The organism is Niallia taxi, assembly GCF_004005475.1.
In the GTDB taxonomy this organism is placed as follows: Bacteria; Bacillota; Bacilli; order Bacillales; family Cytobacillaceae; genus Niallia; species Niallia taxi.
Genome location: NZ_RZTZ01000004.1, coordinates 403,700 through 446,627, shown reverse-complemented (window position 1 = coordinate 446,627; position 42,928 = coordinate 403,700). Strand labels below are relative to the sequence as shown.

44 protein-coding genes and 21 tRNA genes (1 of these 65 only partly in view) are annotated in these 42,928 nt (G+C 35.1%); 14 read left to right on the top strand and 51 right to left on the bottom strand.

The features are described 5' to 3' along the window. Positions 1-1,305 precede the first annotated feature (1,305 nt). The 5 genes from EM808_RS13780 to EM808_RS13760 all read right to left on the bottom strand — a co-directional run bounded on the left by EM808_RS13780 (position 1,306) and on the right by EM808_RS13760 (position 5,090). Positions 1,306-1,635 carry a GNAT family N-acetyltransferase gene (locus tag EM808_RS13780; protein ID WP_127738756.1) on the bottom strand — a complete coding sequence of 110 codons (330 nt, stop codon included), beginning with the start codon at positions 1,633-1,635 and terminating at the stop codon, positions 1,306-1,308. A gap of 43 nt (positions 1,636-1,678) precedes the next feature. Next, positions 1,679-2,605, bottom strand: coding sequence for an anti sigma factor C-terminal domain-containing protein (locus tag EM808_RS13775; RefSeq protein ID WP_127738755.1), 927 nt, complete (start codon positions 2,603-2,605; stop codon positions 1,679-1,681). Beyond that, entirely contained in the window at positions 2,589-3,095 is a 507-nt protein-coding gene (locus EM808_RS13770; protein ID WP_127738754.1) for an RNA polymerase sigma factor, read from the bottom strand. Before EM808_RS13770 ends, EM808_RS13775 begins: the two co-directional genes overlap by 17 nt. A gap of 418 nt (positions 3,096-3,513) precedes the next feature. Continuing rightward, on the bottom strand, positions 3,514-3,924 hold the full coding sequence (locus EM808_RS13765) for a hypothetical protein (RefSeq protein ID WP_127738753.1): 411 nt from the start codon (positions 3,922-3,924) through the stop codon (positions 3,514-3,516). A gap of 212 nt (positions 3,925-4,136) precedes the next feature. After that, positions 4,137-5,090, bottom strand: a complete 954-nt coding sequence (locus tag EM808_RS13760; RefSeq protein WP_164849663.1) for a HEAT repeat domain-containing protein — start codon at positions 5,088-5,090, stop codon at positions 4,137-4,139. A gap of 328 nt (positions 5,091-5,418) precedes the next feature. Here EM808_RS13760 and EM808_RS13755 point away from each other — a divergent pair, with 328 nt between their 5' ends. From EM808_RS13755 to EM808_RS13740, 4 genes are all read left to right on the top strand, one after another. Beyond that, a complete protein-coding gene (locus EM808_RS13755; protein ID WP_127738751.1) occupies positions 5,419-5,610 on the top strand; it encodes a hypothetical protein in 192 nt (63 codons plus the stop codon). A gap of 242 nt (positions 5,611-5,852) precedes the next feature. Further along, on the top strand, positions 5,853-6,680 hold the full coding sequence (locus tag EM808_RS13750) for an STAS domain-containing protein (protein ID WP_127738750.1): 828 nt from the start codon (positions 5,853-5,855) through the stop codon (positions 6,678-6,680). An 834-nt stretch (positions 6,681-7,514) separates the two neighbouring features. Then, positions 7,515-7,844: an ArsR/SmtB family transcription factor gene (locus EM808_RS13745; protein WP_127738749.1), complete on the top strand. Its 330-nt coding sequence runs from the start codon at positions 7,515-7,517 to the stop codon at positions 7,842-7,844. A gap of 1 nt (position 7,845) precedes the next feature. Further along, positions 7,846-8,079: a hypothetical protein gene (locus EM808_RS13740; RefSeq protein ID WP_127738748.1), complete on the top strand. Its 234-nt coding sequence runs from the start codon at positions 7,846-7,848 to the stop codon at positions 8,077-8,079. 44 nt (positions 8,080-8,123) lie between these two features. Here the strand turns inward: EM808_RS13740 and EM808_RS13735 are convergent, their stop codons facing one another. Continuing rightward, positions 8,124-8,882 (bottom strand): DUF5626 family protein, encoded by a 759-nt coding sequence (locus tag EM808_RS13735; RefSeq protein ID WP_127738747.1) that lies wholly within the window; start codon positions 8,880-8,882, stop codon positions 8,124-8,126. A 424-nt stretch (positions 8,883-9,306) separates the two neighbouring features. Then, entirely contained in the window at positions 9,307-9,834 is a 528-nt protein-coding gene (locus tag EM808_RS13730; protein WP_127738746.1) for a GrpB family protein, read from the bottom strand. A 379-nt stretch (positions 9,835-10,213) separates the two neighbouring features. On the opposite strand from EM808_RS13730, the gene EM808_RS13725 reads away from it, so the two are divergent. The 3 genes from EM808_RS13725 to EM808_RS13715 are packed head-to-tail and all read left to right on the top strand — an operon-like array spanning position 10,214 to position 13,076. Next, a complete protein-coding gene (locus EM808_RS13725; RefSeq protein WP_127738745.1) occupies positions 10,214-10,771 on the top strand; it encodes a recombinase family protein in 558 nt (185 codons plus the stop codon). Between the two features lie 57 nt (positions 10,772-10,828). Then, positions 10,829-12,274, top strand: coding sequence for a Mu transposase C-terminal domain-containing protein (locus EM808_RS13720; RefSeq protein ID WP_127738744.1), 1,446 nt, complete (start codon positions 10,829-10,831; stop codon positions 12,272-12,274). Next, positions 12,267-13,076, top strand: a complete 810-nt coding sequence (locus EM808_RS13715; protein WP_127738743.1) for an AAA family ATPase — start codon at positions 12,267-12,269, stop codon at positions 13,074-13,076. Before EM808_RS13720 ends, EM808_RS13715 begins: the two co-directional genes overlap by 8 nt. 251 nt (positions 13,077-13,327) lie before the next feature. Here the strand turns inward: EM808_RS13715 and EM808_RS13710 are convergent, their stop codons facing one another. From EM808_RS13710 to EM808_RS13685, 6 genes are all read right to left on the bottom strand, one after another. Continuing rightward, positions 13,328-13,717 carry a phBC6A51 family helix-turn-helix protein gene (locus EM808_RS13710; RefSeq protein WP_127738742.1) on the bottom strand — a complete coding sequence of 130 codons (390 nt, stop codon included), beginning with the start codon at positions 13,715-13,717 and terminating at the stop codon, positions 13,328-13,330. A 271-nt stretch (positions 13,718-13,988) separates the two neighbouring features. Continuing rightward, positions 13,989-14,375, bottom strand: coding sequence for a hypothetical protein (locus EM808_RS13705; RefSeq protein ID WP_127738741.1), 387 nt, complete (start codon positions 14,373-14,375; stop codon positions 13,989-13,991). A gap of 595 nt (positions 14,376-14,970) precedes the next feature. Further along, positions 14,971-15,465, bottom strand: coding sequence for a hypothetical protein (locus EM808_RS13700; RefSeq protein ID WP_127738740.1), 495 nt, complete (start codon positions 15,463-15,465; stop codon positions 14,971-14,973). A gap of 11 nt (positions 15,466-15,476) precedes the next feature. Next, positions 15,477-16,247 carry a hypothetical protein gene (locus EM808_RS13695; RefSeq protein ID WP_127738739.1) on the bottom strand — a complete coding sequence of 257 codons (771 nt, stop codon included), beginning with the start codon at positions 16,245-16,247 and terminating at the stop codon, positions 15,477-15,479. 129 nt (positions 16,248-16,376) lie between these two features. Beyond that, positions 16,377-17,129: a BRO family protein gene (locus EM808_RS13690; RefSeq protein ID WP_127738738.1), complete on the bottom strand. Its 753-nt coding sequence runs from the start codon at positions 17,127-17,129 to the stop codon at positions 16,377-16,379. 16 nt (positions 17,130-17,145) lie between these two features. Next, complete coding sequence (locus EM808_RS13685; RefSeq protein WP_127738737.1) at positions 17,146-17,364, bottom strand: helix-turn-helix domain-containing protein; 219 nt, start codon at positions 17,362-17,364, stop codon at positions 17,146-17,148. 434 nt (positions 17,365-17,798) lie between these two features. On the opposite strand from EM808_RS13685, the gene EM808_RS13680 reads away from it, so the two are divergent. Beyond that, positions 17,799-18,794 (top strand): DUF4236 domain-containing protein, encoded by a 996-nt coding sequence (locus tag EM808_RS13680; protein WP_127738736.1) that lies wholly within the window; start codon positions 17,799-17,801, stop codon positions 18,792-18,794. A gap of 129 nt (positions 18,795-18,923) precedes the next feature. On the opposite strand, the gene EM808_RS13675 is transcribed toward EM808_RS13680, so the two are convergent. The 3 genes from EM808_RS13675 to EM808_RS13665 form a co-directional block, all read right to left on the bottom strand. Further along, positions 18,924-19,286 (bottom strand): hypothetical protein, encoded by a 363-nt coding sequence (locus tag EM808_RS13675; RefSeq protein ID WP_127738735.1) that lies wholly within the window; start codon positions 19,284-19,286, stop codon positions 18,924-18,926. A gap of 135 nt (positions 19,287-19,421) precedes the next feature. Continuing rightward, positions 19,422-19,661, bottom strand: coding sequence for a hypothetical protein (locus EM808_RS13670; RefSeq protein ID WP_127738734.1), 240 nt, complete (start codon positions 19,659-19,661; stop codon positions 19,422-19,424). Positions 19,662-19,756: 95 nt separating this feature from the next. Continuing rightward, a complete protein-coding gene (locus tag EM808_RS13665) occupies positions 19,757-20,101 on the bottom strand; it encodes a hypothetical protein (RefSeq protein WP_127738733.1) in 345 nt (114 codons plus the stop codon). A gap of 250 nt (positions 20,102-20,351) precedes the next feature. On the opposite strand from EM808_RS13665, the gene EM808_RS13660 reads away from it, so the two are divergent. After that, positions 20,352-20,579 (top strand): helix-turn-helix domain-containing protein, encoded by a 228-nt coding sequence (locus tag EM808_RS13660; protein WP_127738732.1) that lies wholly within the window; start codon positions 20,352-20,354, stop codon positions 20,577-20,579. Between the two features lie 21 nt (positions 20,580-20,600). On the opposite strand, the gene EM808_RS13655 is transcribed toward EM808_RS13660, so the two are convergent. From EM808_RS13655 to EM808_RS13645, 3 genes are read right to left on the bottom strand one after another with little or no spacing between them, the layout of a single operon-like run. After that, complete coding sequence (locus EM808_RS13655) at positions 20,601-21,005, bottom strand: hypothetical protein (protein ID WP_127738731.1); 405 nt, start codon at positions 21,003-21,005, stop codon at positions 20,601-20,603. A gap of 14 nt (positions 21,006-21,019) precedes the next feature. Next, positions 21,020-21,610 carry a replication-relaxation family protein gene (locus EM808_RS13650; protein ID WP_127738730.1) on the bottom strand — a complete coding sequence of 197 codons (591 nt, stop codon included), beginning with the start codon at positions 21,608-21,610 and terminating at the stop codon, positions 21,020-21,022. After that, positions 21,537-22,826, bottom strand: a complete 1,290-nt coding sequence (locus EM808_RS13645) for an FtsK/SpoIIIE domain-containing protein (protein ID WP_127738729.1) — start codon at positions 22,824-22,826, stop codon at positions 21,537-21,539. The genes EM808_RS13650 and EM808_RS13645 overlap by 74 nt, the downstream gene beginning before the upstream one ends. 258 nt (positions 22,827-23,084) lie before the next feature. Between EM808_RS13645 and EM808_RS13640 the strand changes: the two genes are divergently transcribed. From EM808_RS13640 to EM808_RS13630, 3 genes are all read left to right on the top strand, one after another. Then, a complete protein-coding gene (locus EM808_RS13640) occupies positions 23,085-23,315 on the top strand; it encodes a helix-turn-helix domain-containing protein (RefSeq protein ID WP_127738728.1) in 231 nt (76 codons plus the stop codon). A gap of 666 nt (positions 23,316-23,981) precedes the next feature. Then, positions 23,982-24,575 carry a restriction endonuclease gene (locus tag EM808_RS13635; RefSeq protein ID WP_127738727.1) on the top strand — a complete coding sequence of 198 codons (594 nt, stop codon included), beginning with the start codon at positions 23,982-23,984 and terminating at the stop codon, positions 24,573-24,575. 26 nt (positions 24,576-24,601) lie between these two features. Further along, positions 24,602-25,006: an endonuclease domain-containing protein gene (locus tag EM808_RS13630; RefSeq protein WP_127738726.1), complete on the top strand. Its 405-nt coding sequence runs from the start codon at positions 24,602-24,604 to the stop codon at positions 25,004-25,006. Position 25,007: 1 nt separating this feature from the next. Here the strand turns inward: EM808_RS13630 and EM808_RS13625 are convergent, their stop codons facing one another. The 25 genes from EM808_RS13625 to hmpA all read right to left on the bottom strand — a co-directional run bounded on the left by EM808_RS13625 (position 25,008) and on the right by hmpA (position 30,772). Next, positions 25,008-25,325, bottom strand: a complete 318-nt coding sequence (locus tag EM808_RS13625) for a hypothetical protein (protein ID WP_127738725.1) — start codon at positions 25,323-25,325, stop codon at positions 25,008-25,010. Positions 25,326-25,378: 53 nt separating this feature from the next. Then, entirely contained in the window at positions 25,379-26,062 is a 684-nt protein-coding gene (locus tag EM808_RS13620) for a helix-turn-helix domain-containing protein (RefSeq protein ID WP_127738724.1), read from the bottom strand. Between the two features lie 160 nt (positions 26,063-26,222). Then, entirely contained in the window at positions 26,223-27,197 is a 975-nt protein-coding gene (locus tag EM808_RS13615; RefSeq protein WP_127738723.1) for a tyrosine-type recombinase/integrase, read from the bottom strand. A 103-nt stretch (positions 27,198-27,300) separates the two neighbouring features. After that, a tRNA-Arg gene (locus tag EM808_RS13610) sits at positions 27,301-27,374 on the bottom strand. A gap of 37 nt (positions 27,375-27,411) precedes the next feature. Next, a tRNA-Asn gene (locus tag EM808_RS13605) sits at positions 27,412-27,486 on the bottom strand. Positions 27,487-27,495: 9 nt separating this feature from the next. Beyond that, positions 27,496-27,572, bottom strand: a tRNA-Ile gene (locus EM808_RS13600). A gap of 9 nt (positions 27,573-27,581) precedes the next feature. After that, positions 27,582-27,655 (bottom strand) — tRNA-Gly (locus tag EM808_RS13595). 46 nt (positions 27,656-27,701) lie between these two features. Beyond that, positions 27,702-27,773: transfer RNA gene (locus EM808_RS13590), tRNA-Gln, on the bottom strand. Positions 27,774-27,784: 11 nt separating this feature from the next. Beyond that, positions 27,785-27,860 (bottom strand) — tRNA-His (locus tag EM808_RS13585). A gap of 18 nt (positions 27,861-27,878) precedes the next feature. Beyond that, a tRNA-Tyr gene (locus EM808_RS13580) sits at positions 27,879-27,962 on the bottom strand. A gap of 38 nt (positions 27,963-28,000) precedes the next feature. Then, positions 28,001-28,077: transfer RNA gene (locus EM808_RS13575), tRNA-Asp, on the bottom strand. Positions 28,078-28,080: 3 nt separating this feature from the next. Then, positions 28,081-28,154, bottom strand: a tRNA-Met gene (locus tag EM808_RS13570). A 25-nt stretch (positions 28,155-28,179) separates the two neighbouring features. After that, a tRNA-Ser gene (locus EM808_RS13565) sits at positions 28,180-28,272 on the bottom strand. 16 nt (positions 28,273-28,288) lie between these two features. After that, positions 28,289-28,365: transfer RNA gene (locus EM808_RS13560), tRNA-Ile, on the bottom strand. Positions 28,366-28,384: 19 nt separating this feature from the next. Then, a tRNA-Met gene (locus EM808_RS13555) sits at positions 28,385-28,461 on the bottom strand. 29 nt (positions 28,462-28,490) lie between these two features. After that, positions 28,491-28,566 (bottom strand) — tRNA-Ala (locus tag EM808_RS13550). Positions 28,567-28,586: 20 nt separating this feature from the next. Continuing rightward, positions 28,587-28,663 (bottom strand) — tRNA-Pro (locus tag EM808_RS13545). Positions 28,664-28,673: 10 nt separating this feature from the next. After that, a tRNA-Arg gene (locus EM808_RS13540) sits at positions 28,674-28,750 on the bottom strand. A gap of 25 nt (positions 28,751-28,775) precedes the next feature. Next, positions 28,776-28,850 (bottom strand) — tRNA-Gly (locus EM808_RS13535). A gap of 13 nt (positions 28,851-28,863) precedes the next feature. Beyond that, positions 28,864-28,948 (bottom strand) — tRNA-Leu (locus EM808_RS13530). A 4-nt stretch (positions 28,949-28,952) separates the two neighbouring features. Then, positions 28,953-29,028 (bottom strand) — tRNA-Lys (locus tag EM808_RS13525). 17 nt (positions 29,029-29,045) lie between these two features. Beyond that, positions 29,046-29,121, bottom strand: a tRNA-Thr gene (locus EM808_RS13520). A 5-nt stretch (positions 29,122-29,126) separates the two neighbouring features. After that, positions 29,127-29,202: transfer RNA gene (locus EM808_RS13515), tRNA-Val, on the bottom strand. Positions 29,203-29,208: 6 nt separating this feature from the next. After that, a tRNA-Glu gene (locus tag EM808_RS13510) sits at positions 29,209-29,283 on the bottom strand. 292 nt (positions 29,284-29,575) lie between these two features. Then, positions 29,576-30,772 carry an NO-inducible flavohemoprotein gene (gene hmpA / locus EM808_RS13505; RefSeq protein WP_127738722.1) on the bottom strand — a complete coding sequence of 399 codons (1,197 nt, stop codon included), beginning with the start codon at positions 30,770-30,772 and terminating at the stop codon, positions 29,576-29,578. Positions 30,773-30,937: 165 nt separating this feature from the next. Here hmpA and EM808_RS13500 point away from each other — a divergent pair, with 165 nt between their 5' ends. Next, the gene (locus EM808_RS13500) at positions 30,938-31,387 is read left to right on the top strand and encodes an Rrf2 family transcriptional regulator (protein WP_127738721.1); all 450 of its coding nucleotides are present in this window, start codon (positions 30,938-30,940) and stop codon (positions 31,385-31,387) included. Between the two features lie 82 nt (positions 31,388-31,469). Here the strand turns inward: EM808_RS13500 and EM808_RS28600 are convergent, their stop codons facing one another. Next, positions 31,470-31,631: a hypothetical protein gene (locus EM808_RS28600; RefSeq protein ID WP_164849662.1), complete on the bottom strand. Its 162-nt coding sequence runs from the start codon at positions 31,629-31,631 to the stop codon at positions 31,470-31,472. A 54-nt stretch (positions 31,632-31,685) separates the two neighbouring features. Then, the gene (locus EM808_RS13495; RefSeq protein ID WP_127738720.1) at positions 31,686-32,186 is read right to left on the bottom strand and encodes a CBO0543 family protein; all 501 of its coding nucleotides are present in this window, start codon (positions 32,184-32,186) and stop codon (positions 31,686-31,688) included. 217 nt (positions 32,187-32,403) lie between these two features. Here EM808_RS13495 and EM808_RS13490 point away from each other — a divergent pair, with 217 nt between their 5' ends. After that, positions 32,404-33,276: a YitT family protein gene (locus EM808_RS13490; RefSeq protein ID WP_127738719.1), complete on the top strand. Its 873-nt coding sequence runs from the start codon at positions 32,404-32,406 to the stop codon at positions 33,274-33,276. A 96-nt stretch (positions 33,277-33,372) separates the two neighbouring features. On the opposite strand, the gene EM808_RS13485 is transcribed toward EM808_RS13490, so the two are convergent. From EM808_RS13485 to EM808_RS13465, 5 genes are all read right to left on the bottom strand, one after another. After that, positions 33,373-34,500, bottom strand: a complete 1,128-nt coding sequence (locus EM808_RS13485; protein WP_235856614.1) for an SH3 domain-containing protein — start codon at positions 34,498-34,500, stop codon at positions 33,373-33,375. Between the two features lie 257 nt (positions 34,501-34,757). Continuing rightward, positions 34,758-36,833 carry a methyl-accepting chemotaxis protein gene (locus tag EM808_RS13480; protein WP_127738717.1) on the bottom strand — a complete coding sequence of 692 codons (2,076 nt, stop codon included), beginning with the start codon at positions 36,831-36,833 and terminating at the stop codon, positions 34,758-34,760. Positions 36,834-37,303: 470 nt separating this feature from the next. Continuing rightward, positions 37,304-39,184 carry a beta-glucoside-specific PTS transporter subunit IIABC gene (locus EM808_RS13475; protein ID WP_127738716.1) on the bottom strand — a complete coding sequence of 627 codons (1,881 nt, stop codon included), beginning with the start codon at positions 39,182-39,184 and terminating at the stop codon, positions 37,304-37,306. A 178-nt stretch (positions 39,185-39,362) separates the two neighbouring features. Then, the gene (locus tag EM808_RS13470; RefSeq protein WP_127738715.1) at positions 39,363-41,969 is read right to left on the bottom strand and encodes a family 78 glycoside hydrolase catalytic domain; all 2,607 of its coding nucleotides are present in this window, start codon (positions 41,967-41,969) and stop codon (positions 39,363-39,365) included. A 150-nt stretch (positions 41,970-42,119) separates the two neighbouring features. Beyond that, positions 42,120-42,928, bottom strand: partial view of a PTS system mannose/fructose/sorbose family transporter subunit IID gene (locus EM808_RS13465; RefSeq protein ID WP_127738714.1) — the 3' portion only. The gene runs 13 nt beyond the window's last position; 809 of the gene's 822 nt are visible here — the last part of the coding sequence; its start codon lies beyond the right edge, outside the window — the gene reads right to left on this strand; it ends in the stop codon at positions 42,120-42,122.

The following is a 42,928-nucleotide window of genomic DNA, read 5'->3' as shown; positions in this document are numbered from 1 at the left end:
TAAACCTCTTTTAGTCTCACGAGAACCTTATTAATCGATAAAGAACTGCCTTACTTGGTTGAATAAATCTTTATTAGTCTAGTGGCTATCCCTCCGTGTGAATTAGACACTTCATAGGTACTGTGCCACCACTTTCACTGATATGAAGATAAGTTATACAGTAACTAGTTTCATTATTGTTTTCCTTATCAACGTTTCAATAGAAGTAAGTCCTCCACGTTATCAGCTTACAACGTTGAATTATATCTATTATAGAATGAACTTAGGTGCTTCCTGTAAGCCTGTTAGCGTTCATACGCCTGTAACGTATCATGGATTTTCATATTAGCGAGTCTTACTCACCCACAGCTAACCTCACAATTTGGTGATATACACATTTCTATGTATAGCAGGTATAGACCCGTACATTCAGAAGTTTGTCAGCTTAACCATTTATTTTAGGTTTATTCGCATTCTCACCATATTCATTCAACTCAAGCACCATGAATTACACCACTCCATCGAGTAGGCTTTCGTCAGCCGAACTGATACGGTAATTTCTCACGCCTTTTCACCGAGCTTATAACACTATCATTCTTACTAAATCAAGTGCTATTCGACTAAGAGAGAACCCTTCCGAGCGTTACCTCATCATTTGATTCTTCGATATAACCCTTCAGTTCCGAAAGGAACTGCCTAACCTTTACCGGAGTAATGTAACCATCCTCCATTTAACTAGGAACATTTCGCACCACTAATCTGCCTCGTTTGTGACACAAGAATAGAGCTATTCATTTATTTATAAACAAAACACTCTCCATCTAGAGAGTGTTTTGTTTATTAGCTATTTCATATGATAAATTAATTATTTTCAACTTTGTAGATCTTATTCCAAGCTGACATAGCAAAAACTGCAATAGCTTCCCCAATGCCATAAAGACCTTTAATTAAAAGTTCCATAAATATTATCAACTCCTTTACTATAATTTCCTACATTAGATAAAAAAAGGCAACTATGACCTCCGAAAAAAAATCACATTATTTTACATATACGTATTACTTACAGTTTAGTTCCTATAAATTTCTACTATTTCACTATACTGCCCCGATTGTGACATAACAAAGGGCTACCCTTATATTTAAGAAAAAGCCCCATATTATTTAAGTGTAACTCTTCACAAAGTCGTTTTTTCTAAGGACTGTTAGATTGTCTATTTACTCACAAAAGAAACATAGAAACAAGGTCATTAATTCCTATTGCATTAATGACCTGTTTTTCACATCTTTAGTCATACTCTCATTTATTAGTACCATGAATATCTTTTTTTATAGAAAAGTAAAAAATCTCCTTTGTATTATAAAATCGTTACATGAAAGTTCTTTTAATAATTTAGAAACTAATTTAATTCCTACTCCTTCCTTGAAATACAAACTATCAATAACCATATCTTCTATATATGCTCTGAAGTTCCCATCTGATACTCCTCTTGCTAAGCCAATCAAAGATTCATCCTGCCAAGCACCGACGGTCAGTACTTTATTTAATTTATCCTCTTTATCTTGAAACACGTTCTCTTCCAACAAACCCGAATTCTTATATAGTTTAATAACATCTTCGAAATCAATTGCTCTTTCATTACATGTCATTATTTTCATAATTACATTACTCCCACAACTATTATTGGATTAAACACATTAATTAGTATTTATCAACAACTGCCCCAATGCTAGTTGCCTTCACATAAGATTGATTCTCTAATTTAAGTAAAGCTTCCTTTGTTCCAGTTACAACAACTCCAATAATCAATCCATCTTTTTGTTGTAATTTTAATAGATCATAATCGGCTTTATTAATCTTCTTTAAACGGTTTAGGAAATCTGCCTCGCTATTTATTTTTGATGAACTCATTGATTTACCTACCTCTGAAGATGGTTCATAAATTCCATACATAAATTTATCGCCCTCTGGATAATCTCGTTCGTCAGCTTCATTTGAATAATCATTAACCCAATACCATGTAGGGTTAATCTCATCAGGTAACATATTTTTAACTTCATTCATCGTATAGCTTTTATCAAATGAAATCCCTAATTCAATATATTTATCATTAGGATATTCCTTAAGTTTTGACAAGTCATCTGAATAAGACTTATAAGTAAACTGAGGTACGTAGAACCCCATGGACTTTTCTCCACTAGGTATATTAATTTTAGTAGTATCATTAATAATTGTGCTGTAGGATGAAGATGTCATTGTTTCAAAACCCTTTAACCCAAAATGTGCTTCTTGTGTCTCCCATGGGATTATTTTATCTTCTACAACTTTAAAAACTTCTCGCTTAACAGTTCCCTTCATAAATCCAGTTTCAACCGTTTCTGTTCTCACAATGGTATTAGGCGCTTTCATAATTGCATCTTCCTTAATTAATTGAGCTGCTGTTTCATCCCCAATTTTGTTTATCCAAAACGAATTAGCTTTAACAACACAAACTGAAATTAAAATAAACATGATAGCTGATACAATAATTGACCTGAGAAGAGTATTCCGTTTCGCTTTCTTTATAGTTCTATCAAGTGATATATCATCAAATATATTATTCAATTCTTCGTCATTTGGTTTTTTCATTCTCTTTCCTCCTATAAAGCTCTTTAAATTTCGCTCTTGCACGGGCTAAATTTGTTTTAACACCATCTGGCTTCATTCCCAGATATTCTGCTATTTGTTGATACGACCATTGCATATCATATTTTAGAAGTAACAACTGTTTAAATTTAATTGGTAGCTCTTCTAATATCTCTCTTATTTGATTTTTGTCGTCTTTTGAAATTAATAAATCCTCTGTTAACTTAGTACTTGATACTAGGTTTTCATCCAACGCTTGATATGTAAACTTTTTACTTTTACGGCAGTAATCAAGATATAAATTTATTGCTACTTTAAAAACAAAAGCTCTATATTTATCAGTAGCTATTGATTCAATATGTATCATTGATTTATAAATTGCATCTTGTACAATATCTTTTGCTGTTTCTGAATCAGCACCTTGTTTTTTCAAATAAAAATATATATCATTCATTACTTTTAGCATTTGGTCATTAGTAAACCGACTCTTCAACTACTTTCCTCCTTTCGTCCTATATAACGTAGAAAGAGCAGAAATGTATACAAGTTTTTTTAAATTTTTTTTACACACTAAAAAACGATTCTTCAATGTAAAAGAATCGTTTTTCCTATATATTAGTTTTAAGTTTATAATTCTCAGTTTGTTCTTCACAATGTTTGTTAACTTACTACTTAACATTATAGTATAATTCTTGTTCTGTAGCTCTCATTTTATATACTATCTTATTTCGCTAAACTGCCCTGTTAGCACCAGAGCAAGTAAAAAGTATTAATCCTTCCTGGATTAATATTGAGGTTGTGACTCAAAAAGAATTCTCTTTATTTATTACTCATGAATCATTTTAATTGTTTAAAATGGGTTGTAAATTGTGCAAAATCCGTAAATAAGCTGGAACAACACCTAAAATTCCTTAAGGAGAACCTATTCCATCAGCAAAAAATTCATTAATATATTCATTCAATTCTTCCTTAATCTCTTCAAAAGACTCGTCAAGCAGTTCACCAATAACCTTGCTACCAGGAATTTTTTTTGAAACTGGCATTCCCCAAAAAAAACGTTCGCATTCCCAAATTCTAATGGTATGTAAACCTATTAGTTCCTCATTTTTTTCAGCAATTCCTATTGAAATTGTGGACCTGTATCCAGGTATAAAGGGGTCGTTGCCCTCTTTATCGAATCCAGCGTCAAACTCTAAAGATTTCGAGGCAAAAACAGATTTATATTCACTTAACACACTATCGATATAGTCTTTTAATGTACATTCAGTATTTTTAATCTGACCTCTTAGTTCTTCAGTGAAATCCGTTTCTTGAAATTTCATATAAAATCACTTCTTTCAAAGGTAATAACTTAAATATTCGTTCGATCATTAAAAAAACCTTCTTGATCAAAACTGCCCTCATTGTTACATATGAAAAGGACCTTCCTAGTTAGCTAAGGAAAGCCACGGGTAGTTTAATTATGGAAGTTAAATTGCAATCAAAAAATCCAAATCCAATATAATTTTTCTAACACCTTTGATAGGAAATTCTTTCACCTATAAGATAGATCATTAGTTGAAAAACAACTGTTGAATCCTTCTTTTTCTCTATCTGAAAGGAAATCCCACTTTTTTGATACTATCCATTCCAATAGTTTTTCGATTTTCTCATCCTGATTTTTGAACTGATTCAGAAATTCAAAGGCTGCTACTAACTCGTCACTATTAATCTTCCGCTTTTTACTTAAAATCGTTCTTACTCGTTTATATACAACATCGATAGCTGTTTCATCCCCATGATCTTTAATAGCTAATAGAGCATAATATTTTACAGAAAATGAACGATCGCCTAAGGCCTCTATGTAAAGGGGAAGGAATGCGGAACCACCCAATTTATCAATAGCACAAAGAGCAGCACGTCTTACTTCCCCTTTTTCATTTTTAAATAAAGGAAGAATGTCTGGAATAGCTTTAGTAGCACCCATCATACTTAGAGAACCAATGGCATAACAAAGGTCATACTCATCTTTTGAATTCCTTATGACTTTTATTAATGCATCTTCTGCGTCTGAATTTTTACATCTTCCCAATGCGTTAATAGCCGAATGTCTGACTGACCCTCTTACATCAGATACACATTTAATGATTGGATAACAGTCTGGTATAACTTCTTGTTCTTCTATTCTTTCTAGTATCGTATCGAGTGTATATTTATTTGTTTCTAATCCAATCCTTTGTAAAAGAATCTCGACAACTCGCTTATCACCTGTATTCTCTCCAATTTTCCCTAGCATAAAATAGATATTCCTTTTAATGGATTCTTTTTTACTTTTTTCTAGCAGGTCACTTAGAAAGGATATATAAGAAGTATCTGTCAACGACCTTGCTTTTTGGTATGCATTCCAAGATGGAGATCCTTTACTAGAATAAGTTCCATCCATTTCATTATAAATAGTGTTAGCTCCATTCATATCATTAATTATATTCAGCAGTTCTATCTCGTTCACCATCAAAACACCTGCTCACAGTTAGTTTTTAGTTCTATTATATAATGAACTTGCAATAAACTCCCTGTAGTTCTAAAACTTAAAGAGAATTAAATAAAAAAAGCACTAAGCCTTAATTTGATTTAATTAACTAAGATTCTTTCATCTTGAAATAATTGATTTTTATCCAAGCTTATTCAACTAAACTGCCACGTTTCTTCCATAAGCTAGTTATCATTTGCAGGCATGCTGCCCTTTTATAATCTTAAAATCATCAAATTACAATTGTTACGTATATATTCATTCTATTTAACAAAGCATAATTAAAAAACCTAGGAGTTAACCATCTATGTTTAGAAGACAAAGGCTAACAGAAATTATATTGATTACCGTTATTGGTGCAATAGTATCCATTTTAAACACTCTATGGCTAAGATCTTCACTCTTAAAAGAGATAGAAAAAATCGCAAAGATAAATGAACTTAATATATTGAGAAAATCAGGAAAAGTGACGGACATAGCCACCAAGAAGAGTAATTAGTAATTAAAACAAAAAACCCTTAACTACCTAATTTAACCTTTAGTTAAGGGTTTTTCCAATTTATTACTTTTGCAAAATCCTTCTTTCACTAAACTGTCCCGTTAATGGTAGTTTTTAAATCTCTCATTAGGAAGTTGAGAGTTTGAACGGGATGAGGCTATCTATAATTATTCGTTGGAATTCTGATTATAAGGTTTTTGAGATATAATTATTATATATGAACTAGTAAAGGTGGTTTTCTAATGAGTATTTCAACAAATATTGTTGTACAAAAAATAACTACAGAAATAATAGACAAAAAATCCAGTTTAGCAGTACAACGATACACCACAGATTTGAATCATTATTCAATGGAAGTTGATAAGGAACTCAAAAAGTGGAGAGAAAACCTAATTGATATTTTTGCAAAATCTATCTCAGATGATTTAGAAATGACCTATCAACATTTAACACATTGGGGTAATGAAGGCGTAAAATTGTTAATAAAATTAAATTTACCACTAGATGTAGGTGTAGAGGAAGTTAGATTCTATCGTAATGAAATTGGAGAAATTATAAAAAATGAAGCTATCCAAAATCATATGTCTCTTTCTGAGTTCTACAAATTAATTTCTAATTTTGATTCGGTTGTTGATCGAGCTGTACATTTACTAAGTTTATCCTATTCTGAAAGTTATCTTTCACGAATAAAGGCAGCTGAAATAACAGCAATGGAGTTATCTATACCGGTCATTCAAATTACAGAAAATATAGGAGTTCTACCATTAATAGGAGATATTGATACCCAAAGGGCTCAGGAACTTATGGAGAAGGCTTTAGAATCTGTTTCTAAGTTAGGGTTATCTCATGTTTTTATTGATTTATCAGGGGTTCCTATAATTGATACAATGGTAGCAAATCATCTATTTAGAGTAATAGATGCATTAAATTTAGTAGGTGTAAAAACAATACTTTCGGGAATACGTCCAGAAATCGCCCAAACGATGATGCAATTAGGGATTAAAACGCAGGATCTAACTACATTTTCAAGTTTGCATAAAGCAATAAAGTATATCAATATCAATCCATAATATTTGGTATATAGAGTTAAGGTTTAGTATAAAAGAATTAATGAAGTTAAAATTAGTCTCCCATAAACTAATCTAAGTCTGGTGTAATTTCATACATGAAATGATTCCGACTTTTTTATTTAAAGATGCTTAAATTTATCATACATACTGGCCTAATCAGTAAGCTTATTCCTACTTAATATTCATATCTTAATAATCGGGATTATGTTATCCTTGAATTACTCCAAAATAATATTACATACAGCCATACTTCACTTTCTGTATAAATCAAATATTATTTTTTTGAATACCATTTAGGATGATGCCATATTGTATTCGGTCAGAAAGTTATATATAGGAGCAGAATCCACTTTGTTTTTTTTGACTATGAAAACGGCTTGTTAGAAGTCCAAAATCCAAGAACTAAAGCGATAATCCTTATTAAATATGAGGATATAATTATTCGAATAAAATAATGCCGTCTTTGACGGTTTTTTTATTGGCCCCTTATAGGAATTAATGAACCTAACCTACTCAATCTCTGGAAATTCTATAGGAATTTTAAATGTAAGTATCCAGAGAAGGAGTAAAAGAACGAGTTATCTTATATGGTTCTTTTAACTATCAATCATGGATAACTTTGTGAAATAATGAACTTAAACTATCCTGCCCTGTTTCTCCCATAAGAGTTTTTTGTTTTCTTTTCTTGATATTCAAAAAGTAAGTCTCAACGGACAAAACTCTTTAACTAAACCTCGATGATCACCTTTTATATATTTTTAGGATATTTGAAATTTAATTAATTTTTCTAAAAATATTGACACATGTGTTACACGTGTAATAAAATACTTACATATGAAAGAAGAATATTCTAAAGAAATATTATTGAAGTCTCTTGAAGCCATGGCCAATCCACACAGATTAAAAATTATTGCAATTTTAGCAACAGGAAGACAATATGTGAGTGAACTAGCTCGTAATTTAGAAATTAGCAGGCCTTTACTTTACTTACATTTGCAAAAATTAGAGGAGGTTAATTTAGTTAAAAGTAATTTAGAAATTTCAACATCAGGTAAGGCGTTAAAGTTTTATGAATTAAGTTCTTTTCAAATTCAGTTAGATAAAAATGTAATTTATAAACTATTTCAACAAGAATTGAAAGATAATTTAAAAGGAGATTTTTAACTTGACGAATGTAACTACTTATTTAGGTCTATTTTCATTAATGCAAATTTTTCTTCCAATTATTTTAATTCTAATTGTTCTTTTTTTCATTGTAAAAACTGTTAAAAAATATGAAAAAAGAGCTGATGAAAGATTAAGGTTAGAAAAGCAACACATTGAAAGTAACCAGAAACAATTAGACGAAATTCATCAAAAAATAGATAATATTGAAAAAATGTTAAAAGACATTGAATGAATTAAAAAAATCTCTTTAAAAATAAAGAGATTTTTTTTTATTTATTAGTAACTATAGTCAGTACTATATGAATCTTTTCCAACAAAAAGTTTAATCCAACAAGTGCTGCTTGTTGCGCCGTTAAAGGCAACCCATGTGAAATCAAGTTTAGCAGATGCTTTTCCGTTTAGATTTTCTGTTTTTCTTGTAATCTTAAGGTTGTCGTAAGAAGCTGTACCGCCTATTCCTACAATTTTATAGTCATATACTCGTGAAATATAGTCATTACCACCTTGCACAATGGTGAAATCAGCATAAAAATGTGCATTAGCTATTCCAGTATATACATATGCTTTAGCTTTTTTGAAATTTTTATAACCACTTCCACTTGTAACAGTTCCTGGACTAACTGCAAATGTTGAAAAACCACCAGTAGTTGGAGCCTTTTCTGTAAATTCTACAATAGTTGGTTCTAATGTTGTTACTGCAATAGAACCATCTTTAAAAGTGGATATTGTTTCAACTCCATTTTCTTCTGTTGTTTTTTCAACAGTATTAACTGGTTCTTGACCTTGTTTAATAGAATCCCATACTTCTCCATTCTTTAATTTTGTAATCAATTGGTCTTGAGTTGTCTCATCTACATTATAACTAGTTAAAAATTCTTTTAGGGATGCTATATCTTCAGCAGTTATTTGCTGAGATTGTTCCACTACATTATTTGAGGTTGGGCTATCTAACTCACTAGCAAAACTTGTGGTAGCTCCCAACCCAAGAGAAAGCGCTAAAACTGGAATAGTTAAACCTGTAATGAATTTCTTCAAAATGATACCCACCTTTTTTGTAATTTTTTAAATTTTCCCAAATAACAATTTGATTATATACCCATACAAGTTATAAATCTACTAATTTTGTATAAAAATGTTATTTTTTTTAAAAAAAGGTAAAGAAAAACATTATCGATTGATAGAATTTTATTAAATTAACGTTAAATAATTACTAAAACTGAATAAAAAAGTGCCAATAACTAGAAAGACAAAAGAAGAGTAATACCATTTTAGGTATACTCTCCTTTTTTGATATAAACTACCAATCTATTAACGATTGTACGCTTATTTTTAAAAATAACCTCCAAATATGAAGGTTATCCTTATCTAGTATTCTTATTAAAAATCTTCAACTTTTATTAGAGAATGCCGGAAATGCGGTATTAATCCTTATTAGATCAAAGCCCTCGATATTTCACAACTATTTTCTTTTTCCGTATATTTCACTTACGAATTGTTCCTTATAGTCGGTGTATTCATCAATTCCACCATCTTTTTCTTTTACAAACTCAATTTTTATCCTTTTGTATTGTTCACGTGCTGTTTGGTTGGCATTTAAGTAATCCCTAAAGAAGATTAAATTTTTCCAGAGGTCTTTATTATATTCAACTAAATGAATAAAGTGGGTCTTTTCTTCGTAGGATTCATCAGTAAACTTTGCAAGTACGATTTCGTTTGGACGTTGTACTTGAAGTTTTAAAAATCCAGCTTTCTTTAGTCCTTGAAAAATAGTTTTTTCAACATTTTCAATATCATCTACACCCACAACTAAATCCAATATTGGTTTTGCAACCATATCCTTAATAGCTGTGCTTCCTATATGTTCAATTTGTTTTTCCTGAATAGGGGTTGAATTTAGAATATCCTGTTTCACCCTATGAAACTCTTTTTCCCATTCTACGGTATGTGTTTCTAATCTTAACTCATCACGTTTTAGTCCTAGTTTCATTTTAACCACCTCATTCTAAGGGTAACTTAAATGATTCGGCACTGTTACTTAAAATCCTTCTTCCATTAAACTTCCACTCTAATTCCATAAGTAAGGAACAAGCTAATTTCTTTTAACTTATCCTTACATAAATTTCCACACCAAAAGAATATAGAGCTATTTCCATTTTATAGGGTCTTTCCTAATTTATATTTTCCCTTATAAAAAAACATCTTTTTGTAACAAAAACGGTCATTTTTGTTACAAGAACAGTTTTATAAATAATTTAAAGTTAAAATAGCATTCTAGTTGTAACAAAAATATGTAACAAAATTAATATGTAACAATACTATTTTTATACCTTTTTTGATACAATTAATCTGAAAAGGAAGTGAATTTCATGAAATTTGGTTATATGAGAGTTTCCACTATGGATCAGAATTTAGATCGTCAGGAACAACAATTAGTAGAATTTGGATGCGAGAGAATTTTTTTCGAAAAAGTAACAGGTGCGAAACGAAATCGGCCAGAATTAAATCAATTGTTAGAATATTTACGTTCTGGGGATACAGTTGTAGTTACAGATCTTACTAGGCTATCTCGTTCTACTAAAGACTTAATAGAGATTGCTGAACTAATTGCAAAGAAGGGTGCAAATTTAAAAAGTTTGAAAGAATCCTGGCTTGATACTACAACAGCCCATGGAAAAATGCTCTTTACTGTTTTCGCAGGTATTTCACAGTTTGAGCGTGACTTAACTTCTGAGCGAACAAAAGAAGGAATTCTGGCTGCAAGAAAACGAGGGAAAGTACCAGGGAGGCCGCCTATTGATAATGAAAAAATAAATTTTGCTTTTTATTTAATGGAGCAAGGTATAACACTTTCTGAGGCAGCAGATAAAGCTGGAGTATCCAGAATGACTCTTTACCGCAAAATGAATAAAACCAATAATGATTAAAAATAGGAATAGATCAACTAGTAATTAGTTGCTTCCATTTCTGAAGGAGTTGTTTATATGAGTGAACTTCCCCCACTAACATCATTTTCAGAAGAACAAAGACAAAAGGCTATGGATAAATATTGGTTGATTGCTCCTTATCTTAATCAAGAAAAACCACTGAAAGCTATTGCTGAAGAAACTGGCATTACCAAACGAACACTTCATAATTGGATTAACAAGTATAACCATTTTGGACTAAGGGGTCTGATTCGTAAAGGTCGTACTGATTCAGGAGATTTTAAAGTTGAGAATAATGTATTGGAAGAGATAAAGAACCTTATATTCAATCATAGAAGGAATTCGGTCTCTTCTATCCATAGAAAAATATGTGAAGTATGTAAAAAGAAAAATTGGAAACAACCTAGTTATTATCAAGTCTATTCCATTTCGAAATCTCTTTCACCCAGTCTTAAGAAGTTAGCCTATGAAGGGAATAAAGAATATAAAAACAAATATGATTTGATATATCGACGTGAAGCAAACTACCCCAATGAAATTTGGCAAGCTGATCACACTCTACTAGATATTATCGTGTTAAATGAAAAAGGAAAACCAGAAAGGCCTTGGTTAACAATTATCTTAGATGATTATAGTCGAGCAATTGCTGGGTACTATTTATCCTTTGAATCCCCCACTGCAATAAACACATCATTAGTTTTACACCAAGCAATATGGAAGAAAGGAAATCGTGATTGGCCAATATGTGGCATCCCAGAAAAATTCTACACAGATCACGGAAGTGATTTTACCTCTAAACATTTAGAACAGGTAGCAATTGATTTGAAAATTAACTTAGTCTTTTCGACTGTAGGTGTTCCTAGAGGACGAGGGAAAATTGAAAGGTTTTTTCTAACGGTAAATCAATTGTTTTTGCAAGATTTACCTGGTTATTTAGGTAATCAAACCACCCAGTCCCTTCTCACAATTAAAGAACTTGATGAAAAATTTTCAACATTCCTTATATATAAGTATCACCATAGGATTCATGGCACAACAAAAAAGGAACCAATACATTCTTGGAATAGTTCAGGATTTCTACCTAATATGCCAGAAAGCTTAGAAACTTTGGATTTATTATTATTAAACGTAGCAAAACCAAGAAAAGTGCATTCTGATGGTATCCATTTTCAAGGCATGAGATATATAGATACTAATTTAGCTGCGTACGTTGGTGAAACTGTGATTATTCGTTACAATCCAAGAGATATTGCAGAAATTAGAGTATTTTATCAGGATAAATACATATGTACTGCCATTTCTCCTGAAATCTCTGATTATACCGTAGATCTTAAAGAAATTGTTTCTGCCCGAAATAAAGTAAGAAAAACTTTAAAGAAACAACTAGAACCTAGAAAATCTGTTATAGAAGAAGTTAGAGATTCCAAACAAGAAGAATATACAATTCGTCCAGATAGACCTGATAAAAAGAAGTCAAAACTAAAGAGGTATCTAAATGAATAAGGAGCAAAAATTTATTGAAACAAAAGAATATAAACGTTTTACAGAATTTTGCGATGCTTGTATCAAATATAAATATATAGGTATTTGTTATGGGGTTCCAGGTGTCGGAAAAACCTTATCTTCAAGGTATTATACAAATTGGGATAATATAGAGAAGCAAATAGCTTATAAAAAAGCAGATGAAATTCCTTTAAAAACGGATGGAGCAATTCTTGAGGCCAACACAATTTTTTATACAGCTCCAGCAGTCCGATCTACTAAAATGACTGACAATATCAATACTTTAGGATTTAGAATAAATATGTCAAAGGCGATGTATAAACTACATACTACGGGCGAAGAAGAATATTATTCAGATTCCTATAAAGATATAGATTTAATCATTGTCGATGAAATTGACCGATTAAAACTGCAAAGTTTAGAACAACTTAGGGATATTTATGATCAAAACAACGTAGCAATGATATTAATTGGAATGCCAGGAATTGAAAAACGATTAGCTCGTTATCCTCAACTATACTCTAGAATTGGTTTTGCTCATGAGTTTGACAAACTAAGTAAAGATGAAGCTCATCATATACTTGAGTATAAATGGGAAGAGCTTGGACTTTCTATAAAACTTGAAGATTTTTCTGATTATGAAGCCATAAGCAACATCATAAAGATAACAGGAGGGAACTTTAGGCTTATACAAAGACTATTTACACAGATAGAGAGAATTCTTGAAATTAATAAACTTACTACTATAACTACAGATGTTGTTGAAGCCGCAAGAGATAGTTTAGTTATTGGAATTAAATAATAGTAAAAAAGCTATCCTTTATTATGGATAGCTTTTTGTATTTAATGAAAAATAACTATTAAAATAAGTGAAAAATAAAACCAAAATTTACAACCCTGATATTACTACGTCGACCAATCGGTGTCAATACTTAAAAGTTATGAATACGGTCATCTATAAAGATGAGTTGCAAAGTGTTTCAGGACCCACGCGCCAGAGCGCCGTTGCTGGTAAAACGGAACATTTCGGACTGGCAATCCGAGTTTCTACTATTATATATTTTCTTTCCGACCTGCACGTAATTCCTCAATGCGCGCCTTCATTTCGTCTATATCTGTTGCGTTGTTACCCTGCGTACTAACTTCGACCTTATCTGTAAGTAAGCCATGCGCCTGTAACAACGTCCTAAACATCGCAGCGTTTCCGTCCTTAATAATATGATCCGGTATGGATTCCATTACTTCCGGTAGCCTGTCGATTGTACTGCGCATTATCTGGCGTTTAAGCTCTTCGTTAAAAGCGTCATCCTTACGCCAAGCTCGTAACGTCTTATCTGTGATGCCGAGTTCTGCTGCAACCTGTTCGTACGTAAGACCACCGCGTTTGGGTAGCGCTAAATATTGGATAGCCGATATTTGTAGTTCGCTAAGTTTCTTCACCATATCTTCGTGCTCCTTCCCTAAGTATTGCCCATTTCCCATTAGTAGGAATCGCGCCTTATTTTATTCTTATTTATCGCTAACGCTCTTTTCTTTGCAATAAGATATAAGTAATAAATACTGGCAGCGACTATTTACGTAAGTAAATGGCGCAATCTTTATTATTATTAATTTGTTCTTGTTAATTTGTTCTTATTATATTCCCGTTTGTAGGAATCGATTAATTCCCGCTGGTAGGAATCGAATGAATCCCGCTGGTAGGAATCGGGCTAATTTACGCTCCATATTTACGTTCATACAACGGCATATACATCTTCTTCGTATGCCCATACCACGGAATCTTACGTGTAATCATCACGCCTTCACTAACGAGTATATCGAAAAGTCCTTTGATGCGGTCCTTATGAATGCCAGTATCTTCAGCGATTTGGATCACGTTAGGAAACGCCCATAAATACGCTTGTTGCTCGCTTTGTCCATTTACGTATGCATGAACGTACATATACAACGTAAGGCAATCACGAGCTTTCTGGCCGTCATATTTCGCTTTTAGTTCCGGCAATAGTTCACGGTAAATAAAGTGCGGTATCGGTGCATAACCGCCTTGTAACACGCGCTCTTTCTGGCGTATAGATTCGAGTTGTTCCTTCGATAGCTCCATCGTATCATCCTCCATTTATACTGTCGTTGATTTAAATGATGCGGTTAATTTTAAGCGGGCTTATTAGCAGCCCATTGCGCTAGTAATTCGCTAAGTCGGTCCGATTGCTGAAACAGCCAAAACTTGCGATGTGTAGTTTCGTGTAGTCCTACGCAAATAAAGCGTTCGCCTGCGTCAATTAAATGCGCTTTAAGTTTCGGCGAATAGCAATAAAAGTAATTGTTCATGTAAAAACCTCCGTCAAATTAAAAATAAAAACCAGCCTACCGCAATGTCTCGTTATTGATTAGCCGATGGCCGTGAGATTATAGCGATAAACCAGTTAGTTTGCTATCAGCCAGATATAACTGATCAATTCTAAAGGTAAATGACCGACCCTGGTCCGCATATTTCCGCGTGGCTGGTTCTATTTGGTTATCGCTTTAGTCATACCGTTATACTTAAAATCAATTACTAAGGAACGGGTTGAAACCAATCTGCAAATTGTGCATTACGACTCTAATTGTCAACTTTTTTTCGTTGCAAAATTCAAGATGAAAGGTTTCATTTTCCCCTTCCCTTATAGATAACGCTATTCCACATGAAACGTACGTTCTTAGATAAACTCTCCCTTTCTAAACATAATAAAATTTATTGGGCCTGTGCGTCCTCTTTTTTTCCAAGCAGTATATTTCGCACTGCACAATGATTTTGATTTCCCACGGTAATCTATGTTGTTAATAAACTCTCTGGACTGAAGCGAAAAACGGAGGTACTCATCGAGATAACATGTTTTTGATTTTCCGTTTGAATAATCTAGGTAAATACGACCGCAAACCGCACACTTTTTCCACCGGTTTTCTCTAATCCATGTAAAATCGCGCCATGTTAAGCCATAATCCGGAGCAATATCCGATAAGATTGCATCTAGTGTCGCCCGATAATCATTTAAATCCCTTCGCAGATTCTGAAATAGCATTCTAAAGTCTTCTACTCTGCTAAACTGGCAGCCGAATATTAAATAAAAGGAAGCCGTGAGGTCAGCGTAGAAACGGCGCTGTTCCTCTGCATCAAGTTCGATAATACCTTTTACAGCAGGCGATTTAGGCATTCGTATTCCTCCTACTTATATACTTTCGCATTAACCACACGTGGGCCAAACTTACCTTTATTTGTATCAAAGTCAAACTCGTCTTCATGGAACGAAGTCTTACGGCCACCAACCACGGTTCTCCCTAGTGCGAGTCTTTCAAGTTCTTTCTTCGGTAGGTAAGATACGCTCAATTTTTGATCCATGCGTCGGAATTGTTCCTCAGTGTAAAACGGATATTTTTCAACGCTATACTCTTGATATTCTTCAATCGGAGGTCCTTCTTTACGTTGTCGTAATGTTTCTTGCGCTTGATCGTCACCTTGTTTCGCTAACCAATTTAAAATATCTGTGTTAACTTGTGGTGGAATCTCATAAACTGATGCCTCCCCTTTACCTACAGCTTCTAACCAATCCATTAGCGAATAATCTCTAGGCTTGTATTTTGGTAATTTTGCAACTTTGTAACCAAGAAACACCGCGGATACCTTTTCAAGGCTTTCTGCTAAATTGTTTATTACTTCATACACTTTTATCTCAAGTAATTTCGCTACTTTTTGGTACTCTAACTGAGCATAATAAACTAGAGCAATAGTTTTCCTCTCTAATTCTGTAAATATATCGCTATCCAACGCTAGGTTGAGATCTGTTATTAACGTTGTAGCCGACTGGTCAAATTTATATTTGCTACGTTCTGTAATTTCAAATATCGATGCTAAGAGCCGTTCTACTCCGTGAGTGTCGGACAAATAAACGTCCTCTATAACATTATTTCTGCTGTGTATGTCAGAGCCTGATCCCATACAATCTCCCCATTCTTAGTGTTTATATTGAAAAATTAACGGGAATGGAGTATGCTATAATTGGTTAAAAATAATCACATTCCCTGAACAGTAAATTGATTATCAGCTTGATGTTGGCGCATCAGGCTTTTAAGCTACAGGTTCAATTACCCCTTCTTTTACAAGTTTGCCTACAAGTTTATCAATTTTTTTAGAAACAATTAACGTTACTGATCTAGTTTTACCTGGAGCAACTTCTTTTCGTATTGATTTGAAGCAGTCTCGATAAGTTCCTTCACTTGGCAAAATTCCATCTCTGCGATTATAGATAAGTTTCAATTCGCGAAAAACATCGAATAACTTTCGTGGGCCAATTCCAAAATGTTTCGCAAATTCATTGATATTTATAAGACCGTCTGCATCAACCATATATTGATAAGCTATTAGCTTTGGTTTGTCTTCTTCGATTCGCTGTTCCAACTCCATTCTTTTTCCCTTTTCTTCTTTCAGACTTGCTAATAAACCAATCATAAAATCTGGATCACCGATTGCTTGCTCAAGTACGTCATCAGTCATATAAGATCCGTGTTTTCGAATGGACGGTAGTACTTCGCTTGTTATCCATCGCCTAAACTGCTTCGCTTCTGGTCTACGGCTTCTTAGAATGGCAGAATATAATCCGCTTTCTGTTATTCCTGTAATGTTTGTTGTATAGTTCGTACCACTCTGCTTTATCTTCATATTGGTCTTTTCATCGTTGTCCAAACTCCTTGTCATAGCAGAAGTTTCACTAAAACCTAAGATATCCGCTACATCTTTTGCGACAAATAGTATTTTGCCCTCGTTTATAACAGTACGTATTGGATTTTCATTGTAATTAAATAACTTTTGAATTTGCTCCATTTTATCCCCTCCATAATTAGTTCTTTATTTGATTGATTAGCATTTTAATAAATGTTAGTCTATCTTCATCTAAATCGAACTCTGCCATTATTAGTATTTCAAGTCTTTTCGTTACACGACGATCACCTCCTTCAATTCGTGATATAAGCGAATGGCTTACATTCAATTTCCTCGCAAACTGACTTTTCGAAAGATTATTCGATGTCCTTAGAAACCTTACCAACTCCGAATTCATACCTTACCTCACTCCACTTTTGTGTTTGTTTTGTGACTTTTTGTGTTCACATCATAATACCCGGCTCAAATCATAAACGCACAATTTTAAAATAAATTTTATTCACTGTACTATATACACTCCAAGTGAAATACCGTACGCATTGAGTGAATAATTCTACGTATGATTTGTGCCTTATAATAGGAGATACAATTTTAAGGGTTACTTCGCACAACATTTTTGCGTACTTTAACCCCTATACTGGATATAACGCAGCTACTTTCCAAAGTGGACGTTTTTGCCTACAAATAATTTATCTGTATACCGGATATAATGCATCAAGCACTAAAAGTGGACATTAAAAAATTAAATTTAAAAAATATTTAAAATGACTAACTGCTTTAAAATACTTATAATTACATATATGGAAAATAAAAATATTGGAGGAAAACCATATGGGGTTTCGTTATAAAAAAAGTGTAAATTTAGGCGGAGGAATTCGTTTAAATGCGGGTAAAAATGGAATTGGAATAAGCGGAGGCGTAAAGGGACTGCGTGTCAGTCATGGAGCAGATGGGAAAACAAGAGTTACCGCATCTTTACCTGGAACAGGTATTTCTTATCAAGAAACAATAAGAAAAAATAATAGCAAAAAACAAAATCCTGAAATTAACCAAGACCATATACAACTAGCTAATGAGTGTTTATATACTTTCGAAGCTACAGTAAAATTAATTATTGAAGATGGAACCCCTGTTACAAATGCCGTAATTTTATATAGACCATGTACCATCTCAATTTATCCTACTGAGGTTTTCATCAATGTTTCAAAAGGAGAATTTCAAGGATCCGGGGATACTATGTATTCAACTGTAAATGAATTAACTATAAAAAAAGAGATAAAGGAGGGAAAATTTCTCTTTAAGAAATACAAAGACACATATATTGACTTAGGTTTAACTTTTACTGACAAAGTATATAGACTTTTAATGCAAGACGAGGCGGCAGCGGACGCGTTGATTAATTGGCAAAATTCATATCTAGAAACATTAGAATCATCTAATCTCCAAGACTTAGATATTTTTACTGAAGATGAACTTTATGACACGCACTCAATAGAACCTGATGATGAATTAGAAGGTTATGGAGGAGTGGAATTAACCTGTACAAATTGTTTTGCTGAGCAAACTGTTGAGGATTGGCAAATTAATGAACAAGGTGATACTTGGTCGATTCTGTGTAGTGAATGTTTTGTTGAGTTTGAAGTTGGAGGAACTCAAGAAACTGAGGAGCTAGGGATTGATTCCTCACCTGATATTATCGCAGAGTGTCCAAATGATACTTGTATGGGTGATATCCCATTGAATTACTTAGATTTTGACGAATCTAACACAGCTATTGTTGACTGTCCTCACTGCCTAAGTACTATAACATTCAAAGGAGATCTATAAACTACAAAACTTATATCAAGCAATCTATAACTAATGTCATATTCTCGTATATAATTATAAAAACAAAAATAAAAGCACTGTAATTATATACGAGAAAAAGTATATACGTTAAACAGGTATAATATCTATCTAACCAATATCCGATAATACACCATTAATTGTCTTCGTAACATTCAATGATGCTTTCAATTCGTAGCTTTTCGCAACAACCTTAGTGTATTGCTCTTCGACCCAACTAACGTTATCTCTTAACATTCGATACACCGGAGCTAATTTTTTCAGTTCATCCTTAACAACACGCCGATTTTGCAATGTTTCCTTTAACCTTAAAGCGTATTCATTACCCTTTTCGAGGTCAAATTCGCTCTTTTCTATGTCATGATATATACGTGATACTTGGCGGTCTAAAGCGCTCTGTAATCCGTTCAACTTATCGTATGCAGCCTTCGTTTCTTCATAAAGTCCCACTAATTTTTCGTAGTAATTTTCCAATCGCCATCACCCTTATTCATTTGATAAGCTCGAAGTGCCTAAAAATCGGTTGCCGCCGATCCTCGAGCGATTTAATTAACCGGTATTGCCGTAACGGTTAATTGTTCTCGCCAGCCAGACGTTTTATTTTAATTCTTACACGGTTGCGAACATGTCCATTAATAACGAAGGACTTTCAAGTAAGTTTTCGCTACAATCATCGTCGTCTAAATCGACTAACATAACGCCTGGTTCGTCTGTCATTACTGCGTTATATACCTCAAATTCACCGTCTACGAATGAAAATACTTTGCCATTAGGGAACAAAATTGCTTCTTGCCTGTCTGATGGATAAATAGTTCCTTCATACTTGAAATCAACATTTACTTTAATCATTTTAATTTTCTCCCCTATCCCTTTATATTCTTAAAAGGTCGCCAGTTCTTTACTTAGTCAATCTTTACTTTGCGTACCAATATTTGCTATAATTTCTATGCATTGTTTTTTTCATTGCTCGTCGACGTTCCCGCGTCGCCGGGTTTTTTGTTTGCCAATTTCTGTATTACTTCAATGAAACTTGCAGTTGCAAGAAACTCTGCTGTTATTTCACCATTTTCCGTGCTCTCTAACCCCACGAAAACACTTGCACATTTAGCTAGGTCAATTACTAATTCATCTTGTCTGTCGCTAATTTCTTCGTCCAATACCCTAAAGGCCCACATTCCGTCATCTTTCCAAGAAAGCACAGCGTTTGGTGCCATTATCTTTACTTTAGATTCATCCCCCTCAAACCAAGAATCTCCTGAGTCGATGAATAACGCATTTATTTCTCTCATCCGCTTATCACTCCCGTTAAAATTAATGTAAATACACTAGTAGGTACTATCCAAAAGATTACTTTCCATATCCAATGGTTTTCGTTATACAATAACATACCCATACCCCCTTTATACTATAGTAGTTGTTTTAAACACTATGGTGTGCGTTTCTTACCTTTATAATAAACACTACGATGTGCATTGTCAACACTTATATTGATATTTTTAACACCGCGATATATAATTTGAATATCAAGGAGGAGTTCGGATGATTAAAGTGCATTTATCAAAGATTATGGGTGAGCAACGTTTGAACATTGCAGATGTATCTAAGTTAACTGGATTACATCGTAATGGATTAGCAAAGCTATATAACGAGGATACGAAAGGGATTACCTTCGATACTTTGGAAAAATTGTGTCTGGTTTTAAATTGCAAAATCGAAAATCTTCTCGAAATAGTGCCTGATAAAAACGAAGAAACCTCCGAAAATTAATTAATCGGAGGTCTTTTTTGTTTATAAAGCTTTTGTAATCTCGACTAACAAATCTAGTATGGTGGGCAATAACTGAACTACAACGTACCCTAGTCCAGCCTTCTGTATCATACCAAAACCCTTCTCGCTGTTTCCGATCATTATGAATAACCCACCACCAAGCATCATTACAAGGCCTATCGGATAACTTAGCGCCTGCACTAATTCGATTAGCGGCGAAAAGGCACTGACTACTTTATCCGTAACCACACCACTAACCGCACCAGCAGCCGCAAAGGAAACATCCCCAAATGTAAGCGAAAGAGCCGTCACACCTAACATAACGCCAACCTTTATCACCGGCTTCAAATCGATTTCCTTTTTCTTTCTATAGTCTCCGTTCATAAATTCGCTAATTGTACCTACTCGTTGTATTCTCTTCGCCATTTCAAAACGCCTCCCTATTTAAGTTCATCCGTTAAAAACACTTCGATTTGCATACCTTCAAACAAAGCCAGTAATTGCTTGCGGCGATACTCGGTGGTTGTTATCCAGATAAACTTCGGCTGCTTTTCGAAATTAGCTATTTCGACTAATCGGCGGTATTTTTTGGCCTTTTCTCGATTAACGCTCATTTTCTGCGTGTTATCCACTTCGCATATGTTATACGTTTTTTCGCGAATAAACAAAGCATCTGCTACGATAGTTATTTGACCCTTTATCGTTAATTTGATTTCTTGTTTCCAACTTGAAGGGCACCCGTTTAAGATGTACAGTTCGTTTCGCATTAAATAATGTTCGATTTGATTGGTTTTCTTCAGAACCTTCGTGGATCCTACGCGGTCTCTTCCGGTCGCATTTAGGTAATATACGTTTTCCTGCAGGCGGGTTGTATGAAGGTATTCCGCCATTTCGCTTAAAACTTTATTCGCGTTTCTAACGCCCCCAAGCCGATGTATCCGTTGTAACTGACTGCGACTAAGATAGTGGAGTTTCTTCAAGCTCAAGAGTATATTTTCCTGACGAATTTGCTTCGTACTGCTTTTCTGCATTGTTATCCTCCTTACGTGCTTTGAAAGTGATATTCGGATGTATCGTATCGTTGATAAATTCGTTTGAAATGTACGGCGTTTGTACGGTTTTCCTTTCGTCCGACCAATAGATAGCACGCCCTTGTATTCGTGGTAACAGTTCGGCACCGCCTTCATCTAAAACTGCTCGACTTGCTGCTTCGGTTCTTAATCGGAAACATAACTGTGCATTTACTGTTTGGCGCACTTGTGAACTTATCGCTTGGTTCGATGGGTATTGCGTGCAATATACTAGGCGAAAACCAGCACCGCGACCACGCCTTGCAATATCTTCGATGATCTCTTGGCATTCCCTTACGTGAACAATGTCGGCAGCTTCATCGATAACTACGAAGTAACGTTCAGGGAATCCGGATTCCGTTACGTCCTCAAAGCCGTTTTGTAGTAAGTATTCAATTCGCTCGTTCATCTTCTTTTGTGCTTCAGTAAGTATCATTAGCGCTTCTAATGGATTCTTCGCTAGTCCTCGCACTTGCTCCAACCCTTTAAACCGGTTGAATGCCAAGCCCCCTTTTAAATCGATTAGAAAGAAATTTACGTTTCGTGTTTGTTTCGCAACAAAGGTAGTTATCGCATTCTTCAGAAACACCGTTTTGCCGTATCCTGGTGATCCTGCGACGATTAGGTTATATTCCTTTTCAAAATCATGGAAAACGAGTCCTTTTCGCGATATACCGATGGGAACTTTCCACCCTTTCGTTGATTCTAAAAGAGTTAAGTCGTAATCGAACCGGCTTGTTAATTCCTCCGTGTAAACGCGAAACTTCAATGTGCCATCAAATTCAATTTCAATTTCTTTGCGCAAATTTCGTTTCTTCGTCATGAGTTCCTGCAATTGGCACACGAAGTCTTTTTTCCAGTTAATATTGCGTATATCTGCCGCGGATATATCCAACACTCTTTTCTTCGCGTTCAGACCGTCCTGAAACCGGTCAATTTTCTCACGAAACTGTTTCACAGATAAGCCCTGCGGGAGTTGAAACACATATTCTACGTGGTCCTTATACGCTCGACGGCGAAGTATCCTTATTTTGGTTCCATCCTTTGCGACAAGTCCAGCGTTGGAGGCGATACGAGATATATTGCGAGAATCATTGCCGCCTAATCCTTGCTGATATAAATACGAACAACCTACAAGACCACCGACTACTACTGACGAAAGAATCTCGAATAACATAGGCGATCACCACCCCTTATATATGAAATATAGTCCCAGAAGAAAGGAAGAATAAAATAGTTTGAAAGAGTTGCGATTAGTGGATTTAAACCGTTCCAGATCAGATTCTAGGCTAGAATTTTAAAAGGAACAGCGAAAGGAACTGTTAATGGTATAGGATATTTACTGCTGATTGTCCGTTATGTCACTTTTTTGCATAGGGTTAAAAAAATGACTTTTTGTACAGACTATTATTAAAAAGATAAAGGCAGTGGTGTAATGTTTTCGTTTTTTGGATTAAATAAAGACCGAAGCAAATTCGGAAGGTATGTTGATCGTAAGAAGATATCGCAAATTGAACTCGAGGAATTAACGGGGCTAAGCCGTGGAACAATATCTAAATTATGTAACGATGACAACTACCGCCCTAAGCAATCAACTATATCCAAAGTAAAAAGAGCAATGAAGCAGTTAGGTACAGAAGTGAGCGATGATTATTTCGGCATGTAAAAACCTTTTTTAAATTTGAAGTGTTCATTGCTTTGTATTCATAGTGTGTACATTCACAAGATATTGAAGACGGTGGTTTTTCTAATTGCACACCTCATAATCGCGCGACTTATATGAGTATACAAAGAAATTTTAGTTTAAAATAAATTAATTAAAATGTTGCATAGTGCGACATTCTTATGTTAGTTTACTTATATAGAGTTTGTTGTTTTTTTTATACAGTAAAACCGCCAGTTGCAGCTGGCGGTCTAATGTGATTGATATATGTATCGATCAGTACCAACGGTAATCTTTTAGGAGTCAGTCCCTGGGAGATTACTTTTTTTATTCTCCTTTTTCTTGTAGATATGTTAATAAAGCAATGAGAAATGTACCCGCTTGAAACAAAGTATCTAAATCGACCAAATTACCACCTACTTCCATACGCGGTTTGATCGATTTTCATCTACCTATCACACTATTAAAATTACCACTTTGCACCTTAAAAATCAATATTTAGTATATTGCCAAAATTGCATATTGTTTAATATTAAACTCTTGACTTTTATAAATTTCGGGATATTCACAGTAGATACTGTATCTAAAATAGATGATTATTTTAATATTTGAGGATATCATTCCCTATTTTGGGACAAGTTATATTTAAAACAAACAATAGGTGATTAAATGAAGAAGAGAAGGTCAAAGAAGAGTAATAAAACATGGTGGAAACAACCGGCCAACCTCATTGTAGGGCTCTTTATACTAGTTGCATTTGTAAGATCAGAAGAAGGACAGCTTATAATCGAATATGGCGTAAACTTACTACTGTTCATATTAATGATGTACTTGATTTATCGCTATCTAAAAAGAAAAAAAGTACTCCAACCTACTTATGATTTAAGTGATGTCGATAAAATGGAAGGTTTAGAATTTGAACACTTCCTTGTCCCATTGTTTGAGAAAATAGGTTATAGAGCTGAAGTCACTAAGGGATCAGGCGATTACGGAGCCGACCTAATTTTACGTAAAAAACAGAAAAAGTATGTGGTGCAAGCCAAAAGATACAGTAAAAGTATCGGAGTGTCTGCAGTTCAAGAAATTGTTGCAGCGATGGGTTATTATAAGGCTAATGGTGCTATGGTTATAACAAATAGTTACTTTACCCCAGCTGCAGAAAACTTAGCAAAAGCTAACAAAGTTCGTTTGATTGATCGGGATGAATTAGGTTATATGATGTATAAAGAAAAGAAATTCCGTAATATATTTGCGCCTTCTTAATATATTCTTAGTATTTTAATGGGACGGTGTATCAATTGTATGAGTATATAATATTTTTCGGACTCTTGGGGATTTCCTTCTTAGCATTTATTTTGCATAAGCCAGAGAAACCCCCTATTGTTTTACCAAAAGATAAATGCGAAAGCCCTATAGAGAGAAGATTATACGATTCTTTAAGATTTAACGGGTATGATGTAACACCTCAAGTCCGTTGCGGTGCATATCGAATTGATCTTGCACTTGTATCCCACAGATTAGCAATTGAGTGTGACGGTAAACAATGGCATTCAACCCCTTCCCAAAAAGCTCACGATCGTAAAAAAGATCGATATCTTCGAAAAAACGGCTGGAAGGTTATTAGATTTAGCGGCTCACAAATCAACGGACAAACAGCTAAGGTATTACAAAGAATAAAGAAAGAATTAGGTTAGCTTATTTCCAAGTTATTATTGTTGTGTTTTTGCAACGAACACAATGAAATTCTTCAACGTTTTGAAAAACTATTGTTTGTTTTTTACAGTGCGGACACCTTACTTTTTGCTTACCCATAGCTAAAGCTAAACATCCCAGCGAACCCACTACCACAATAAATCCAGGTATTATTCCAATAACGGTTATACATAACAAAACACCCGTCAAAATTCCAAATCCTCCAATACAAAACGCAAAGAATCTTCCTACCCCATTTAAAAATTTCGTCTTTTTCGCTACTTCAATCGAACTAAATTCAACCTGATTGTTTTCATTCATCACCCATCACAACCCTTAAATTATTATTTTAATCTGCTTATTACAGATAAATCCTAAATTATGATTTCACTGAAGTAATCGTTAAACATTTCAGTCACATAGCGCTTTTTAGCCTGGCGTTTTATTACGCCCACAAAGAATGCTAACGGATTGCGTAATTTCTTGCGTTTACCTTTCATTACGTAGAATGCGTCAATTGCTATTTCCACCTTTGTTGCAGCCGTAAAGTTATATGTGTATGTAGTAGCGTAAGCTGCTCGCCAATATTCCTCGATTGTTTCCACGTCACTATGATGCGCAGAAACTAAATTATAGAATGATTGTGGAATCCACGCCGGCTTAGCCGTACGTTCTTTAGTATTATTAATAGATTTTGAGTTTAATTGAGGAGCTTCTTCGCTGTGACATTCCGGTGTGACATCGGCAATTTCTATCGGCAATATAACGATTAAATTGCTCGTTTGTCTGCGATCGCCCGTTTCTCTCATTCGTTTATCTTGGCGGATAATTCCAAGCGATTCCAGGCGGTTGCATATACGAATAATAGTGCGACGAGACTTGCCGATTAACTCAGCGATAGTTGACTTCGCAAGAAAAGACTCGCCGATAGTCTTGCAAGAGTATTGCGATAATAAATTGAGCACTGCTCGTTCTGATCTGCTGAGTACATTGCGGTGCCTATGCGCACGTACAGTTGCGTTTAGATCTTCAATTGACTTAAACCTATTTTCTTTCATTTCCTTCTCTCCCCGTTAAGAGAGCGCAAAACCCAACATACTTTGTGAAATTAGAGCACAGGTAAATAAGCGTTGATTATCACGCTTTTTTTTGGTAGTATGTAATTAACGAATTCAGAGGGTGTTAGCCGTTGCCGCGGCTGGCGCTCTTTTTTTATTTTTATAGGTAATTTCTTAAACCATTTACAACTTCTTCTTTGTCTAAATGGATATAACGCGTTGTCACGTCTAAACTGCTATGACCAAGAGCCTTAGATATTAATCCGATATTAGCTCCATTCTTTAATAATTTTGTAGCAAATCCCCTTCTTAGTGCATGCGCATTTATGTTTTTTAATCCATATTCTTTTGCGTACATACACAGACGTTTAGTGATATTATTGTTTGTTGGGCTTGTTGATACTTGTCCGCCATTTATTGAAACAAATAAGTAGTTATTATTCACCTTTTTTTCTTTACGAATCATATCGTTTTGTTTAACAAGGGCGGTAAATAATGTGGCCAATACATCATCAAAAGGTAAATACAACGACTCATGATTTTTAATAATTCCACCATCTATTTTCAATAAATTATTTTCAAAATCTATATGTTTCGTTTCTAATTGAGATAGTGTTCCGATACGTATTCCGGTAATATACATGCAGTAAATTGCTGTTGCATCTCGGAGTTCAATAAATTTAGAAAGATCTAGTAAAGAAAGTAATACCTTAATCTCCTTGTCAGTAGCCCCTTCTTTCACTCGGCTATCTACTTTTATTTTTATATCCGTCCAGAATTTCGTTTCAATCCAACCGTTATTAAAACACCGGCCAAGAAATGCTTTAAAACATTTTAAACGTATTAATTTCGTTTGATTACTAACGTTCATGGATGATAACCATTCGAATATTCTTTCGGTATTTATTTCTTCGATATATCTTGCATTGGTAATTTTGCAGAAGTGATTAACGTGTAATTCGTAGTCAGACAAGGTCCGCTGCCTTAATCCTACCGCCTTCATTTGGCGCAAAATAACAGCGAGGGCCTTATCGATTAATAATCCGTCAATAGGTATGTTGTTGCGGGATTTCATTTCGGAGAATAAACCGGATAAATCGGTTTCTACATTTAACGATGCTTTCTTTTTCACCATAAAAAATACGCCTCCTAATTCGCAAGTTGACCGATTCATTGACCGATACAACTATTCGAATAAGAAGGCGTATTTCTCAACGCTTCAACAACGTTTTTAAGTACGCGCCTTAGAGGATTCGAACCTCTGACCGTACGCTTAGAAGGCGTATGCTCTATCCAGCTGAGCTAAAGGCGCATGATTTTTTTTCAGTTATGTATTACTTAAGTAATTATGGCTCCGCAGGTAGGATTCGAACCTACGACCGCTCGGTTAACAGCCGAGTGCTCTACCACTGAGCTACTGCGGAACAATAATATGGTGGGCCTAAATGGACTCGAACCATCGACCTCACGCTTATCAGGCGTGCGCTCTAACCAGCTGAGCTATAGGCCCATATTATTTTGGAGCGGGTGATGAGAATCGAACTCACGACATCAGCTTGGAAGGCTGAGGTTTTACCATTAAACTACACCCGCGTTATTTAGAGAGGGATTATGATTATTACCAGTCTTCCCTCTATGACTGGGCTAGCTGGATTCGAACCAACGAGTGACGGAGTCAAAGTCCGTTGCCTTACCGCTTGGCTATAGCCCAATGAAAAAATATGGGGCGACTGATGGGAATCGAACCCACGAATGTCGGAGCCACAATCCGATGCGTTAACCACTTCGCCACAACCGCCAAGGTTATAAATTGTAATGGTGGAGGGGGACGGATTCGAACCGCCGAACCCGAAGGAGCGGATTTACAGTCCGCCGCGTTTAGCCACTTCGCTACCCCTCCGACATAAAATGAAACATACTGCTATTTTTTTGTAAAAATGGCGGTCCGGACGGGACTCGAACCCGCGACCTCCTGCGTGACAGGCAGGCATTCTAACCAGCTGAACTACCGGACCAGATTGCGGGGACAGGATTTGAACCTGCGACCTTCGGGTTATGAGCCCGACGAGCTACCAGACTGCTCCACCCCGCGATAATAATATTTAAAATGAGTTATATGGAGGAGGAAAGGGGATTCGAACCCCTGCGCGGTTTGACCCGCCTGTCGGTTTTCAAGACCGATCCCTTCAGCCGGACTTGGGTATTCCTCCTCGAAACGCATTCCTATGGTGGACCTTGTAGGACTCGAACCTACGACCGGACGGTTATGAGCCGTCTGCTCTAACCAACTGAGCTAAAGGTCCAAACATGTTTAAAATAATATGGTAGCGGCAGAGGGGATCGAACCCCCGACCTCACGGGTATGAACCGTACGCTCTAGCCAGCTGAGCTACGCCGCCATTATCTTGATATAGTTAATTAAATTAATTGGTGGAGCCTAGCGGGATCGAACCGCTGACCTCCTGCGTGCAAGGCAGGCGCTCTCCCAGCTGAGCTAAGGCCCCGTTTTTTTAAAATGTATTCATGGTCGGGAAGACAGGATTCGAACCTGCGACCCCTTGGTCCCAAACCAAGTGCTCTACCAAGCTGAGCTACTTCCCGTTTATATATATGGCGCGCCCGAAAGGAGTCGAACCCATAACCTTCTGATCCGTAGTCAGACGCTCTATCCAATTGAGCTACGGGCGCATTTTTTATTTTGGCGTAGTAATTCTGGAGCGGAAGACGGGGTTCGAACCCGCGACCCCCACCTTGGCAAGGTGATGTTCTACCACTGAACTACTTCCGCATATTGAATTAAATGGTGCGGGTGAAGGGAGTCGAACCCCCACGCCTTGCGGCGCTAGATCCTAAGTCTAGTGCGTCTGCCAATTCCGCCACACCCGCATTATGGTGAGTCATGCAGGATTCGAACCTGCGACCCTCTGATTAAAAGTCAGATGCTCTACCAACTGAGCTAATGACTCATCTCATTTTAAAAAGATGGTGCCGACGAGAGGACTTGAACCCCCAACCTACTGATTACAAGTCAGTTGCTCTACCAATTGAGCTACATCGGCATATATGGTGGAGGATGACGGGATCGAACCGCCGACCCTCTGCTTGTAAGGCAGATGCTCTCCCAGCTGAGCTAATCCTCCATATATTGGTGACCCATACGGGATTCGAACCCGTGTTACCGCCGTGAAAGGGCGGTGTCTTAACCGCTTGACCAATGGGCCTTTATTCTAGTTTTTCTTTTGCTGATTCAGCGTTTGTTTCGTTTGTTGTATCAGCGACAAGTAGTATTATATAACCCTTTAGGAGTTATCGTCAACACTTTTTCAAAACTTTTTTAAAAAAATAAGACGTTTTTTTCATAAACCCTGATGCATCAAGGTTTTTCGGGTGTCTTTTTCGATAGATTTTTTATTTTACACTATAAATATCCATGATAAAAGCACTCTTTAGACAAGAAAAAAATTATCCAATCTAAAAAAAAAGCAGGCAATTGCCCGCTTCTTATCAAACCCTCTATTCTAAACTGCTTGCCGGACCAAAAAATTCAAAATGAATATTTTCTGCTGGCACTTCTAATTCTTTCAAATGAGAGTTTAGCATTTTCATAAATGCAGTTGGTCCGCAGAAATAGAAATCTGCATCCTTGCTTGGAATAATAGACTGCAGCCATTCTAAATCCATAAACCCTTCTTTGTCATATGCCTTATCTTCTAAATCTTGTTGCGTTGGTTCGGAGTATGCCACATAGCTTCTAATATTTGCATGCTTTTCAGCTAAATCTTGCAGCTCCCCTTTCAATCCATGTACAGAGCTGTTCAATGCACCATGAATAAATACTACTTCTCTCTGCGGCTGCTCCTTAACAATTGTGTTAAGCATGCTGATCATTGGTGTAATACCAACACCGCCGCTAATCAATACAACTGGCGTTTCGTTTTTATCAAGAACAAAATCTCCAGCAGGTGCACTTATTTCTAGTATAGAACCTGTTTGCACGTCTTTGTGCAAATAATTAGAAACTACCCCATGGTCTTCTCTTTTAACGCTTATGCGATAGTATGATTTGCCTGCTGCATCAGATAAGCTGTAATGACGTATATGAGAATACTCTTCTCCCTCTGGATGAACTCTGACTGTCAAATATTGTCCTGGAAGGAATGAAGCAATTGCCTTTCCATCTTCCGGCTCTAAATAGAAGGATGTTATACAGTCGCTTTCTGCCACTTTTTTTGTAACAACAAAGTTTCTAAAGCCTTCCCAGCCGCCAGCCTGTTCTTTTGCTTCTTGGTACATATCCTTTTCGATTCCGATAAATGCATCTGCAATGACACCATAAGCTTCACCCCATGCACCGATAATCTCATCTGTTGCCGCATCCCCTAATACTTCCTTGATTGACTTAAGTAATGTCTCACCAACAATTGGATAATGCTCTGGCAATACGCCTAATGCCCGGTGTTTTTGGGCAATTTGCTTAACAACTGGAATAATCGCACCTAATTTATCAATATGAAGTGCTGCTGCATAAACAGCATTAGCTAGAGCTGTTTGCTGCTTCCCTTCTCTTTGGTTAGCATGATTGAAAATATTCAATAGCTCCGGATGATTAGTAAATAGTGTTTTGTAAAAGTGAGTTGTTATCGCTGTTCCATGCACTTCTAGTACTGGCACAGTACTCTTAATAATTTCAATTGTTTTTTCGTTTAACATGATTACTTCCCCCATAATTAAAACATGTATTTGTTTTACATGTTTCTATTATACTTAACTTATTTATAAAAGATATATATCTAATACATCTTTCATAAATTTGTCACAATTACATCGGAAACAGTTTGGTGCTATAATAAGGAGAGCTTCAATGGAGGTTTTCTAATGAGATTAACAAATTATACGGATTATTCTTTACGCGTATTAGTATATTTAGGACTAAAAAAGACCGGTCAGTTGAGTACTATTCAAGAAATTGCCGATACATATAATATTTCTAAAAACCACTTAATGAAAATAATTCATCACCTTGGTAAGCTTGGTTATATAGAAACAATCAGAGGACGTAACGGCGGTATAAAGCTCGCAATGAACCCTACTGAAATTAATATCGGAAAAGTAGTTTTAGCAACAGAAGAGGATTTTCATATTGTCAACTGCTTTAGTGAAGGCAGGAATTACTGTATACTTACCCCTTCCTGCAAGCTTAAGCACGCATTAAATGAAGCACTGATGGCATTTTTATCTGTTTTAAACAGCTATACTTTAGCTGATTTCCTTCATAATAATGATGAACTGAATGCATTAATCGGCGACCCTTTTTCTGATAAATAGAAAGAAACAAAACCTCAAACTTTTATGCGTTTGAGGTTTTGTTTCTTTCTAACTATTTAAACGATTGATAATTTAAAGGATTTTACCATTTTTGCTTTTCGTCAAGAACAGTATGACTTTCATTACACTCATCCTTTAATACTTCTATTCGTCTTATTCTTTTACCAGTTAGATGCGATAATATTTGCAGAAAAAGATGCATTAATTTACTGCTGTCACCATTGTTCATTATTAATTTTTCCAATATTCACACCTCATTTATTTTTTACTAATTATACCATTCGAATTAGAAATCATCCTAAAATTTAAAAGGGATTTTAAACAAATGAATTAATATTGTGATAATAATAATGGATAATAGGTAGGCTCTTCCTGGTTTTTGCTGATGCAAGGCAATAACAGAAAACATGACAAGATCAAATATAAAGGAATACTCAAATTTCCAGCCGTTTTGATAGGATATTCTCCCCGTAATATAAAGGATTAACTCTACTATTATGTAAACAACTGACCATATTACTATATATGGAATCCTTTTTGACCAACTCGACGGAAAATGTGAAAGAAACAGAAAAACACTGATAGGCATTGTTATAAGTGCATAAATAATGACAACCATTTCATGACCGTAAAAGAAATCAGGATGGAACTTCCACAATGTATCCTCCTTAACGATATACTCGTAAAGTAGTCCACCAGTAGAAATAAATAACATGCTGGCATGATATTCCCGCCAGTTTTTCCAATCTCCCCACTTAAAAGAGGCTAAAATAGTAAGAAGTGTGATGGCAACGTGCATCAAACACAACCCTTTCAGATAATAATATAGGAAAGAGAATCATCTCTGAATAATGAAGAAGAGAGAACCTTTTTATATATACTTTCCATTTATGGGAAAATCCATGTAAAAAACCAGTGTAAAATATGTCTTAACACTCTTCATTGTGAAAACAACCGGTAATTATGATAGTATTAAAAAGGATTTAAAAAGAGTATACAGAAACGAGGAAAGAGAAATGAGTGTGATTACAAAAAAAAAGCCCAATAATGTTAAGTTTCTATCGCGTATTTTGTTAGTAATTATTGGCGGCTTCATAACAGCTTACGGTCTTGAAGCAGTATTAATTCCAAACAATGTATCTGATGGAGGGGTTACGGGGATAAGCATCGTTATTTCCGAACTAACAAATCTTCCACTAGGTATCTTAATTGCAATATTAAATTTGCCTTTTGTATTTCTTGGCTATAAACAAATCGGTAAAAGTTTTGCAATATTCTCGGTAATTGGCATAGCCTCATTAGCTGCAGGTACAGTACTAATGCATCATATTAATACAATAATTCATGGAGATACATTGCTTATTACCGTTGTCGGCGGGATTATTATCGGTTTTGGCATGGGTCTTGCACTCCGTAATGGTGGAGCACTTGATGGAATCGATATGTTAGCAGTACTTCTATCCCGAAAACTGCCTTTTGGTACAAGTGATCTTATATTATTCTTGAATGTATTTGTATTTGCAATAGTTTCCATTGTATTTGGTCTCCAAGGAGCAATCCTCTCTGGTATCGCCTACTTTATCGCCTCAAAGGTTATTCATATCGTCGAAGAAGGTTTAAGTGGATCGAAAACCTTTAAAATCATCACAAGTGAACCAGAATTGATGGTAGAGACAATCCGTGACAGACTTGGCAGAAGTGCAACATACAGTCTTGTTCAAGGAGCTTATTCTAGCGAACAATTTAAAGAAATAACTTGTGTCATTAACAGACTCGAAGAAAGCAAAATGAAAGAAATCATCTATGAAATTGATAAAGGCGCCTTTGTTACAGTATACGATGTAGCAGAAGTTAAGGGCGGTAATTTCAAAAAGAAAGATATTCATTAATCCATTACTGGTGTGCAAGGGACATCCTTTGCACACCTTTTATTATGTATTGCACAAAACAAGAACCCCGCTCTAGGAGTGAGGTTCATGGTATAACTAGTATTTGCCTAAGCCAGAGTCTGGTGTCTGGATGATAACAGGGTTTTTATCTGGGTTCAGCCATTTTAAAACAGTTGTAACATTTGATTTTGACGTGGCCGTACAGCCGGCAGTATAGCCGTATTTCCCTGCAACATGGAAGAATATCGCACTACCTTTGCCTGCAACTGGGTTTTTCGTATTGTAATTAATAACAAACCCTAAATCGTACTCAGGAATATTCATTTTTTCTGCACTTTTCCAGCGTCCATTGTTTTTGGAAGCCTTTTGCCATGTATTATATAAGGAAGAAGCTGGATCATCAACCCATACATCATCATTCGTAATTTTACGGTATGGTAATTTAGTACCTGGATTTGCACCTCTCCCAAACGCAGTACCAATCGTATATTTTCCTGTTGGCGAAGCTTGTGAGCCTTCTGACATTTTGTCAGTCATCCCCTTTTTGCCAAGGACACCTGTCATTGAATCGACTTGCTTCCACTTACCCTTTGATTTCTCAAATGTTCTGATTGCAGCTGTTTTCGATGAAGAATTCGCTGATGTAACTAAAATCAGCTGTTGGGCATTACCAAGTGTCTTCATATTATTTACAGTATCCACAATCGATTGCTTAGAAGAGCTATTAGTTGAAGTCGCTTTTACATATGTACCGCTGACATAGCCTGTTTTTCCTTTAAAGTCAATTTTATACCAGCCATTAGATTCCTTTTTCTGAACTGTCAGCTTTGTTCCCTTTTTAACAGAACCAATCACTTTAGACTTTGTATTTGACCCGCTTCTTACATTCAGTGTATCTGCCGTTACTGTATATGTAGTCATTGTCGCAGATGTAGTCGTTTTCACATATGCACCGCTGACATAGCCCGTTTTCCCTTTGAAGGTAATCTTATACCAGCCATTAGATTCCTTCTTCTGAACTGTCAACTTTGTTCCTTTTTTAACAGAACCAATCACTTTAGACTTAGTGCTTGAACCGCTTCTAACATTCAATGTATCTGCCGTTACAGTGTATGTTACCGAACTTGCTGCTTCTGCAACAGCTGGTGTTAAAATCCCCGCACCTACAACTAAACTAGAGCTAATAACTAAGCATGTAAGCAGCATACAAATATACTTCTTCACTCTGTTCACTTCCTTTCCTGATAACCTCCATATTGTAACAGGTTTTATCCGATTACTAGATTTCATCACAAAAAAATCATTAAATTGTAATCGTTGACATAATTCTATTCCTAGAGGTTGCACTACCTTTCATACCCTTATCACTCTTATTTTTAATCCTGCAATAAATGATTTATTAACAGTACCTACTAGGGCTCGTAAATAAAAAAGAGGCGCGAATGATAAAATCCGTGCCTCTTTCAAATTAAAATAAAATACTAGTCTTCTTTTTTCTTTAATTTAAAGAAGTTAATTTTAGTCTTCATTTCATAGGTCATCTCACCTAAGCTGACAGCTGATGCACTGACTTCTTGGATGGAAGCAGACATTTCCTCTGCTGATGCTGAAATTTCCTCTGCTGAGGCAGCTACATCTTCTGCTATAGCTCCTGTTTGATCCAATTCTTCCATAATAACCGTTTTTTCTTGTTGGATTTTTATTGAAGAATCTTTAATGTCTTTGATTTTAGGTGAAATCTCTTCTACTGCATTTATTATTTCCTCAAAAGAATGAATAGTTGTATCTAACTGTCCTCTTTGTGATAGAAGTTCTTTGTTAACGTCTTCTGCGGATTCAACCATCTGCGTAGTATCTTTAGAAACACCATTAATAATGGAATCAATCTTGTCAGAAGACTCTCTGCTTTTTTCAGCCAAGTTTCTGATTTCATTTGCTACTACAGCAAAACCTTTTCCTGAATCACCAACTCTTGCTGCTTCAATAGCTGCATTCAATGCTAACAGATTCGTTTGTTCAGCGATTGAATTTATAATTTCTGTCATCTCATTAACATTGCGGATGTTTAATTCAACTGACTTTACTCTCTCTATTAATTCCATAAATGTTGTATTTAATGATTCGAAAGCCTTCATCATCATATTCATTTCTTGACTGCTTTCATTTGCCATACTTAATATAGAATTAGTGGAAGAATCGACATCATTAATTGATTGCGTCATACTATCTAAGCTTGTTCCAAATTGATTTAACCCAGAATTTACACTTTTTATTTTATGATGCTGCTCTGTTGCACCTTCCGCGACAGTTGTAATTGCTGTTGCAACGTTTTCCGAAGTGGCACTCATTTGTTGAGAAAACGAAGAAAGGTTTTGAGCATGATCATCAATACTTAAAGCATTTGTCTGGAAGTTATTAATAACATCTGTTAAGTTATTTTGCATATTAAACAATGATCTTCCGATATCTCCAAGCTCATCTTTTCTTGTCAGGTCTTTCTCTGCAAATTCATTAACTAAACCGCCATCTGCCACAACCTCTGCAATGTTACTATATTTCTTTGCTGTTTTCCCCATACGATTTGAGTAAATAACAATTGCTATCGTGACCAATACAATCGAAACAAGTCCAGATAGAACAAAAATTCTTAGCAAGTCATTAAGGCTATCAAATAGTTTACTTTCACTTACACTTATCCCTATTTTCCAGTCTGTATTAGGAATAGTTGAAAAGTAGTAGAGATATTTTTCATTATCTGCTGTATATTCAGTTTTTCCCGTCTTATTCGCTAGCATATATTTAGAAGCAGTTACCAAGGAGGAATTTTTATCATCCAAGATACTTTCCTTTGTTAAACGCTTTTCATCTACACCACCGAGAAGAATTCCATCGTTTTGTACCAACATGGCTTTCCCATCGTAATCAATGTTTGCTTCCGTAATTAACTTTTGAATGCTGCTAATATCAACATCTACTGTAACGACACCCATTAAGTTTCCATTTTGATTCTTAAAAGGAAAAGCAGATGTAACCATCGAAACATTTGTAGATGGATCTTCATACGCCTTTGTCCAGCCCCCATTTTCTTGAGAACCAACTTTATACCACTCTGTAGACCAAATATATAGGTCGCCTGTAGTATAGGAATCATCAACAGTAACATTTTCTCCATCCTTATAAGCATATGGTGCATACTGTTTTTTACCTTTAACTGCGTTTGGCTCAAACCAAATTCCCATCCCAAATGTTTCATTATACATAGGAATGTAATTTTGTAATAAACCATTATAATCATTATCCTTTAATAAGTCAGAATTAACTTCAACAGTTTTTGCCAAACTGTTGGCTAAACCATTTTCCTTTTCCAAAATGGTAATAATACCTTGAGCAGTTTCTTCTAATTTTGTATTCATTGCATAATCCAGTTGTCGCTTGATGATTTGTTTTGAAAAGGTATAGCCAATTGACGAAATAACAACTAACGCAATAATAATGATAGGAACAACAAACGAAATTAGTGATGCTGCAATACTTTTCTTACGATGTTTGAATTTCATAATTCCCCCTGCATACTTTAATATAAATTACTATATGACTACTATCGTCTAGGCAGAAGGAATTATGAAGTACCTTTCATAAAAAAACGCAAATTTCGACATATGTATTTTCTTGAAGTATTACTATGGACTTAGATGCAAAAAAACTTCGGTTAACTTCTACTAAAAAGGGGTAGAAAAAACAAAAAAACCAAACTATTATCAATAAATGCTTAATAGTTCGATTTTGTATTAAACTTACCATGTTATATCCCAGCTTCATTGGTTAAAACACTATATATCATAAAGATCCCTTTTTAAGTGATGTGTCTTTACATTCTTGTCTTTTAAATTAGATTCTATAAATCCACTTAAAAAATACTCCATTTGTAGTCCATACTTATTTTTTCAATACTTCCGCTTAACGAGGCCTTTCCAGTCAATTCCTCTTGTTTCGCATCATTCTTTAACCCTTGCTCTTTTTGCATTGGTCATAATGTAGCTGTTACCCCTTCACCATTTTCCCATTTCATTAAATGAACAATTTCCTTATCACTTGTTTCAACAATTTCTTCGAAAACCTCTTCAGATAGGTTGGTGAAAAGCATTATTGTTGTAGGATCATAACCTGCTTTTTGTATTGCCTCTAAATTAAATTTCGCCAACACTTGGCCTTTTTCAACTGTTTCACCAGCTTTTACCTTTGTATCAAATCCTACTCCTTGTAGCTCTACCGTATTTATGCCAATATGCATTAATATTTCCACTCCAGTTTGCGACTTTAACCCGAATGCATGGCCAGTCGGGAATGTAAGCTCCACCTTTCCATTAAACGGAGAAAAGAGAATTCCTTTTGTTGGAATAATGGCAATACCATCGCCCATTGTTCTTGATGAGAATGCCTCATCATTCACTTCATCCAAGGATATGGTTTGACCAATTACCGGCATCTCCATTTTATTTGCCGCTGTTTTTTTCTTAATTAGTTTGTCTTGGTCCTCTTCTTTAAATCCGATAAAATATGTCAATATTGCACTCAAAATAAATGCTCCGGATATTCCTATCACATAATAAGCGAAAGTATCCCCAAGAAAGGCTGGTAACGTGGTCAAAGCTGGGAATACATAAACAATCGCTTTTGTCTGCATCGCACCCATAAAAGCCCCCATTACTCCTCCTGCAATTGTTTGGGCAATTAATGGCCTTTTGAATCGGACGGAAAGACCATAAACAATCGGCTCCCCAATGCCTCCAAGTAATGATGGGAAAAGGGAGGATAAAGCCAAACTTTTTGTACCACTATTTTTACTTCTTAAAAATACTCCTAAGGCAACACCAGCAGTGGCAAAAGCAGACGCAGCTATCATTGGTCGCAAAGTATCAAATCCATAGGTTGCTAGATTATTAATCATGATTGGCACAACACCCCAGTGAATACCCAACATTACTAGAAAAGTCCAACCAGCTCCTATTATTAACCCAGCGAAAAGACCACTTTCAGAGCTAATAAAATTCATGACAGTCCCTAGACCATTCCCTATTCCAACTCCAAGAGGACCAATTACCATAACTGTTAATGGAACCATAATAATTAGTGCAGACATCGATAAAGCAAATATTTGTATGCTCTTTGGTATAAATCTTTTCAAGTATCGTTCTAAATGGGAGTATATATATATTGCTGCAATAGCAGGTATTACAGTGCCTGAATAGCTCATTAATACAGTGGAAACACCAAGAAATTCAACACTCACACCATGCTCCGTAACAAGCCCAACAAAATTAGGCTCAAGTAATGATGCAACTATTCCTAATGATATAAATTGGTTCGCCTTAAAAACACGCGCTGCACTTATTGCTAGGAATAACGGTAAAAAATAGAAGACACCATTTCCCGCTGCTGAAAATATTTTATGCGTACTCCCTTCAGGATTTAAAAGATTCAGTTGTACAAATAACACAAGAAGTGCTTTTATCATACCCGCCCCTGCAATGGAAATAATTAAAGGGTTAAAAATAGAAGAGATAACGTTAAAAAATCGCATTAAAAAATTACCATTTTGTTTTACTTTTATATCATCTGAATAGTCACTTTCTGAACCTAAAGCACTCTTAATATTGTATTTTTTCATTATAAACTGATAAACTTCTGATACTTCATTTCCAATAACAACTTGGAACTGGCTATTTGCTTCTACAACTGAAATTACCCCAGGTAACTTTTCGATTGTAGATTTATTTGCCAAAGCAATACTATAATCTTTCAGTTTAAATCTTAGTCTAGTAACACAATGATATAAACTGATAATATTTTGCTCTCCACCGACACCATTAATAATTTCCTTCGAAAGTTGATTGTACTTTCCAGACATATTTACCCTCCTTTTCAAATTAACACTTTCTTAAATAAGTAACTTTAAGATAAATAGCTTGCATTCAGATATTTTCAGGAAAATAAGAATGGCACCCCAATTTTATTTAAACATGTGGTGCCATTCTTATTAGAGAGAATCAAAATGTTACTAAATATCGTTCAAGCTTATAATAAAATTACTCCCCTTTAATAGCATATCGAATCCGGTATTTATCATAGAAACCTCTTGATACACATTCTACTTCTTTTTCCATTAGGCCCAATTCAATATCAATTGATTTAGGTACCGTAATTTCAAACTCTATGAATTTTGGTTTCCTCGACCACGAAGACGTAATCTCTCCTCTTGAAGTTTTCAAGGATCCTTTTGCGAACTCCATATCTTCCGGAAAATAAGGATTAACCGTTAATTTATCGCTATTTTTTGCCCGATTGCTAATTTCTATTCCTAATAGGGCATGAAAGAACCAGGGGGTATAAGATGAAAACATGGCATGATTCTTAGAAGAATTGATGAATTTATCCTTATCCTCAATAAAGTACTCGGATAAAATACCATTCCCACTTTCTAACATGCTGTAATAACTCGGATATTCCCTGCTACATAACCAATTATAAATATACTTATAGTCCTTTTTTTCTACTATTTCATAGAGCCAAGACATTCCAAATATTCCTGCCTTAACAACATTATTGTCTGAAACTATTTGTGAGATAAATTGATTATAAGTCAGTTGATAATCTGGACAAATTCCTGCTTTTAAAGCAAATAAATAACTGGATTGGCTGCCTGTTTGAAAGTATCCTTTTTCATTGTAAAAATCCTTCACAATATTATCTTTTGTATCCGCTATCTTTTCACTTAAATTCTTTATAAGTTCAAGTTCCTCCGTATTCTCTATATTTAACTCTGATAATAATAGATAATACTCTTGAAGATTTAGTAGAAAAAAAACAGCAGAACAAAATTCTTTATCTATTGGTGTTTCCTTACCTTTAATAATAGTCGTTTCCATACTGCCCCAATCACCGAGACAACAATGCTTTATATAATCATAATCGAAATTTAGTAGGTAGGTTATATGCTTATTTATCGAATCTTTATTAAATTTTTGTTCGGGTGTTCCATAGTGCTTCATTAATTTTCTTATAATAGTTGGATAAACATATTGCCATCCTAATGAACCAGCTTTATTACTAGGTCCATGTGTCTGGATTCCCATAAATGGTGCTGTTTGGGTTATACCTCCATCTGAAGATTGTTCCAATTCAAAATCATTTAATACTTTCTCAAGCAAAAGTTTCGATTCAAAGGAATACACTTGGGATTCAATTAATGCTACAATATCCCCCCCATACCCTAATCTTTCTCTCGGGCAGTCTTCATAATAGGAATGAATATTGTTTAATTTCGTTTCTATTGCTGCATTATGTAATTCTTCTAACCATTTATTTGAACATGTAAAAGTGCTTGAAGATTCCATTGCCGTATGCACACTATAGGCATGTATATTCTCAATTTGGATAGCTTCCAGGTTATTCGAAGTAATATAAGCAAATTTAAAAGAATGATAGGTAAACTGATTTTCAAATTCATTTTTTCCCTTCGCAAGAAATAATGTGTCTTCTTGAATTGTAGGTGAATCCTCTTTATATCCGTAATCAGTTGCATCTGCACCATAATAACCAGCTAAAGAACTGGCATAATCTAATTCATTATTAGTCAAAACTTCGGCATATTTTATATTGATATCGGAAGCTATACTCGCAGTTAATTCACATCCAAAGTGACCAGATATTATCTGATCAAATTCTATTAAATAACCTTTGCCCATTTTTAGAATACTTTTTGGTTCATGTTTCTTCCCTCTATTAATCTTAGGGATTCGGCTAGGTATTAATGAGCCACTTGGACCTGGTATACAAACCGTGTGACAATCAACTTCTCTCTTCCATTTTTCTTGTGGATATTTTTCTCTAAAATTAATACGTTCACCAATATAAATATTGTCAAATAAGTAATTACCAAGATTACTTTTCCAACTTGAATCGGTCTGTGTAATCACCTGTTGCCCATTCTTCCCTACTTTTGATATTTGGGCGATTAAACAAGGCTTACCTGTACTCATCTGCTTCCTTACATTGTATTTTTTTAATAGCAGAATAGGTGCTGAATTATACCATCCATTTGCTAACACAACAGTGATAGTATTTATGCCGCTATTTAGAAAATCATCTATTTTATATGTATCAAAATATACAGCTTTATCATAATTAGTAACATCACTATTTAAATAGTAAGAATTAATCGCCTTCCCATTAATCAAGACATTATAGTAGCCTAGTCCACAAATATCGAGAAAGGTATTTCCATCATCTGAATTGATAAATTCTTTACTTAAGACAATATTGGGTTTATCCTTGTAAAACTCATACTCCTTTTCAATAGGATTATCTTTTCTGGTTATCCAATTTGCGTTAGTTAACTGCTTATTTATTGTATAAAAAGCCGTAGTATAGTCATTTATCATATCCAGCTCATTATAAATCATTAATTTTAATATTAATTTTCTTCTTTCTTTATCTTTTTCTAACGGACTAACCACTATATTTACAAATGGTATATTACTTTTTTTCTCTTCATTAAAAACTTGGGTTCCATTCTCGTCCATTATGATCAATTGATAACCAGTCTGTGGAATTTCCATTTCACTCCAATTAATATCTATTAATTCTGAGGTATCAACAGAATTGTTATCTAATTTGCCATTAATATAAATCAATTTAATTTACCTTCTCTCCAAAAATGATTATATTTTAAAAAATCATAAATCTTTGACAGAAAATTCAGTTTTATCAAGAGGTTAATTTCCCAATAAAAACTCCATACATATCGGAATTAATCTGCCCCTATGATTAATTCCGATATTTCATTAATTTGGTCCCAATACACCTAATAATGATAATGTGATTCCAATTACCATAATGGCAATAATGATGAGAACAGCATTTTTAGCATTCTTTTTCTTCAACAGATAGTAAACAAGAATAGTTAGTAAAAATGGCAACAAAGCTGGCATAATTCCATCCAGCATTTCTTGAACTTTAATAGTAGATTCACCAGCAGTATATTCAATAGGAGTAAATATTTTCACAGTAGATACTATGAGCGAGCCTACCACCATCATCCCCACAACATTCCCCATTGTAGAGATTCTTCTTAAGATATTACTGCCATTTGCTCCAGTTAGAAGTGCAGATCCCTTGTCGTATCCTAAGAACAAGCCTTTATACTTAATTGGCCAAATAACGATACTAAATAAGAAAAAGAATAATATTGGTCCCAATGGATTTCCTTCAATCGCAAGTCCTGCCCCTATGCTCATGAAAATAGGCACGAGTGTCATTGCTAATAAGCTATCTCCTACTCCAGCCATTGGGCCCATAAGTCCAGTTCTTACTGAGATAACAGATTCCTTTTCATGCTCTTTCGTATTTTCTTCCATTGCCATGGATATCCCTAATATTGGACCATATACATATGGATTTGTATTAAAAAATTCTAAATGCCTTTTAATTGCTGCAGCTCTTTCTTCTTTTCCACTATTTCGATATAATTTCTTTAATGCTGGCACAATGGAGTAATAGGCGCCTAATGCTTGCATACGCTCAAAGTTAGACGAGGCCATCAAAAAATTAGAACGAAGGAAAGCTTTATTTAAATCAGAACGACTAAGTTTCT

Bases quoted from the DNA above. Each gene is read 5' to 3' on its own strand.
- EM808_RS13780 (WP_127738756.1), bottom strand. From the start codon at position 1,635: ATGAAAATAATGACATGTAATGAAAGAGCAATTGATTTCGAAGATGTT.
- EM808_RS13775 (WP_127738755.1), bottom strand. From the start codon at position 2,605: ATGAAAAAACCAAATGACGAAGAATTGAATAATATATTTGATGATATA.
- EM808_RS13765 (WP_127738753.1), bottom strand. From the start codon at position 3,924: ATGAAATTTCAAGAAACGGATTTCACTGAAGAACTAAGAGGTCAGATT.
- EM808_RS13755 (WP_127738751.1), top strand. From the start codon at position 5,419: ATGTTTAGAAGACAAAGGCTAACAGAAATTATATTGATTACCGTTATT.
- EM808_RS13750 (WP_127738750.1), top strand. From the start codon at position 5,853: ATGAGTATTTCAACAAATATTGTTGTACAAAAAATAACTACAGAAATA.
- EM808_RS13745 (WP_127738749.1), top strand. From the start codon at position 7,515: ATGAAAGAAGAATATTCTAAAGAAATATTATTGAAGTCTCTTGAAGCC.
- EM808_RS13730 (WP_127738746.1), bottom strand. From the start codon at position 9,834: ATGAAACTAGGACTAAAACGTGATGAGTTAAGATTAGAAACACATACC.
- EM808_RS13725 (WP_127738745.1), top strand. From the start codon at position 10,214: ATGAAATTTGGTTATATGAGAGTTTCCACTATGGATCAGAATTTAGAT.
- EM808_RS13720 (WP_127738744.1), top strand. From the start codon at position 10,829: ATGAGTGAACTTCCCCCACTAACATCATTTTCAGAAGAACAAAGACAA.
- EM808_RS13715 (WP_127738743.1), top strand. From the start codon at position 12,267: ATGAATAAGGAGCAAAAATTTATTGAAACAAAAGAATATAAACGTTTT.
- EM808_RS13710 (WP_127738742.1), bottom strand. From the start codon at position 13,717: ATGGTGAAGAAACTTAGCGAACTACAAATATCGGCTATCCAATATTTA.
- EM808_RS13705 (WP_127738741.1), bottom strand. From the start codon at position 14,375: ATGGAGCTATCGAAGGAACAACTCGAATCTATACGCCAGAAAGAGCGC.
- EM808_RS13700 (WP_127738740.1), bottom strand. From the start codon at position 15,465: ATGCCTAAATCGCCTGCTGTAAAAGGTATTATCGAACTTGATGCAGAG.
- EM808_RS13695 (WP_127738739.1), bottom strand. From the start codon at position 16,247: ATGGGATCAGGCTCTGACATACACAGCAGAAATAATGTTATAGAGGAC.
- EM808_RS13690 (WP_127738738.1), bottom strand. From the start codon at position 17,129: ATGGAGCAAATTCAAAAGTTATTTAATTACAATGAAAATCCAATACGT.
- EM808_RS13685 (WP_127738737.1), bottom strand. From the start codon at position 17,364: ATGAATTCGGAGTTGGTAAGGTTTCTAAGGACATCGAATAATCTTTCG.
- EM808_RS13680 (WP_127738736.1), top strand. From the start codon at position 17,799: ATGGGGTTTCGTTATAAAAAAAGTGTAAATTTAGGCGGAGGAATTCGT.
- EM808_RS13670 (WP_127738734.1), bottom strand. From the start codon at position 19,661: ATGATTAAAGTAAATGTTGATTTCAAGTATGAAGGAACTATTTATCCA.
- EM808_RS13665 (WP_127738733.1), bottom strand. From the start codon at position 20,101: ATGAGAGAAATAAATGCGTTATTCATCGACTCAGGAGATTCTTGGTTT.
- EM808_RS13660 (WP_127738732.1), top strand. From the start codon at position 20,352: ATGATTAAAGTGCATTTATCAAAGATTATGGGTGAGCAACGTTTGAAC.
- EM808_RS13655 (WP_127738731.1), bottom strand. From the start codon at position 21,005: ATGGCGAAGAGAATACAACGAGTAGGTACAATTAGCGAATTTATGAAC.
- EM808_RS13650 (WP_127738730.1), bottom strand. From the start codon at position 21,610: ATGCAGAAAAGCAGTACGAAGCAAATTCGTCAGGAAAATATACTCTTG.
- EM808_RS13645 (WP_127738729.1), bottom strand. From the start codon at position 22,826: ATGTTATTCGAGATTCTTTCGTCAGTAGTAGTCGGTGGTCTTGTAGGT.
- EM808_RS13640 (WP_127738728.1), top strand. From the start codon at position 23,085: ATGTTTTCGTTTTTTGGATTAAATAAAGACCGAAGCAAATTCGGAAGG.
- EM808_RS13635 (WP_127738727.1), top strand. From the start codon at position 23,982: ATGAAGAAGAGAAGGTCAAAGAAGAGTAATAAAACATGGTGGAAACAA.
- EM808_RS13625 (WP_127738725.1), bottom strand. From the start codon at position 25,325: ATGAATGAAAACAATCAGGTTGAATTTAGTTCGATTGAAGTAGCGAAA.
- EM808_RS13620 (WP_127738724.1), bottom strand. From the start codon at position 26,062: ATGAAAGAAAATAGGTTTAAGTCAATTGAAGATCTAAACGCAACTGTA.
- EM808_RS13615 (WP_127738723.1), bottom strand. From the start codon at position 27,197: ATGGTGAAAAAGAAAGCATCGTTAAATGTAGAAACCGATTTATCCGGT.
- hmpA (WP_127738722.1), bottom strand. From the start codon at position 30,772: ATGTTAAACGAAAAAACAATTGAAATTATTAAGAGTACTGTGCCAGTA.
- EM808_RS13500 (WP_127738721.1), top strand. From the start codon at position 30,938: ATGAGATTAACAAATTATACGGATTATTCTTTACGCGTATTAGTATAT.
- EM808_RS13495 (WP_127738720.1), bottom strand. From the start codon at position 32,186: ATGCACGTTGCCATCACACTTCTTACTATTTTAGCCTCTTTTAAGTGG.
- EM808_RS13490 (WP_127738719.1), top strand. From the start codon at position 32,404: ATGAGTGTGATTACAAAAAAAAAGCCCAATAATGTTAAGTTTCTATCG.
- EM808_RS13480 (WP_127738717.1), bottom strand. From the start codon at position 36,833: ATGAAATTCAAACATCGTAAGAAAAGTATTGCAGCATCACTAATTTCG.
- EM808_RS13475 (WP_127738716.1), bottom strand. From the start codon at position 39,184: ATGTCTGGAAAGTACAATCAACTTTCGAAGGAAATTATTAATGGTGTC.